The 57,671-nt window shown below is 38.7% G+C and carries 38 protein-coding genes, 4 pseudogenes and 3 CRISPR repeat arrays (1 of these 45 running past the window's edge); of the genes and pseudogenes, 22 read left to right on the top strand and 20 right to left on the bottom strand.

What is annotated here, in order from left to right:
- A protein-coding gene (locus tag V7K98_RS23040) for a DEAD/DEAH box helicase (protein ID WP_335026031.1) crosses the window boundary here: on the top strand, positions 1-3,752 show its 3' portion. The gene continues 469 nt to the left of window position 1, outside the view; only the last 3,752 of its 4,221 coding nucleotides appear in the window; its start codon lies beyond the left edge, outside the window; the stop codon is at positions 3,750-3,752.
- Between the two features lie 209 nt (positions 3,753-3,961).
- On the opposite strand, the gene V7K98_RS23035 is transcribed toward V7K98_RS23040, so the two are convergent.
- On the bottom strand, positions 3,962-7,702 hold the full coding sequence (locus V7K98_RS23035) for a CHAT domain-containing tetratricopeptide repeat protein (protein WP_335026029.1): 3,741 nt from the start codon (positions 7,700-7,702) through the stop codon (positions 3,962-3,964).
- Positions 7,703-7,776: 74 nt separating this feature from the next.
- Positions 7,777-9,326: a CRISPR direct-repeat array (repeat unit 35 nt; unit sequence GTTTCCATCCCCGTGAGGGGTCAAGGAATTAAAAC).
- Positions 9,327-9,770: 444 nt separating this feature from the next.
- Positions 9,771-10,517: a DUF4384 domain-containing protein gene (locus V7K98_RS23030; RefSeq protein WP_335026027.1), complete on the bottom strand. Its 747-nt coding sequence runs from the start codon at positions 10,515-10,517 to the stop codon at positions 9,771-9,773.
- Between the two features lie 307 nt (positions 10,518-10,824).
- Between V7K98_RS23030 and cas1 (V7K98_RS23025) the strand changes: the two genes are divergently transcribed.
- Together cas1 (V7K98_RS23025) and cas1 (V7K98_RS23020) are read left to right on the top strand one after the other, a co-directional pair.
- Positions 10,825-12,846: a CRISPR-associated endonuclease Cas1 gene (gene cas1, locus V7K98_RS23025; protein ID WP_335026025.1), complete on the top strand. Its 2,022-nt coding sequence runs from the start codon at positions 10,825-10,827 to the stop codon at positions 12,844-12,846.
- Positions 12,847-13,194: 348 nt separating this feature from the next.
- A CRISPR array of direct repeats spans positions 13,195-13,592; the repeat unit is 35 nt; unit sequence GTTTTAATTCCTTTACCCCTCACGGGGATGGAAAC.
- A gap of 383 nt (positions 13,593-13,975) precedes the next feature.
- On the top strand, positions 13,976-15,091 hold the full coding sequence (gene cas1 / locus V7K98_RS23020; protein ID WP_335026023.1) for a CRISPR-associated endonuclease Cas1: 1,116 nt from the start codon (positions 13,976-13,978) through the stop codon (positions 15,089-15,091).
- Here the strand turns inward: cas1 (V7K98_RS23020) and V7K98_RS23015 are convergent.
- The gene (locus V7K98_RS23015) at positions 15,029-15,376 is read right to left on the bottom strand and encodes a four helix bundle protein (protein ID WP_335026021.1); all 348 of its coding nucleotides are present in this window, start codon (positions 15,374-15,376) and stop codon (positions 15,029-15,031) included. The genes cas1 (V7K98_RS23020) and V7K98_RS23015 overlap by 63 nt on opposite strands.
- A gap of 151 nt (positions 15,377-15,527) precedes the next feature.
- Between V7K98_RS23015 and cas2 the strand changes: the two genes are divergently transcribed.
- The 6 genes from cas2 (at position 15,528) to V7K98_RS22985 (ending at position 20,372) form a co-directional block, all read left to right on the top strand.
- On the top strand, positions 15,528-15,806 hold the full coding sequence (gene cas2 / locus V7K98_RS23010; RefSeq protein WP_042342121.1) for a CRISPR-associated endonuclease Cas2: 279 nt from the start codon (positions 15,528-15,530) through the stop codon (positions 15,804-15,806).
- Between the two features lie 131 nt (positions 15,807-15,937).
- On the top strand, positions 15,938-16,207 hold the full coding sequence (locus V7K98_RS23005; protein WP_335026019.1) for a hypothetical protein: 270 nt from the start codon (positions 15,938-15,940) through the stop codon (positions 16,205-16,207).
- A gap of 244 nt (positions 16,208-16,451) precedes the next feature.
- Entirely contained in the window at positions 16,452-16,754 is a 303-nt protein-coding gene (locus V7K98_RS23000; protein ID WP_335026017.1) for a hypothetical protein, read from the top strand.
- 220 nt (positions 16,755-16,974) lie between these two features.
- On the top strand, positions 16,975-17,220 hold the full coding sequence (locus V7K98_RS22995) for a hypothetical protein (RefSeq protein WP_335026015.1): 246 nt from the start codon (positions 16,975-16,977) through the stop codon (positions 17,218-17,220).
- 283 nt (positions 17,221-17,503) lie between these two features.
- Complete coding sequence (cas6, locus tag V7K98_RS22990; RefSeq protein WP_335026013.1) at positions 17,504-18,619, top strand: CRISPR-associated endoribonuclease Cas6; 1,116 nt, start codon at positions 17,504-17,506, stop codon at positions 18,617-18,619.
- Between the two features lie 296 nt (positions 18,620-18,915).
- Positions 18,916-19,454: direct repeats of the CRISPR family, unit length 35 nt; unit sequence GTTTTCAAATCATTACCCCTCACGGGGATGGAAAC.
- Positions 19,455-19,547: 93 nt separating this feature from the next.
- A complete protein-coding gene (locus V7K98_RS22985) occupies positions 19,548-20,372 on the top strand; it encodes a hypothetical protein (RefSeq protein WP_335026011.1) in 825 nt (274 codons plus the stop codon).
- Positions 20,373-20,387: 15 nt separating this feature from the next.
- On the opposite strand, the gene V7K98_RS22980 is transcribed toward V7K98_RS22985, so the two are convergent.
- From V7K98_RS22980 to cas10, 9 genes are all read right to left on the bottom strand, one after another.
- Positions 20,388-21,032, bottom strand: coding sequence for a hypothetical protein (locus tag V7K98_RS22980; RefSeq protein ID WP_335026009.1), 645 nt, complete (start codon positions 21,030-21,032; stop codon positions 20,388-20,390).
- Positions 21,033-21,099: 67 nt separating this feature from the next.
- Positions 21,100-22,176, bottom strand: a complete 1,077-nt coding sequence (locus V7K98_RS22975; protein ID WP_335026008.1) for an RAMP superfamily CRISPR-associated protein — start codon at positions 22,174-22,176, stop codon at positions 21,100-21,102.
- 22 nt (positions 22,177-22,198) lie between these two features.
- Positions 22,199-22,636, bottom strand: coding sequence for a hypothetical protein (locus tag V7K98_RS22970; RefSeq protein ID WP_335026007.1), 438 nt, complete (start codon positions 22,634-22,636; stop codon positions 22,199-22,201).
- A complete protein-coding gene (locus tag V7K98_RS22965) occupies positions 22,633-23,610 on the bottom strand; it encodes an RAMP superfamily CRISPR-associated protein (protein ID WP_335026005.1) in 978 nt (325 codons plus the stop codon). The genes V7K98_RS22970 and V7K98_RS22965 overlap by 4 nt, the downstream gene beginning before the upstream one ends.
- Positions 23,611-23,618: 8 nt before the next feature.
- A complete protein-coding gene (csx7, locus tag V7K98_RS22960) occupies positions 23,619-24,479 on the bottom strand; it encodes a type III CRISPR-associated RAMP protein Csx7 (RefSeq protein WP_335026003.1) in 861 nt (286 codons plus the stop codon).
- A gap of 5 nt (positions 24,480-24,484) precedes the next feature.
- The gene (locus V7K98_RS22955) at positions 24,485-24,994 is read right to left on the bottom strand and encodes a hypothetical protein (protein WP_335026001.1); all 510 of its coding nucleotides are present in this window, start codon (positions 24,992-24,994) and stop codon (positions 24,485-24,487) included.
- A complete protein-coding gene (gene csx10 / locus V7K98_RS22950; protein WP_335025999.1) occupies positions 24,991-26,274 on the bottom strand; it encodes a type III-D CRISPR-associated RAMP protein Csx10 in 1,284 nt (427 codons plus the stop codon). Before csx10 ends, V7K98_RS22955 begins: the two co-directional genes overlap by 4 nt.
- Positions 26,271-26,984, bottom strand: a complete 714-nt coding sequence (locus V7K98_RS22945) for an RAMP superfamily CRISPR-associated protein (protein WP_335025997.1) — start codon at positions 26,982-26,984, stop codon at positions 26,271-26,273. Before V7K98_RS22945 ends, csx10 begins: the two co-directional genes overlap by 4 nt.
- Positions 26,984-29,284: a type III-B CRISPR-associated protein Cas10/Cmr2 gene (gene cas10, locus V7K98_RS22940; protein ID WP_335025995.1), complete on the bottom strand. Its 2,301-nt coding sequence runs from the start codon at positions 29,282-29,284 to the stop codon at positions 26,984-26,986. The genes V7K98_RS22945 and cas10 overlap by 1 nt, the downstream gene beginning before the upstream one ends.
- A gap of 374 nt (positions 29,285-29,658) precedes the next feature.
- On the opposite strand from cas10, the gene V7K98_RS22935 reads away from it, so the two are divergent.
- Positions 29,659-30,192, top strand: a complete 534-nt coding sequence (locus tag V7K98_RS22935; RefSeq protein WP_335025992.1) for a hypothetical protein — start codon at positions 29,659-29,661, stop codon at positions 30,190-30,192.
- A gap of 525 nt (positions 30,193-30,717) precedes the next feature.
- Here the strand turns inward: V7K98_RS22935 and V7K98_RS22930 are convergent.
- Positions 30,718-31,347 carry a Uma2 family endonuclease gene (locus tag V7K98_RS22930; protein WP_335025990.1) on the bottom strand — a complete coding sequence of 210 codons (630 nt, stop codon included), beginning with the start codon at positions 31,345-31,347 and terminating at the stop codon, positions 30,718-30,720.
- Positions 31,348-31,584: 237 nt separating this feature from the next.
- On the opposite strand from V7K98_RS22930, the pseudogene V7K98_RS22925 reads away from it, so the two are divergent.
- Positions 31,585-31,674, top strand: a pseudogene (locus tag V7K98_RS22925) (EF-hand domain-containing protein); the annotation flags it as partial.
- Between the two features lie 55 nt (positions 31,675-31,729).
- Here the strand turns inward: V7K98_RS22925 and V7K98_RS28965 are convergent.
- The 4 genes and pseudogenes from V7K98_RS28965 to V7K98_RS22910 form a co-directional block, all read right to left on the bottom strand.
- A pseudogene (locus V7K98_RS28965) lies at positions 31,730-31,829 on the bottom strand (DUF4351 domain-containing protein); the annotation flags it as partial.
- 682 nt (positions 31,830-32,511) lie between these two features.
- Positions 32,512-32,679, bottom strand: a pseudogene (locus tag V7K98_RS22920) (transposase); the annotation flags it as partial.
- A gap of 278 nt (positions 32,680-32,957) precedes the next feature.
- Positions 32,958-34,802 carry a lipoxygenase family protein gene (locus V7K98_RS22915; RefSeq protein WP_335025988.1) on the bottom strand — a complete coding sequence of 615 codons (1,845 nt, stop codon included), beginning with the start codon at positions 34,800-34,802 and terminating at the stop codon, positions 32,958-32,960.
- A 249-nt stretch (positions 34,803-35,051) separates the two neighbouring features.
- On the bottom strand, positions 35,052-35,441 hold the full coding sequence (locus tag V7K98_RS22910; RefSeq protein ID WP_335025986.1) for a hypothetical protein: 390 nt from the start codon (positions 35,439-35,441) through the stop codon (positions 35,052-35,054).
- A 10-nt stretch (positions 35,442-35,451) separates the two neighbouring features.
- On the opposite strand from V7K98_RS22910, the gene V7K98_RS22905 reads away from it, so the two are divergent.
- The 8 genes and pseudogenes from V7K98_RS22905 to V7K98_RS22870 all read left to right on the top strand — a co-directional run bounded on the left by V7K98_RS22905 (position 35,452) and on the right by V7K98_RS22870 (position 47,954).
- Positions 35,452-35,601, top strand: a complete 150-nt coding sequence (locus tag V7K98_RS22905; protein WP_335025984.1) for a hypothetical protein — start codon at positions 35,452-35,454, stop codon at positions 35,599-35,601.
- Positions 35,602-37,663: 2,062 nt separating this feature from the next.
- Positions 37,664-38,314 carry a PAP/fibrillin family protein gene (locus tag V7K98_RS22900; protein ID WP_335026077.1) on the top strand — a complete coding sequence of 217 codons (651 nt, stop codon included), beginning with the start codon at positions 37,664-37,666 and terminating at the stop codon, positions 38,312-38,314.
- A gap of 205 nt (positions 38,315-38,519) precedes the next feature.
- Entirely contained in the window at positions 38,520-39,950 is a 1,431-nt protein-coding gene (locus V7K98_RS22895) for a serine/threonine protein kinase (RefSeq protein WP_335025982.1), read from the top strand.
- A 136-nt stretch (positions 39,951-40,086) separates the two neighbouring features.
- Positions 40,087-40,728: an SMI1/KNR4 family protein gene (locus V7K98_RS22890; RefSeq protein WP_335025980.1), complete on the top strand. Its 642-nt coding sequence runs from the start codon at positions 40,087-40,089 to the stop codon at positions 40,726-40,728.
- Between the two features lie 115 nt (positions 40,729-40,843).
- Positions 40,844-42,151: an FAD-dependent oxidoreductase gene (locus tag V7K98_RS22885; protein ID WP_335025978.1), complete on the top strand. Its 1,308-nt coding sequence runs from the start codon at positions 40,844-40,846 to the stop codon at positions 42,149-42,151.
- Positions 42,152-42,922: 771 nt separating this feature from the next.
- A complete protein-coding gene (gene pdxR / locus V7K98_RS22880) occupies positions 42,923-44,572 on the top strand; it encodes a MocR-like pyridoxine biosynthesis transcription factor PdxR (protein ID WP_335025976.1) in 1,650 nt (549 codons plus the stop codon).
- A 95-nt stretch (positions 44,573-44,667) separates the two neighbouring features.
- A pseudogene (locus tag V7K98_RS22875) lies at positions 44,668-44,862 on the top strand (response regulator); the annotation flags it as partial.
- A 152-nt stretch (positions 44,863-45,014) separates the two neighbouring features.
- Positions 45,015-47,954: a two-partner secretion domain-containing protein gene (locus tag V7K98_RS22870; RefSeq protein ID WP_335025974.1), complete on the top strand. Its 2,940-nt coding sequence runs from the start codon at positions 45,015-45,017 to the stop codon at positions 47,952-47,954.
- 341 nt (positions 47,955-48,295) lie between these two features.
- Here V7K98_RS22870 and V7K98_RS22865 read toward each other — a convergent pair whose 3' ends face one another.
- The 3 genes from V7K98_RS22865 to V7K98_RS22855 are packed head-to-tail and all read right to left on the bottom strand — an operon-like array spanning position 48,296 to position 51,755.
- Positions 48,296-49,174 carry an alpha/beta hydrolase gene (locus V7K98_RS22865; RefSeq protein ID WP_335025972.1) on the bottom strand — a complete coding sequence of 293 codons (879 nt, stop codon included), beginning with the start codon at positions 49,172-49,174 and terminating at the stop codon, positions 48,296-48,298.
- Positions 49,175-49,201: 27 nt separating this feature from the next.
- Positions 49,202-50,275 carry a DUF459 domain-containing protein gene (locus tag V7K98_RS22860; protein ID WP_335025970.1) on the bottom strand — a complete coding sequence of 358 codons (1,074 nt, stop codon included), beginning with the start codon at positions 50,273-50,275 and terminating at the stop codon, positions 49,202-49,204.
- A gap of 7 nt (positions 50,276-50,282) precedes the next feature.
- Positions 50,283-51,755: an MBOAT family O-acyltransferase gene (locus V7K98_RS22855; protein ID WP_335025968.1), complete on the bottom strand. Its 1,473-nt coding sequence runs from the start codon at positions 51,753-51,755 to the stop codon at positions 50,283-50,285.
- Positions 51,756-52,283: 528 nt separating this feature from the next.
- On the opposite strand from V7K98_RS22855, the gene V7K98_RS22850 reads away from it, so the two are divergent.
- The 3 genes from V7K98_RS22850 to V7K98_RS22840 all read left to right on the top strand — a co-directional run bounded on the left by V7K98_RS22850 (position 52,284) and on the right by V7K98_RS22840 (position 57,398).
- Positions 52,284-54,998, top strand: coding sequence for a CHAT domain-containing protein (locus tag V7K98_RS22850; RefSeq protein ID WP_335025966.1), 2,715 nt, complete (start codon positions 52,284-52,286; stop codon positions 54,996-54,998).
- 663 nt (positions 54,999-55,661) lie between these two features.
- On the top strand, positions 55,662-56,333 hold the full coding sequence (locus tag V7K98_RS22845) for a CHAP domain-containing protein (RefSeq protein WP_335025964.1): 672 nt from the start codon (positions 55,662-55,664) through the stop codon (positions 56,331-56,333).
- Positions 56,334-56,807: 474 nt separating this feature from the next.
- Positions 56,808-57,398: a hypothetical protein gene (locus tag V7K98_RS22840; RefSeq protein WP_335025962.1), complete on the top strand. Its 591-nt coding sequence runs from the start codon at positions 56,808-56,810 to the stop codon at positions 57,396-57,398.
- Positions 57,399-57,671 lie beyond the last annotated feature (273 nt).

Raw genomic sequence — 57,671 nt, 5'->3', positions numbered from 1 at the left:
ATAAGCAAATTGAAGATTACGAGAAGTATGGTGATAGCGAAGAAAAAATAGTAATACAAAATATCTTTGAGCAGATATGCAATAACCCATTTGATGCCGATTGGTTGAGTACCTTACCACAAGGATTATATGAAAGTAGCATATCTAGCATCCTCCTAAATTCAACATTAAAATTGTCTGCGTCTCAAGATGCCTTTACACTGTTAGAAGAAGAATGTTCTTCAACTGGAAGACATTGCTCAGATTATCTGCACCTGATTTTGACAGAACAAATGTTGCTTCGAAGTTGTACCGAAGAAGCACAAGAAAGTCTGGAGCGGATATCGCTTGAATATCAAGATAACGCTGCCGTCTTTTGGGGCTGGTTAAGTTTTCTACGGGGGGAGAATGAGCAAGCAATTAACTATTATACAGATGCTCTGAAAAAGCTGAAAAAAGCGACAGGCAAACGCCAAATATATTTCAATACAATGGGGGGTTTATTTTTTATCCTCGCACTGTTAAAAGATGGTTCAGCACAACGCCTCAAAGAAGCAGAAGAGTACACCAGTTTGATGTCTCGTCAATCAGATCATTGGCTTAGGTTTATTTATGGCAGACTGAAAATGGTACTGCAAGTACACCAGGGTGATATTACCCAAAAACAATTTGTACTTAGCGGTCATATTTCCTCAGTAGAAGAAGAAAATAGCTTACAAACATTGTTTTGTTCACTATGCCTTTACTGGATGGATGCTGAGGGTGCGAAAAAACGCTTACCTAATTTATTAGAGCCATTATATCGGCGATCGCTTGCCTCCGGTTATCACTGGTTAGCAATGGAAAGTGCAGAACTCCTATCCAGGCTCAAACCTAGTAGTAACTACAAAAAAGAAGCAGAGGCACTGCGAGAAGATAGCGATATTCATTCCATCGTAGACTTAATTCAACCCCAAGAAGCTTGGGAAATGTGCCTTAATGCCCTGGCAAATCTCCAAAAAGAACCACAAACACCAGGAAAACCCGAATCCGAACTGCGTTTAGCATGGTTCATTACCTTCTATCCCAGCAAATGTGTCTTACAACCAAAGGAACAGAAAGTTAATGCTAAAGGGGAGTGGAGTAAAGGTCGCCCCATCGCCCTCAAGCGTCTCAACAGTGCATTATCTGAGTTTGATTACATCACATCTCAAGATATGCGGGTATGTAGTTGTATTGAGGTATATCAAGATGGCTCTTATTACGGCAAAGTTGATTATACATTCGGTGAAAAAGCCATCTCTGCTTTAATTGGACACCCGTTGGTTTTTTGGGAAGATACACCTAATATTCGTGTAGAAATCGTCAAGGGAGAACCAGAATTACTGGTTAAAAAAGAGAAACTTGGTCGTCTCACCTTAGAATTTTCTCCCAAATTACCAGAATCACAGAATATTCTGCATATCAAAGAAACCCCAACCCGCATCAAAGTCATTGAGATTACAACAGAACACAGACGCATCGCAGAGATTATAGGTAAGGATAATAAATTAAACGTGCCTGCGATCGCCGAAAAGCAAGTTTTGGCAGCCATAAATGCCGTCTCTGGCATTGTCACCGTACATTCTGACATTGGTGGCGGCTCAGAAGGTGCAGAAGAAGTACCCGCCCAGACTCTGCCCCATATTCACCTTTTACCTGCCAATGCCGGCTTGAAAATCACCCTGTTGTCGCGCCCCTTTGCCCAAGGTGGCCCTTACTTTCGTCCTGGTACAGGTGGTGAAACTGTCATTGCCGAGATTGAGGGTAAACGTCTCCAAACCAGACGAAATCTTTCTCTTGAGAAGCAACTTGCCACCGACGCTGTAGCCGCCTGTCCCAGCTTGACTCAAAGTGAAGAACAAGATGGTGAATGGGTAATAGTTGAACCAGAGGAATGTTTAGAACTGCTGCTAGAACTGCAAGCACTAGGAAATAAAATAGTCATGGCATGGCCAGAAGGAGAAAAGCTACGTGTTAGCCACAATGCCGACCTGAAAGACTTTAATTTATCAATTCAGCGTCAGCAAGACTGGTTTGCAGCCACTGGGGAGTTGAAATTGAATAACGATCTAGTGCTAGATATGCAGCAACTATTAGAACTATTAGAGAAAACCCCTAGCCGTTTTATCCCCCTTGGCGATGGTCAATTCTTGGCTTTAACTCAAGCTTTTCGGAAACGCCTCGACGAATTGCGGATGTTTTCGGAAAAACATAGTAAAGGTATTCGTTTTCACCCATTGGCAACATTAGGGTTAGAGGATTTTGTCGATGAAGTAGGTAAGGTAAAAGCAGATAAACACTGGAAAACACATATCCAGCGTCTCCATGAGGTAAAAAACCTTCAGCCAGAACTGCCATCTACGCTTCAAGCAGAACTACGTGACTACCAGATGGAGGGTTTTTGTTGGCTGGCGCGGCTAGCACATTGGGGTGTGGGTGCTTGTTTGGCAGACCAAATGGGACTCGGTAAGACCGTGCAAGCATTGGCTGTCATCCTCAGAAATGCCCATGAAGGGGCAACCCTAATTATTGCGCCCACTTCTGTGTGCATGAATTGGGTGAGTGAAGCGCAGAAGTTTGCCCCAACCCTAAATATTATTCAATTTTCTGGTGCTAACCGCCAAAAATTATTGGATGGGTTACAACCGTTGGATATGTTGGTATGCAGCTATGGTTTATTACAGCAGGAAGAAGTAGCTCAAATGCTCTCTCTTGTACAGTGGCAAACTATTGTCCTGGATGAAGCCCAGGCGATTAAAAATATGACCACTAAACGTTCTCAGGCAGCCATGAACCTAAAATCTAATTTTAAGTTACTGACTACTGGGACTCCCATTGAGAATCACCTGGGTGAGTTGTGGAATTTGTTCCGCTTTATCAATCCTGGATTATTGGGTTCTTTTGAAAGCTTCAATCAACGCTTTGCCATCCCCATTGAAAAATATCAGGATAAACTTGCACGTAACAAACTCAAAAAACTGATTCAACCATTTCTGTTGCGGCGGACAAAAAATCAGGTATTAGAAGAGTTGCCGTCTCGTACCGAAATTCTTCTTCATGTAGAGTTAAGTCGAGAGGAAAAGGCATTCTATGAAGCGTTGCGCCGTCAGGCAATATCTAAACTTACCGAAAGTGATGCAGATGCTGGAAAGAAACATTTGCAAGTTTTGGCTGAGATTATGAAATTACGTCGCGCTTGCTGTAATCCTAGCTTGGTTATGCCTGACACAGAATTACCCAGTTCCAAGTTGCAACTTTTTGGTGAGGTGCTGGGTGAACTGCTCGAAAATCGTCATAAAGCATTAGTGTTTAGTCAGTTTGTTGACCATTTGCACATTATCCGCAATTATCTGGAACAGCAAGGTATTAATTATCAATATCTAGATGGCAGTACTTCAGTAGCAGAGCGCAAAAAACGGGTAGATGCCTTCCAAGCTGGTTCAGGGGATGTTTTTCTCATTAGTCTCAAAGCCGGGGGAACAGGACTTAATCTGACTGCGGCTGATTATGTCATCCATACAGACCCTTGGTGGAACCCTGCTGTGGAAGACCAAGCTTCAGACCGCGCCCATCGGATTGGACAACAACGTCCGGTGACAATTTATCGTCTAGTTGCAAAGGATACTATTGAAGAAAAGATTGTGCAATTGCATCACCATAAGCGAGATTTAGCAGATAGTCTCTTGGAAGGTACTGAGATGAGTGGCAAAATATCAACGGAAGCCTTGTTACAGTTAATTAGTGAAGGATAAGCTGTTCCGCTTAGGTGACAACTTAGCCACCTTGACCCCCAATACGGTTCGGTTAAGGTTTTTTGATGTAAATTCTAGAGCGTAAAGATGCGAGGAATCATCACAAAGACGCGATAAATCGCCGTCTCTACGAAAAAATGATTATTGTAGAGACGGCGATTCATCGCGTCTCTTGCCTTAACCGAACAGTATTGCCTTGACCCCTACCCCTAGTTAACCAACGGATCTATATTTCCCTGACAAATCCAAGCTCCCCAGTAAAAGGGATGTTCTAACGGTGTGTCTTGTTCTTGACAATTAATTTTACTATTTACTGATAACTCTTTAACCGCCAAAAGTTCTTTTAGCACTTCTAAACCCAAAGCTGATTCGCGCAATTGTTTAACTGTAATTTTACGGATATAATTCTGAGCAGAATGTAACGCCTCAGCCCGACTCATCCCAGACTGCAAATTATCAAAGAAACGCTCCATCAGTAAAGCAGTCACCTTATCGGGAACTGCCCACAGACTCATCACCAGAGTTTTTGTACCCGCGACGGCAAAAGCGCGACGTAATCCAAACACACCTTCGCCAATTTTAATATCTCCCCTGGCAGTATCACAGGCAGAAAGAACCGTCAATTCATTACTCGACAAATCTAAACTGGCAATATCTTGGGCAAAAACAAAGCCTTTACCTGCCGCTTGAGGAAGTGTCCCACCAGCCAGCCAAGTATTAGCACCCGCTAAAGCCAGTCCAGAACGCAACATCGGATTTTCTACCTTAGTTGTTCGCAGACGTTCCATGCTTAATAGATTACGTCTTTTAGTGACTGATACAGAATCGCTTTGGAATAAGCCATGAGTCGCAATTAGCATGATACTGGGACACTCACTACTTGTCAGGCGGGTTTCTACTGCCTCTGCACCTAAGTATAATTTGGCATCAGGTAGTTTTTTTGCCACACTTTCGCCTAAAAACCTTGTCCCAGGAGCGCGGAATAAGCCTTTTGTAGTGAGAGTAGTAAGTAATTCTGGTATTTTTGGTGCTGGTGCGTTGCCACTTTCTCGATCTCTGGCTGTATCTGCTGTTAAATCAAAATCAGGATCGGCGATAATTAATGGTGCAGAGATAGAACCTGTCGGTATCTGAACTTTGCTGCGGAGAATTTCTCGCCCGACACTGAGATAACTGATGGTATACTCATCCATTAATAGACTTGAGCCGATGACATCAATTGGTAATATCTGAAATGGCACTAAATTTAAGTTACCATCGGGTGCAATAATCAAATGTCTACAATTTTTCACCAAGTCACGGATAGGGTGAAAAATTGCTTGACTCAGTTGTATCGCATCTGTGGGATTATATGATTTAATTTGCAGCTTTGGTGCGTGACTACTTTTACCCCAGGCTAATGTGGGGTGGGTGTAGTCAGATGCTTGTAAGCGAAATACTTGAATTAGTCTGTCAACTGTTTCGGCTGCTCCTAAATCTACCATCTGCACGGCATCAGGTTTTCCGGCTGTAAAAATAAATGCTAAATACCGCGCTGGATGCCATTGTGTTACTCCCTGCGCCTGGATTGCCTGAAAATCGAATACATCGAAGCGAACAAACTCAACTAAAATGGAGTTAGGCGGTAAAGCTAGTCCTACGGACTGACGATCAAAAATTTGCTCAGATAACTGAATTTCTGGAACTTGTGCAGCTAATTGTTTTTGTAAGTTGTTATGTCTGCTTTCCAGTTGTCTCAAGTTTGATTGATATCTAGTCAAATCATCTGTTTCGGGAACTGCAAAAGTGAGATGGATAATTTGATTACTCAAATCGCGCAGTTGGCGAAATTTTTCTGTGAGTTGTGGGTAACGTCCGTTATAAAATGCCTCGTTTTGAGCCGCTAGAGCCGATGCAGTCAAGGCTTTGCGTTTGAGGACAAAATCGAATGCTGCAAGTTTAGCGTTGTCTGAGTCAGCAAGATGATTGCAGACTAGGGAAAGAAATAAGTCAAAATTATTTCTGATTTTTTGGAGAAAGGCTAGGCGATCGCTCTCAGAACTAAACGCAAATATATTCCGAATAATCTTGTCATTAATGTTACTTGCTTGCACACGACATAACAAAGATTCCTCTGGACGATTAGTAGCAGCGAGTAGAGTCGCCAAATTATTTAAGCTAAACGCCACATCGGGATGTGACTTTCCTAGTAAGCGTTTTCGCATCGCCAAGGTTTCTAAATACTTCTGTTCGGCTTCTTCGTAGCGTCCCAAAGAAAAATACAACTCTCCTAAATTATTCAAACTATTAGCAATTAGTATGTGTTCTTCACCTAATAATAATTTTCTTAAACTTAATGTTTCCAAGTGTAGCTTTTCTGCTTCTGGATAACGCCCTTGAAAATCATAAATAACAGCCAAGTTATTCATACTACTAGATACGTGTGGGTGTTCATTCCCAAACACAGTTTTAACAATTTCCAATGCTGATAAAAGTAATGACTCTGAGCGATCGTATTGAGTTAGGTCGTCATATAATACAGCTAAATTGTTGAGACTAACTGCAACGAATGGGTGACTCTCTCCTAATAAGCGTTTTCTCATCGCCAAACTTTCTAAATGCACTTCTTCTGATTCCGAATATCGTCCTTGGATGCGGTAAAGTGCTGCTATCTGGTTTAAAGTGTCAGCAATAACGGGATGCTCATTACCTAGTATATTTTTTTGAATTTCTAAAGCTTTGAGATATTTTTGTTCAGCTTGAGAATAATTCCCTTGTGCTTCATCAAGTCCTGCCATATTATTAAAAATATGGCCAATTGACCGATGTTGTTTCCCCAGTAATCTCTCCAGCATTGGTAATGCTTGTAAATACTGTTGTTCTGCCTCTATGTAGCGTCCTTGATATGTATAAACTACTGCCAAATTACTTAAACTCTCGGCAATATCAGGGTGTTCTCCAGTAAACAAGCGCCTTCTCAGAAAATAAGCTTCAAGATACTTCTGTTCAGATGCTAAATAGTTACCTTGAATTAGATAAACCTCTCCTAAATGATCCAAACTATTAGCAATATCAGGATGCTCATCACCCAGCAAGCGTTTTCTCATTGATAAGACTTCTAAAAACCTTTGCTCTGCTGCTATATAATTTCCCAGATCCTGATAAATACCAGCAATATTGCTCAAAATAGATGCTATATATGGATGTTCATCACCTAATATGTTTTGACAGATTTCTAATGATTTTAAAAACTTGATTTCAGCTTCTGAGTAGCGCCCTTGGGCATCATACAATTTTCCCAAATTATTCAGGCTGCTAGCAATATCAGGATGTTCATCACCAAACAATTGTGTTTTCATTGCTAATGCTTCTAAGTGCATTTTTTCAGCATCAGCATAGCGTCCTAATGATGTATAAAGAGCAGCTAAATTAGTTAAAGATTGAGCAATATCAGGATGTTGCTCATCAAATAAGCATCTTCGCATTGCTAAAGCTTCTAAATGCACTTGTTCAGCTTTGAGATATTGTCCTTGTTCTCGATAAATTTCTCCTAGATTGTTTAAAGTAGTAGCAATTTCAAAATCTTCTTCCCCATAACATACTTTCCATAATTCTAAAGCTGATAAAAATAGTTCTTCTGCTGCTGGATAGTTACCTTGAGCATGATAGAGTGCTGCCAGATTATTTAAAGATTGAGCTACATCGGGATGCTCTGAACCAAACAGTTTTTTTCTAATCTTTAAAGTTTGTAAATATAAAGGCTCGGCTTCTGAGTAACGTCCTTGTATGCGATGTAATTCTGCTAGGTTATTCAAGCTATCACAATATACTGAATGCTCAGTTAGCTGCTGGTTTTCACCTAAGTTGACAGCTTGTTGGGCAACAATTATTGCTTGTTGTAAGTTTCCCTGTCCGGCGAGTTCTACAACCTGTGAATTAAGTTGATTCAATTCTTGTATGAGTTTTTCCATCTGCTAGTTCCAGATGCTTATATATTTTTTACTTTTCAATCAATTACTTATTTTATCTAAAATCGTTCACATAAGTTTCCATCCCCGTAAGGGGTCAAGGAATTAAAACACCTAGCTTTAGTCGTGATACCAACAGGACTTAAGTTTATGGTTTCCATCCCCGTGAGGGGTCAAGGAATTAAAACCCAAATTCTCTAAAGCAGCATCAGGAGGTTGATATCAATGGTTTCCATCCCCGTGAGGGGTCAAGGAATTAAAACACACAAAAAGCACAAGTAGAAACTGAAGCAAGCAAAAAGTTTCCATCCCCGTGAGGGGTCAAGGAATTAAAACTCTTTTGAAAAGGTACATGCTGAAGATCAGCATTGCTATGTTTCCATCCCCGTGAGGGGTCAAGGAATTAAAACTACTGTATTCAATTGCGTAACAACACGGCTAAAACCGGTTTCCATCCCCGTGAGGGGTCAAGGAATTAAAACTGGAATAAGTTCCAGAGGGGTGCCTCGTTAATCACGTTTCCATCCCCGTGAGGGGTCAAGGTGCGATGATGATGACAGTTTCCATCCCCGTGAGGGGTCAAGGAATTAAAACCAGTGATGGAAAAGTAAAGCTCATCAAACCATCAAATGTTTCCATCCCCGTGAGGGGTCAAGGAATTAAAACTAGTAACGCCTCAAACGCAAAATTTGAAGCAGAAGTGTTTCCATCCCCGTGAGGGGTCAAGGAATTAAAACCCAAGGAAAATTACTCAAAAGCCTTTTTGAGTGCAGCCAGGTTTCCATCCCCGTGAGGGGTCAAGGAATTAAAACAACTTTAGTTAGTTTGTTGGAAGCAAAAAACTTTCAAGTTTCCATCCCCGTGAGGGGTCAAGGAATTAAAACACGTTGAGGGAAGTGGAAACAGCGCAAACACTAACAAAAGTTTTCATCCCCGTGAGGGGTCAAGGAATTAAAACGTGAAAAAACTTTCCAAGCGAATTGCAACGGAACGGTTTTTTGTTTCCATCCCCGTGAGGGGTCAAGGAATTAAAACGCTTTGGCAAAATGGCAGTTAAAAAATTAGTTGAATGTTTCCATCCCCGTGAGGGGTCAAGGAATTAAAACTTTCTGGAACTGCTTTAGCTGGAATGAGAGATCAAGAAGTTAAAGTTTCCATCCCCGTGAGGGGTCAAGGAATTAAAACTGCATTGCCTACAAAATTACCAAAGGCAATGAAACTCTATGTTTCCATCCCCGTGAGGGGTCAAGGAATTAAAACCGGTTTTGACTTCATAAAATTGTCACAAGACAAACTTCCAGTTTCCATCCCCGTGAGGGGTCAAGGAATTAAAACTAACAATGCAGCATCCATCAAATTAGAAGGAAAGGTTTCCATCCCCGTGAGGGGTCAAGGAATTAAAACCACTTGCTACTGGACAGGAATTATACATTCCTTCATACCTGTTTCCATCCCCGTGAGGGGTCAAGGAATTAAAACAGTATCAACTACAATAGCAACAGTAATCAAATTGGAAGTTTCCATCCCCGTGAGGGGTCAAGGAATTAAAACAACGCAGACCAAGGAGCGAACGTTGTCCAGTCTAACCAGAGGTTTCCATCCCCGTGAGGGGTCAAGGAATTAAAACCCTACTCTTTTAGAAGCCTTATCAAGACTGAGTTTGAGATAGGTCAATCTGAGGGGGTTGTTTTTCAAGGTAAATAATTGAGAAATGATATCAACAGTATCAACCTGAAGAGACTTGAAACGCTTACTCAGTAAGCTATCTGAGGGGGTCAACGAAAGAATCAGGGTTTCAGACATTGCCTTACCCCCTCAGATGCTTATCATTCAGCAATAAACTATAAGTTTACTAAATGATTCCGAGTAAATGGAAATACTTTATTTAGATATTATTGATTTTTCATGGTTCAGTAATGCTTAAGAATAAATAGTATGAAAACAAACTATAAAAGTCAATCTACTTCATAATTGTTAACCATGCTAAATTCAGGATTTTAAACCTATGTAGGTGTTTTTGTTTGTGTAGCTGTGACTTCAATCTGCATAAGGTAGTAACAAATTACACTTTTTACTGAGCAGTAACCATATAATCTGTATACCAAAGTTGATATTCTCCGCTTTCAGTCACGTATTCTAGTAATGCCACAAGATGACTTGCTTCTAATTCCAAAGGCTCATTATCTCCTGGCGGTAGCCAGTCTAATGCAGGTACTTCCTTGGTAAAAACTGCGATAATTTCCTCCTTACCTGGTTCGCCTTCTATGGGGAAAGAGGTTATTGGCGAACCCTCTTGCGGCAAAGTTGTTTTACCCGTGTTCAATTGCGCCTGGGGAGCAAAACACGAGGGACAAAAACACCATAACTGTCCAGATGTATCTTTTTGCAACAGTATTAAATATCCAGGCGTTTCTAAGTTGACTTCAAAACGAATATAACTGCCTACCCGCACTGATTTTTCATAACGACTCGGTATTTTATGTCCCCAACGTAGTGTTTCTTCTTTTACTAAGACTACCCCCATTTGTTCAGTAGCAGAGCTTAATAATTGCAGTTGTTGCCAAAGGTTATCGAGGGGTGTGAGTTCTTGGGGTTCTGCTTCACCAAATACAGCGATATCTTGCCAGTCTAAGCCCAAGAAAACGCACATCTCTTGAAAATTTGTGCGATATATCGGTTTGGCGTTGAGGAAATTATTAACAGTTGTGTAACCTAATCCTACCTCTATAGCAAAATCTGTTTGAGTTAAATTTCTGGCTTTTAAGGCTTTTCTTGCCAGCTGAACGCCTTCAGGTGATGCAACCAGAGTCCGGCTCATAATAAGTAAAAAGGTAAAAGAAGAATAGCAAGAATTCTATCTAAGTCATATACGAAGTCATATACAAGAGTCAATAACCCATACACGAACTCATATATGGCACTGCAACAATTAAATTAAAGGTACTGCAAGGAGTAAATCTTAATTGTAGGGTGCGTTAAAGCAACGCGTAACGCACCACAATCATACGGTGCGTTACGGCTAATTGATCCTCTCTGTAACCATCAAATCCTAACATAGCCGTAACACACCCTACTTAATATTTTCTTTCTTTTACCTTTTACCTTTTTACTTTTTACTTATCACCATGTTCACCAAAGAACATCTTAATTTCGCATGGTTACAAGTTCGTGCGGGAAGTAAGAGCGCAGGTGTTGATGGTATTTCTGTTGATTTATTCGAGTCAATGGCTGCGGAACAATTACAGAATATCACATATCAACTCAACCACGAAACTTACACTGCAAGCCCAGCTAAAGGGTTTTATATACCTAAAAAAAATGGCAGTAAGCGGTTAATTGGTATCCCGATTGTGCGAGATAGAATTATCCAGCGCTTGCTACTTGATGAATTGTATTTTCCCTTAGAAGATACTTTTCTTGATTGTAGCTACGCCTATCGTCCTGGACACAGTATTCACCAAGCAGTACAACATTTGTATGGGTACTACAAATGTCAACCCAAATGGATTATCAAAGCCGATATCGCCGATTTTTTTGATAATCTCTCTTGGGCATTGTTGTTAACTGCATTGGATGAATTATCACTTGAACCAATTGTATTACAGTTGCTAGAACAACAGTTAAAGTCAGGAATCATCGTTGCTGGACAATATCGCAACTTTGGCAAGGGAGTATTACAAGGTGGGATACTTTCTGGTGCTTTAGCAAATTTATATCTCACTACTTTTGATCGAAAATGTCTCAGTCAAGGTATTAACTTGGTGCGATACGGAGATGATTTTGTTATCGCCTGTAATAGTTGGCATGAAGCAAACCGTATCCTTGACAAAATTACCGCTTGGTTGGGGGAAGTTTATTTAATTCTACAACCAGAGAAGACACAGATTTTTACTCCCAATGATGAGTTTACCTTTTTGGGTTATCGCTTTGCTGGCGGTGAAGTATATACACCACCACCACCCAAACCTGTACTTGCAGGGGAATGGGTAATTAATGATTCGGGTACACCTTATTTTCGTAGTAAACCAAGACCTAGAAAACCAGTTTCTCGTCCTCCCAAAGGTTGCAGTATCGACAAACCGATCAATTTTCCCAAAGCATCTTTATCACATTATTGGCAGGAAACCATGACTACTTTATATGTAACCGACCAAGGTGCTTATTTAAGTGTAAAAAATCAGCAATTTCAAGTTTATTATCAAGGTGAATTGCGGATTAAGGTTCCAGTAAGTCGAGTGAGTAATGTTGTGCTGTTTGGTTGTTGTAATGTATCACATGGCGCAGTGAGTATGGCATTGCGGCGGCGGATTCCGATTATGTATTTGTCACAGAAGGGCAGGTATTTTGGTCGGTTGCAAGTAGAAGGTGATGCCAAGGTTGAATATTTGATGTTACAGGTTGAGCATTGTAAAAATCCTGAGTTTATCAAAAAACAAGCAGAAGCAATAGTTCGGGCAAAATTGCATAATTCACGCATATTATTGATGAGGCTAAACCGTCGTCAAAAATCTAAAAATGTAGATGAGAAAATCATTAAAGCTGCATCTAATGATTTGGAAATTTTGATGAGTAAACTACCTTTTGCAGATAATATGGATATGCTGCGGGGGTATGAAGGAAAAGCAGCGGCAATTTATTTTCAAACACTGGGAAGTTTGTTTTCTGGTTCGTTTACATTTGAAAAGCGCACCAAGCGTCCACCAACTGATCCAATTAATAGTATGCTCAGTTTGGGCTATACGTTGTTAAGCCAAAATGTTTATTCGTTCATCCAATCTGTAGGCTTGCACACTCATTTTGGAAATTTACACGTTCCCCGCGATAATCATCCAGCGCTAGTTTCTGATTTGATGGAAGAATGGAGGGCTGGCTTGGTCGATTCTTTGACTATTTATTTAGTCAATTCTGAAGTTTTTACGATTGATGATTTTACATTACCTGATGAACGACAAGGGGTGTATTTTCAGCCTCACGCACTCAAGAAGTTTCTTAAACATTGGGAAGAGAAATTGCAATCAGAAGTGACACATCCTCATACTGGACAAAAAGTAGTATACCGTCGCGCTCTTGAGTTGCAGGTACGAGAGTATATTTCTTGTTTGAAGGGTGAAGTCCAAGTGTATCGACCAATGATTTGGGAGAGATAGCCAATAAAACTTATGTTAAGTTTGCGGTTGACGCTGTGAAAATTCCAAAGTACTTTGTTATACTATTCCACAAAAGAACAGAACCTTGAAAACTTAATCTGACGTTTCCAAGTGAAAGCAAAAGTATTTGTTTTAACTTTGCACACGTAAGTTTTTAGCAGGGGTAGACCAATCGCTGAAACCCTTATGATTCCGTTGACCCCCGCTAATCGCTTACTGTACAAGGGTTTAAATAGGGTGTATGAGTCCTCCATTGTCAATAATTTGTACTTATTGACAGGCAATTCCGACCCCCCGCTAAAATGACCCCTTCAAACCCTCTCGTAGCAATGGTTCTACAAGGGTAGGGTTTTAATTCCTTTACCCCTCACGGGGATGGAAACGATTGCTCTAGATCACCAACTTTTGGGTTGGTTTCTACTGGGTTTTAATTCCTTTACCCCTCACGGGGATGGAAACTGTTGCTCGTTTTGGTTGTGGAACCAAGCAAGACTAGTTTTAATTCCTTTACCCCTCACGGGGATGGAAACCTAATTTCAATAAACTTGCACTTATTGTGACTAGCCGTTTTAATTCCTTTACCCCTCACGGGGATGGAAACTTTGAGGCAAATCTTCCTTACTCATACCAAAATTTATTGGTTTTAATTCCTTTACCCCTCACGGGGATGGAAACTTTAAAATTGCGGAGCTAGCATTATTATTGACGGCGGTTTTAATTCCTTTACCCCTCACGGGGATGGAAACCTCTTACTAAGTAAACTATGGCTAAGAGGATGTTTTAAAAGTCATGATTGATGTATCAAATATTTCTTTACCCCACCCTAACCCTCCCCTTATAAAGGGGAGGGAAGCGGATTTTCTTATTTCCCACCTTTATAAGGGGGGATTAAGGGGGGTAATAATTCGATTAAAGTCACAGCCAACTACTTTTCAAATAAGCTCTAAGTCGGGGATAATATCTCCGGCTTTTTTTATGCCTTTTTAGCAACTCATATAACCCATATACGAAGTCATATAAAAATAGCATTTACGCAAAGACGAACTCATATATCAACCTGAGAAAATTGAAATATAGGTAAAGAAAGAAAATTTTCTGACCTACAACTAAACCTAGTTGGTTTCAATTTATGTCTACGATTTACATCACCGAGCAGGACGTATCATTCCAAATTCAACACCATTATTTAAAGGTGTTTCATCAACAAAATCAACGTATCTGTATTCCCATTCGTAATCTCAGTCAGTTCATCATCTTTGGTAATATCAGTTTACCAAAAGAAGTCATTCAAATTGTTCATTCACATCAGATTCCCGTCTTATATCTAACCCAAACTGGTGAATATTTAGGACGGGTAGAAAACCCATCCAAACTACAAGCAAAATATCTCACCTACCAACGTAGACGCGCACGGGATACCGAATTTAATCGCACTACAGCAGAAAGTATTATCTGGGCAAAATTGCACAACCAACATACTTTTCTGCAAAGTTGGACTCGCTACCACGCTAATCATACAATCCAACGCGCATTAAATTACCTGACGCTGTTGATGGACAACTTACCGCTAGCACCAGGAATTGATGAATTGGACGAATACAGCAAGGAAGCTGATAACATCTACTACTGTGCCGTTGGTTCCCTACTCAGCTTTTACAATGGTTCCAGTTATACAATAGCAAAGCGCATTAGCGGACTCCTAAACCTGGGAAATCAACTACTGCATCAATATATTTACACACTTCTGAACACCGCAGGACTTGATCCTAATTACCCAATTTTACACCGCGATGGTCATCACGAACTGCCCTTAGCATGGGACTTTACCGCCGAATTTCGCGCACCTATTGTCGATGACTTGGTGTTAAATTTTGCTCGCAATCTGGCTAATAGTAATGGCAATGGTAATGGCAATGGTAACGGTAATGGTAATGGTAAAAGCCACTCACACAATCTTCTACAAAAGTTTCTGCAACATTGGGAAGCGAAACTGCGAACTTTTGTACTGCATCCTTACGCCGGAGAAGTAAGTTATCGTCAATGTCTCGACTTACAGGTACGAGAATATCGCGCATCTTTAATGGGGGATGTAGAATTTTACCGCCCTCTAGCGTTAAAGTTTCGCCCTGCAAGTGAAGTAAAAAGTAAAAAGTTAAAAGGCAAAAGAGAAGAAGTACAAGACTTACTTTTTACTGCTGACAATGATAGCTCCCAAAATTCTCTTCAACTCCTCAGACTCTTGTAATAATTTATTGAGGTCATGTTGTGAGACAATTTCTGTCGCAACAAGTAGGCGTAACCAATATTGAGTTTCACGAGCTTCTTTGAGAGCAATAGCATTTTTATTAATAAAATCCGCTTTGCTTTGTCCTGCTCTTGCTTCTTCGACATTAGCCCCAATTGAGGTTCCTGAGCGTAGTAACTGTTTAGCTAATGTGCGTGGAACTCCAGGTTTTTCTTCTAAAGACTGACATAACCTAACTATCCTAACCGCAAAGTCAAATGTTCTCTCAGTTATATCTTGATTCATCAACCCTAAAGGTAAAAAGTAAAAAGTTAAAGGTAAAAAGAAAAAAATGCTTAAACCCCAGGCTTTTAAGTTTGAATTAAATCCAAGTTAACACAACTCTCTATTTTCTTGTTTCTTTTGCCTTTTTACTTTTTACTTTTTACTTACTCTGATGTTTTATTTGGTTTGCTATGACATTGTTAGCGATACCCGTCGCAATAAAGTGGCGAAACTTCTAGAAGCTTACGGGTTGCGGGTGCAAAAATCGGTTTTCGAGTGCGTGTTGGATGAAAAGCAATACGAAATCCTATCCAAATACCTCTTCCGACTCGTTAACAAACGCGAAGACCAAGTTAGATTCTACCCCATGTCTGCACACAATCGTTGTAAGGTCGCAGTTTTAGGAACGCAACCTGAGTTTGTAGTAGACGACGCGGCGTTTATCGTTTAGCTACACGCAATTTTGACAAAGTATTGACCACATAAATCATAGCAAAATGAACGCTTGGAAAAAAGCACGCGCTCCACCTGTGTGAATGTCTCTGCGCTTTCGGTCAAGTTTGGACATTCGGAAACTTTTGAATGCACATTCAATCTATCAAGTTTCGTTTAATTTTTGCTGCAAAAGCCCAAAAACAACTTGATTCATTATCCCCAAAAGACCGCAAGCAATACGATAAAGCTTTTGAATGTTTCGCTAATCATGGTTCTACATATCCCAGCTTAAGAACCCATCGATATCGTTGCAAAGATGGCGAACTCTGGAGTTCTTCTGCATCAATGGCGAAACGGTTTTACTGGCGTTATATGGAGGATATGAGCATCATCATCACACATTTAGATTCGCACTAATCAAGGTCAGAATTCAGGAGTCAGCAGAACATTTGATGAATGAATATATAGCATTTTCCAGTTGAGTGAGGTACAAGAACCCCACCCCCAACCCCCTCCCCGCAAGCAATGAGGGGGCTATGATGTAACTCATGTGGTTGAGAAACGCTATACCAATGATACTAAACTCCTGATAAATTCTGACTTTTTATAATTCCTTGAAATTGCTCTTTCTGAATGCCTTTGAACTTTTAACTTGTTTATCATGTCTAATATTCGTCGAATCACCACACGCGAACGACATCTGATTTTACTCTATAGTAATTGGGACTTTAGCATGACACCAACACAATTTTATGCGAAATGGGCTGTAAGTTATGAACTAATTGCCTTGATATGCTCTCGTTCTGATTCAACAGTTCGAGGCTGGTTTAGAAATGGTTCTAATCGACGCTATCCCACACATAATGATTTACTTCATCTGGCTTTGATGGATCTTTTTCTCGAACATTTCGAGGAGATTCCCGAACAGGTTTTGCACTGGTTGCACCTTAATCATCTTGAGTGATATAGCAGTCTTAAATCATTTGTGAACAACAAGATCCCCGACTTCTTTGAGAAGTCGGGGATCTGAAACCCATTGATCTTCACAGATTAAAGTTTCACAACTTAAGTAATTTGTCAATAGCATCTTGCTCTGTCTTAGCAAATACTCATAGCCTACGGTAATGATAGTCATTTCAAAGCCGATTTTTTGGGTATTTTACAGCATTTGTAAGGTGGTTATCATGACCTATTTTCAGCAGTTGCATCCGTGGTGCATTATTCGCGTTTTATCTAACGAACAACTGTTGGATAATGCTGGCGTAACTTCTGGTGTTCAACAGTCTAATATTGTTGCACGGTTTCGCCGTCGTGATGATGCAGTTGCTTACTTACAAGTGTTGCGACATTCAATCAAAAATATCAAATTCTTGATTATTTTTGATGTGCAAGGAGTGCGAAATTTACCCGATAATGAGGCTTTGAGTTGATTGACTTTATCTAAACACCTGCGTCTTTGTTAATATCAGTTATCCTGATTATTGCTAAAAATTATATTCTCCAAAGTCCTTTGATCGGGACAGTCGAGGGTAATTGTGATGAAGCAAGACGGGGGAGAGCTGGTATGACAATAACATTAATCATCCCCAGCGATCGCTCAAACTGCTGGGGATTTTTATTTTACACCTATAACAGTAGCAATCACTCACATCTTAATCCCCATCAGGGGATGAAAAAAAGATAAAATACAGAAACTGTGGCTCAAATGATACTATGCCTCGACAATCTCAAAAAACGCCAAATATCGCTCCATATAAGCTTACATGGTTGCCGGACACAGAGTTAATCGGCTTAGAATTTGAGTTAGTCCCTGCAAAAGATTGTTACCTCTTCCCTCAGTACACTATTGGACTACACGCCTGGTTTCTCCAACAAGTGGGTTCCACAGACTCAGAACTTTCTGCTTACCTCCATGATGGAGAGTCAGAAAAACCTTTTACTATCTCAGCTTTAAATGGAGAGATTATCAGTAGCGGTAGACAAATACAACTATCTGCAAACACCTCCTATCGTTGGTATGTCACAGCTTTATCTCATCGAGTGCAACAGTGGATGGCGCAATGGGTAGAAAATTTACCAGAGGTGCTTGATTTAAAAAATGCGCCTTTGCAGATTCGTTCTGTCAATATTGCCCATCCTCCCACGACTTATAAGCAACTGCTAGAATCTGAGTTTAATGAGACTTTCGCCCTAAAATTTCTCAGTCCTACAAGTTTTCGCCGCAAAGGTCATCACTTTCCCTTACCAGTACCAGTGAATGTATTTCATAGCTACCTACGGCGCTGGAATGACTTTTCGGGGATGTCTGTTGACCAGGATGCTTTTTTGGCTTGGGTAGATGATTATATATTGATTACTCGTTGCCAACTAACAACCGCGAAGGTTTTGGCGGGGAAGAAAGGCGCAGTCACAGGATTCACTGGGGCGATTGAGTTGAGTTTAGCTAAAGATGCAGCAAAGCAGCCAGAATTTGGGCAGTTATTTTCTGCTTTAGGAAAACTTGCACCTTACTGCGGTACTGGTCACAAAACTACTTTTGGCTTGGGACAAACACGTTTGGGTTGGTCATCTCAAGTTGTCGAAAATATACCTGATGTGCAAATTGTCTTGGCGAAACGCATTGAAGATTTAACACAGATTTTTAAAGCACGACGCAAGCGGACGGGTGGCGATCGCGCGGATGAAATAGCCTCAAAATGGGCGACAATATTAGCACGGCGGGAAATGGGCGAGTCGTTGCAGGTGGTGGCAGAAGATTTAGAGATGCCTTATGAAACGGTGAAGACTTATGTCAAGTTGGCACGACGCGCCTTGAAGACTGAGGAGTAGTTTGGTATACTCTTGTTTAAGATAATCGGAACCTTGAAAATTTAATATTGCGTTTCCTAGTGAAAGTTAAAGTGTTAGTTTTTACCCTACACACGCAAATTTTTAGCGGGGGTATGCCAATGCTTGAAACCCTTGTAATTTCGTTGACCCCCGCGAATCGCTTACTGCGTATGGCTTTAAGATGTCTATAGTGCTGGGCTAGTGTCAGTAAAGTATGCTTGTTGACAGTAAAATCAGACCCCCCGCGAAAATGGCACTTTCAAACCCAGTTGTAGCAAGTGTTCTAGAAGGGTAGGGTTTTCAAATCATTACCCCTCACGGGGATGGAAACTTTTGTACGGTGATTTTTCCAGAACATCAACTTTGAGTTTTCAAATCATTACCCCTCACGGGGATGGAAACTTTTACTTTTTGTGCTTGTGCTGCACTTAAAGGAAGGGCGTTTTCAAATCATTACCCCTCACGGGGATGGAAACCAATATTGATGGTTCATTAGATATACAACCACAGTCGTTTTCAAATCATTACCCCTCACGGGGATGGAAACCTTAGAGTGCCACACAATACCATACCCGAGCATAAAAGTTTTCAAATCATTACCCCTCACGGGGATGGAAACTTTAAATGCATTTGACCAATCACCAAGATACATTTGAGTTTTCAAATCATTACCCCTCACGGGGATGGAAACGTTATGTTATGCACTTATGAGGTGCAGTGGTTCATCTGGTTTTCAAATCATTACCCCTCACGGGGATGGAAACTACAAAAATAACGTACCATTCCCACATTGAAGGCAAGTTTTCAAATCATTACCCCTCACGGGGATGGAAATAGATTCGGGCTTGATTGGATTAAAGTTGGAATTGTAGAGTGATGCGATCGCACATGATTAAATAAAGAAATAATCGCCATAAACAAAATATCTATGGATTGGCTACCCTCAATTGATTTATCTCACCTGTGGAATTTGGTTATTGCCCAAACTCCAACTCCTACACCCACACCTTCACCAGTATTAACCCCTGCGAAAAACCTCAATGATATTGAACTATTAAAAAGCCAGTTAGAATTTCTCAAAGCGACAAACGGTCAACTAGGTGAAAGCTTTAACAGATTTGTTGCAGCGATGCAATTTACCTTAGTAGTATTTGCCTTTTTAGGTGGATTTTTAGCTTTTGCTGTTGGTAAAAATTTAGATGATGCTAAGAAAGTCGCTAGTCAATTAATTAACCGAGAAGTAGAGAACAAAATTGCAGATTTAGTTCAGTCAGAAGTTGAGAGTGTCAAGCGTTCTTTGCAGCGCGAAAGGGTAATTGGTTCAACAGTTGTGGATTATTACTTACCTAGTGATGATACAACAGAACCAGATGATTGTAAGCTATTGCGAACTAGAGGTTTTGCCAAAGTTAGATTTTGGCATCAAAAGAGAAAACCCAAGAAGCCAGTTGGAGATATTTTTGTCTTAGATTTGATTAATTCTAAGCTACTTGAAGGACAAGATTTTGCTGGATTATCAAAAGATGATGCTAGAAACAAACGAGAAGAGAAAGTAAAAAATCAGATTGATTTAGCACTAAACTGGTTAGATAAAGCAACTGTTTTAGTTATCTATATCGATGGATTTTCTGAAGAAGTGAAGAATTTAGCAACGCGAGTTGATTACTATTATGTTGCTGCAAATACTTCCGTAACTTTGATAGGGATTGTTGCAGATTCAGCTTATGTAGCAGAGGGTCAACATAATTTGTAGTTTTTATTTCGTTATTTATTTAGGTCTAATATATTTAATTTTCTTTGGAACTCCGTTTTCTATTTCAGTAATTTCAACTATGACTGTCTGCCCGATTTGTAATGATGTATAATGTTTTGGCTCTTTTACTGTTTTCGAGAAAATATTTAATAACTGATAGGTAACTTTATTGCCACTAATTTTTGTTATGTTGGCTTCTATCTCATCACCTTCTTGCAAGTTTTGAGATTTAGCAGCCGTTTGGATTTCCATTTGTCGATTTGTTTGGGCAGATTCGCCAAAATTTTCTAACGTAGCTGCTATGAATAGACGAGATGACCATCCCAAGACTTCTAGCATGGCTTCAGGATTTGACTGTATGGCTGTTAGATGTTGAGTGCAAATTTTCTGAATGCTACGATAATAATCTGGAGTTTTATCGCTACGTTTTAGGCTTTTACTATTATCAACAAGTGCTTTTAAATATTTGAAAAAATTCTCACCTATATTATTTTGATTTTGACTAATCGTAGTACGAAGATAGGCAATAATTTTATTTAACTCAGAGCGAATACCATCTTTAGTGGGTTCAATTTGCTGTTGTTCTTGAACAAGCTTATTTGCGATATCATGAGCAGTATTCCACATCTGGTCTTCTGGCAAAGATTCTTTAATTTGCACTGGTTATTATCCTCAAGCTATTTACGCGAGTCTCAGTTCCCCGACTTATTTAAGAAATTGGGGATATTTATATATTTAATATTTCTTTTAATTCTTGTAATTGTTTTAGCTGTACTAATGCTTGATTAGCAGACTTCTTTATTGGTTTCTTAGGTTGATTTGTCGATTGCTTAGGTTCAGGTTGAGGTTTGGCAGATTGAATAGCATCTAAAATGAATGTTTGTAGTTGATTGCCTTCTAAAGCTGAGGAGTTTGAATTATAAGATAAGTAGCGATTAATGTTTAATTGCTCGATTTTAACTACATCTATCTTTATGGTTCCCATTCCCACAGCTTTACCGCTACCTATTTTTAATCCTAGTCGGTTTTCTGGGTCTTGACCTAAAGCAATTAATAATGTTCCTAATTGCGCTTTTGTTAAGTTCGCATAAGTCACATAAGTTGTAAACTTTTTACCTAATTCTGCCTGTTGGATACGAATGGTTGGTTTGACTTCTTCCTCATAAGAATGAGGATAAAATTTACGACCGCGAATGTTATTGTTTTTATCATAATAAACCTTTTCACCAGTTTCTAAATCAACAGCTTCAGGTTTAGGAGAAAACAAAGGAGTAATCAGTCCTGTTTGGAACCCTGGCTTATCGTTATCAGGGTCATATTTGGCATCATGAAAATGTACCAGTCCCAGCCAACTCATTGCACCAAATGTTACGCAAGCTGGACAAAGTTGTGATGTATCTTTGCATTCACTGTAGCCATCGGGAACTGTCGCATTAGTTTTACACAAGCAGCTTCTTGTTATGGCTTCATATATTGAGCGTACAACCCCTTTGAGAGAACTGCCAGGAATGATAAGTCGCTGGTTTTGTTGTACAGAAGATTGAATCAGACTAATTGTTGCAACATATTTGGCTGAGGTAGCATCTAAAGTTTGTTGTGCTAAATCGCTACCCATAACAGTGATACCTGAATTTACAGACACAGGTGAAACAACTATTAAACTTAAAAATAATTTACCGCTAAAACGTTGATTATTGAGTTGATATTTATCATGTCCAAATTTATCCTTTCCTTCATTTCCTAGAATGTTTAATCTGTCAGGTTTCTGTTGTGGTAGAGAGATAAAGTTATAATTTCTAGGCATATATATCTGAAATATTAGAGTTCTATATTTTTATAGTTAAAGCAACAAAATGTATAGTCGATGTTTCAGTATCTTGAAAATAGCGTTGACCTAAAGAAAGTTTTTCAGGGTAGACGAATCCTTTAGGAAATTTAGTCTCATCTATATTATACAAATAAGCATTGCGATCGCAGATTGTCCAATCTTTACCAATAGGAGTAAATTTTGATTCTCCTTTTGGCTGAGTTTGACTGAGTAATAACACTTGATAACCATCATTATTCTGCTTCCAGCGTAGCTCTAATTCTGTGTTAAACATTTGTCCTTCAGGGCTAGGAAAGTCTGGTGGCAAATCAGCTACAATGCCACTAACTTGATACATCCAACGCAAAAAATAATAACTAGGTTGCTGATAATAATTTTGGATTAGGTTTCGTAATTGTTCTGAAGATAAGACTTGCTTGTATCCCACAAAACTCATGCACCAACTCCTTTTGGTAATAACTCACGCCATTGACGAACAGCACGAGTAAATAAATCTGGAATGCCCCTTTCATCTTCTCCTTTCCAAGTTAACTGCACCCCAAAACCATAAGACATTTTTTCGGCAGTGATTATGGTATCTTGTTTATCATCAATAGGAAATTTATAAGGGTTTGCTTCTTTCCCTTGCAAAAATACTCCTGCGCCTAGCAAATAAGTATTTGGCCAATTTAACTCTTTACCAATAGCGTAGATTTTATCACCTCGTAATTCACAGCCAGGATATTGCACTACAGCCGAGTGGTATTGTAATTTGACTGTACCCATACCGCGAGATTTGGCAAAACCAAGACCAAACCAACCGTCATTTAAATCGCGTAATACTAAACCGATTAACCCCAACTGTGCCAGAGAGAAATTCTTCAGGTGGATTTTTGTGCGAAAATCTCCGAATGTACAAACTTCGTAGTTAAATAATGCACCTCGCACAGCAGAACCAAAAACGCGGTCAATTGCGACTCCATTACGTTCTTCAATTCTCAGAGGTTTAGTTGCATCAGGATAAGCATCTTGAATGCGGAGACGACTAGCAATATTAGTATTACCAAATATTTGGTCAGTAAAAGAAGATTGTTTGTAAATTTCAGCAGGTGCTAATTTCTTTAAATATTCGTAACTTTCATTTTTTAAAGGGTCATCAGCCCAAAGTTCAAATTTATCTGATTTGGGGTCTGAGGTGGGACGTTTATCGCTTCCTACTGTGCGTACAATACGTTCAGCATGAGCGCGAATTGCACCTTTGAGGGAACTTCCAGGAAGGTAAACCGAACGTCCACCTGCGTGGTAAGTTTCCACAAATTCCATGTTGGGTTTAGTTGGGTTTGCACCTTCTTTTCCCGATTTAATGAGAATTGGCCCAACAGGAATGATACTCAAATCAATCGTACAGTGGTTAACTAATCGCTTGTGCATGGCTAAATTTACTCAGTCTTAGCTGAGATTGTAGAATTACTCGATATGAAGTTTCTCAAGTGAAGAATTAAAGCTTCCGTCCAGTCTTGCTTGAGTATTTCCATTTCTTCTTCATAATATTGATAGTTATTCATGTTCTTCATGACTTGATTTTGCAGATAATTCAAAAGCTTTCTGGAATCGCCTTCAGTCTCAAACCACTGCATTTGATCGATTGTTAAACTAACTACCCCTAAACCACGAGAACGTCCTCCTCCTAATGGTATTTGTTCGCTTTCAAATTGATGTAATCCAATCATCAGTAAACCTAGTTCCCAGTTTTCTGCATTCTCGACGACTATTTTTAAATGAAAACTTGTACCAGATGGAACAACTTGAAAATTATAAAGTTTTCCTTCTGCTGCTGTTTCTGTATCGCGGTCAATTGCAACACCATCACGTTCTTGATATTGTCCAAACCATGTATCAACATCTACTGTTAAATCTCGAACTTGAAATTTACTAGCAATCCAAGGTGAACCAAAAAGACGCGAAATCAAATCTGTTTGATTGAGTAATTTATCAGTTAAAATAGCATCATCTTGATAATCTTCTTTGAGTTTTTTGATAATTTGATTTCGAGTTGGACTCGTAAAAGTAGCAGGATCTTCAGCAAGACTGATATCAATTCCTCGCAAGAAACTTTCGAGACGCGATCGCAATGCGCCTTTGAAGCTAGAACCAGGAATCAATGGTTGTTCTAATGCGTCTTTAATTACAGGTAAATCAGCCCCAATTGGCTCAGTAGAACGACCAGAACTAATACGCAATGCTGTGACTGTAGAGAGTTTTCCTGTAATTTCTAAACGATTTTTAAAAATATCAAACATAATTTCTATTTGCCATCTTTACTATTTGTTTCTACTTGTTCTCTACTTCCTTCTGCATTTCGAGGGTCAACAACGGATGAATTTGCCTTCCCTTTTACTTCATTAAGATATTTTAAATAACGTGAGCCGTAACCAATATAGCGACGAATAAGTTGTATCCAGATATATTTAAAATCTGAACTTGGATTATCTGCCACAATTTGATTAGCTCTTATTTTTAAAGAGATATCTATATCTTGAATGATTTTAGCCGCAAGAGATTTTTTACCTCTTCCCCATTTTTCATCCCTACCAACTTGATAACAAATAAAATTTTTAATTACTTCTGGACTATCAGTTGTGTCAGCAACTCTCAGCAAATTATTAAACTGTGATTCCTCTAGTTTTTTATCACCAGATTTACTATATTCACAATTATCTAAAGCGGTTTCAATCGCAATTACTAAATAATCTTCGGCTTGGCGAATTGCTTTTTGTACTTTTAGCGCTACCTTGGGGTCTAATATCTGAGTCATTTTGCATCCTCTCGAAAAATTTTGTGAAATTCATTGCAAACCTCCACCTGTCCAAAACCTTCGCAGGTGCGATCGCCTATTCCTTGTTCCTCTATAATTTCTAATGCTGCATACCATTTCTCTGGTTCGCTTGTACTGAACAAGTATACAGAACCTTTATTAGTCACAAGTTCTACATCTTTCATTAATCCCCAAGCAGAATTCCAGCCAGAACGATATTCATAACTGCTGTAAGCAATGTGTATTTCCAGCGATGAATCATCTTTAACATTGGCAAAATCCTTCAACATATCGGCTGAAACTACCGTTGTGCGTTGCCAATTTTCGCTAAGAATAGCATCAGATTGCAAATCAAGAGTGAAATAAATTCTATTTGCTAACAAGTCATATTTATATTTACAGAAAACCGCCCAAAGTTCCCACCTTTTTTGCAAAGCTTTGTTAAACTCTTCAATTCGATATTCAACGCTTTTTGCTGGTGCTTGTCCTTTGCTGACTGCAATTTTGACCTTACCTAAACCTCTGGAAGCCGAACCACCAATTCGGAAGTTGTAGGAATTTCTCTCGATGAATCTTTGCAACGCTTCAGCCAAAGTTTCATCAGGAACTACAACAAAACCCCGAAATACGACCTTATCCCATTCATCAGTCTTAGTATTTTTCAAAAAAGACTCATTCAAAACTTGCACACTGTAAAGGATTTCTTCTTCTGCGGTAGCGCGACGACGATTAATTCCCACTCGTGTCAAAAAGCGGCTAGTTGCATCGTGGCTGTAATATTTATCTTTTACTTTGCTGTAAAAACTATTGTAAGTTTCGACCTGGGGGTTTGTTCCTTGTGCGATCGCTTTGGGGTCGCTGGGATCGTAAGGTTGATTATAGGCTGCTGCACAAAAGGCATCGATGAGAGTATCAAAAACTCCATGTCCGCCACCACTGGAAGTAAAGCCTGGATTGGTTTTGGAACTAACAGCCGTCGCAGGTAAAACCTTGATTTGCTGACTTACATCTGTCGATTCATTGTCTATTTTCGTAACTGCGGGGTAAGCATTCCCAAAAATTGCCGGATTTCCCCCTAAAAATAGAGTTTGAAAATTACCACCATCCTCTGCTAAATTTGCTGACTGCTGACCAGACAGTTGTAAAATTTGGGAAGCGATCGCACCCCGTAACACCGAACCAGAAATATAGTTTTCCACCTCACTAACCGAACCACCGGGTTTTTGTCGTCCTGGCGCAAGTGGAGATAAAGCTGTAATAGTTAATTCCAGTCGTGTCATGATTCCGCCTCTGGTAATAAACTTGACCAAACTACATCATCACTAGAAATTTGCGGTAGTCCCTCCCAATGCAACCATCCTAACCCCGCAGATTTGCTACCACCCAAGGCGTGAATATGATGTAAAGCTGCAATTATCAAAGGTTTGGCATAATTGGGACAATTTGGTAACAGATGAATATCTCCCTTAAAACTTAGTTGAGTATTGACTGGAGAAGTTTCTAATAAATACAATTTCTTCTCTTCTGCGGTACGTCTTTTGCGGTTAATTGTCACACCAGGACGCAAAACTTCTTCTAAATCTTCTGCTGCAAAAGAGCAAATCAAGTCATCAATAATAACCCGTGAAGGTAAAATTGGATCGCCGAATATTTTAGAAACAAAACAGTGATATCCTTTATAACCGGGAATTTGATAATCGTTTCTAAACTGACTCGATACTTGTTCTTCAGTCGGACAAAGTAACTGCGCTGAAGGTGCAGAAAATATTTCCCATCCTAAACTACGTGCAAGCTTTTCGCATTCATGACGCAATCTTCCTTTGAGTTGCGAAGCGGGTATTAGCAGTTGTCTTTGTGCATTGCGGACAATGGGTTTATCTGCTAATGAACCAGAGGAACCACCCGCACCTACACACAACGCAGTGTCAATTACAGCTTTAAGTCGGATAGTATCAGTTTCAACAGAAGAAAGACAATCTAAATAAATCATTATCTTACCTCTGGTGTAGTTGATTGTTCTGGAATAGTTTCTACTTCTTCAGTAATAAACGGATACAAATCAACTAATTCTCGCCAAATAGTTTCATAAGTCATTCTCGATTTTTCTGCATCTTGTGAATCGCTTTCTTGTAAAGACATCCAAGGTGCTAAATTACCGTTATTAGATGAATCTTTAGGTTGACACCAAGCTAATTCAAATTTATCTTTTAATTCTTGTTTAGCCTTGTCATTCGTTAGGCGAATCTTAAAATAGCGATAGTTAAGAATAGCTGTACGCTTACCTCGTTCTAGTAAACTGCGAATTTGGTAAAGTTGCGATCGCGGAAATTCGGCTTTTTTAAATGCCTTAGCAGTTTCTAACAGTCCACCTAATTCATATAATGTATAAGGAGAAGCATAAAGCTTTAACTTGGATTCTCCATCTTTATTTTTGATTAATCCCTGTTCTCGAAACTCCTTAATATTTGAGGAAATCATCGTTACAGCTTTCATAACTAGAAAATCTACTGTTCCACCATAATATTTGTGGTCTTTCTTTAATTCCTTCGCATATTTTTTAGCCGATTTGAGTAGTTGACTTACCAGCTTGTCTGCATAATAAATTGGCGTATCCTGTGCTGTAATCAATACCCCAGTTGACATACTCAACAGACATTTAGAAACTGGCGGTACATTATCTGTGGTGTAGCGATGAGCTAATAAATTAGGTGTTGTTGGCTCTAATGAATAACGGCCAGTTCTCCACAAATGTTCTTCAAACTCATCACCAATAGCTTGAGAAATTTCTAAAGCCTTATTTGCCGGAACAACTAGTAATACATCATCACCACCAATCGTGATAATTTCAAAAGGATGAATCCAAACAGTTTCTTTGTTAGTTCTGCTAGATTTAGCATCAGGTGTATATTGATAAGGATGCAAATAATTAGCTAAAGCTTTGTAAACAGATTTCTCTGTTGCATCAAAAATATCTTTACTAAAAAGTCGATAATCTTGTGGTGTCTTAATTTTCTGACGAATATAGCCACCCATATTGTTACCATCAGCATAAATATAAGCCACAAATCCTGATGGATGACTGGCTGATGCAATTTCTCTCAGAGAACGTGCTTCTTTTACATCCTCTTGATTGACAGCACCATAATATCGATTAGCTAATTCTTGATTATCTTCTTCATTGAGAAATTCCTTAAACTTATTTACCCAGCTAGGAATCCAAATATCAAGGGGGTTCCATTCCAAATTGGCATTTTCATACCAGGCGTGAGAACTTTCCCGTTTAGCAATCTCTCCTACCAAGCGTTTTCGTGCTAAAGGTTCTGACAAAAAACTGCTATTTGGTAACTCTACTCTCATAATTGCAGAACGGCGATCGCTTTCATCTCGTTGCAGATATGGATGAGTTTCAAATATCGGCGGATAGCAGCGACTTGGACGTTTTTTTCTAGGTAAATCATTACCATTTCGTCTTTGTGTGAACTGGTTGGCTAATTTACCCACCAGTTCATTGAAATTCTTGCGGTTTTGGAATCTTTCAAAAGGATCGCTAACTTCCGATTGGTCAAAATAAGCTTTGATTATGGGATTTGCTTGATTAATCTCATATTTATCAAACCAGAAAGTATCTTCTATTTTGTCTTGCAACAAACCAAATCGAAATTCTAATAACTTAAAAGTATCGCCAACCGCACAGGAATTAGCTGTTAAAGTTTCATGAGTATAGCGTTTTTCAATAGCATTTGCTAAATCATCAATAAATGCTGCCGGACAAAATGCAAGAATGCTACCACCTGTAGAATAAATAATTAGTTCAGGAATTAGAGCTTGTCTTAAATCTGGAAAATTACGATCTAGCCACTGCTCAATTGATAACGATCGTCTCCCGTCACCAAAAAACGTAGGTAAATCAACTAAATTTATCCGGTCAAGGAGTGCTGAAGCACCACGAATATCCGGTAATTTTGATGCTTCAAAAACGTATTGTTTAATCTTTGTCGCACCACCATAAACTAACCCAATACGTGTTTCTTGTTGCCAGAGGTCACGATAATCGTTGTGTAACTCTTTAATGGTTTTGGGGAAGTACTCCTTTGGATTTGGAATATCGTAGAGATACTGTGCCTGTTGAACAACAGATATCGTACTTTCTGGCACATCCTGCCCTTTTTGCAATGCTTGTCGCATTTGATGCAACGTACTGAGTTCATCCTGATTGAGATTGTGCTTTTCGCCCCAAGCAAGACACCAGGCTAATGCAGTAATTGTGCGTATGCGAGAATCGTTTGTCATCGGCTTAAATCAAAGCAATGAGTGATTAGTCTCAACCTACCAGTAGTCTTATTTTCTACTGAGATACTTTGGTAGGAAGTAACTTTTTTATCTGTTAACAAATTACACTACTGTATACTGGGTGTCCAGTAAAAATAAAAAAATTTCGTATTTCTCCCTGGTTGGTAATGAATATTTATCTTCGGGAAGGAATTGGCTCAAAGTATGGACTCGAAAGTTAATTTATCTATTCTGTCAATGATCTATATCACTACACATAGCCAGCAGTATTTGATACATTTGTCCCCTGGTAGTGAAGCTTTTATGCTTTAATCTACTGAGTATCTTGATCACAGTTAGGCGACGAAAACACCTTTCAGTGGAGTAAATGAAGCATGAACGGTCAAACTATTTATCAACATCTAAGTAATCTTGACTTGTTAGTTGGTACTTTAACAATCATTTTTTCGATAGCTACTGGTTCGCTTCTCACTTACAAAGTTATGAATACTATCTTGAAACGAGAAAAAATTTTCTTTCATAACTTACAAAGAAAAATTAAAGTATTTTATCCACCTTATGAGAACAATAAAGAGATGGAGGTCGAATTTGAAGAAATTAAAAACAATCGTTTATTTAATGCAGATTTTAGGACTTGCGATATTCGTAAAATTAATAATATAGATACCAAAAGCCTTGTTATTATCGGTTGTGGCTCTGATTTTAGTTACTTTGAATCCGTATATATTAAAGCAACACAATACAAAATACCTGTCATTATTTATACTTATGGTGATAGTCGAGCATTGGAAAGTAAACATTGGGATTTATTAAATAGATACCAGTGGTACTCTGTCTGTAACACTCCTATTCGCCTAATTTCTGACGTTTTCACTATTCTCTCTACTTTTACCTATGAAGATAAATAAGAGGTTATTGATAAAGTAAAAATAAAACTATTTTAGTGACTGACTTTTAAAAGTTAAGGGATTATCAACAAAAAACAAGGCTGGGAGAATTGAGGCAACTGGGGAAACCTGCGCTAGATTTAGCGGTGCGTTGGGTTAAAGCGGTAATACACTCACTCTACTTAAGATTTACGGTGTTGCATAGATGCGGGATGAATTGGCGGGTTAAACCATTGATAATTCGTTTCAAAGTGGGAGAAATCATCCCATGATTCAGCAAAGCTAGATTTACTACTGTAACTCGGCAAAAGGTTTTTATTGAGGGAATAGCGATCGCTCTCTTAGCACTGGTGGTTCTGGGTTAGGGCAAGCGATGTCTGCGACAAGACGAAGCGTCTACGCACTGATAAAATTGCTTCCACCTGGGCGACTATCTTGGCCCGTCGGGAAATGGGCGAATCACTGGGGGCGATCGCTGATGATTTAAAGATGCTGCCGTTGACTGTTAAAAATCTGGCATTGACAATTTTTTGGAGTTCAAAAAGTTCACATCACTGAGTCAAAAATTTGTTGCGCGGTTAGATTGAACTGACAAAAAGTAGGAGACACTATAAGGTTTGTTCCTCTAAAGGGTGTCATTTGATATTCACCATCAATAAGTTCACAGACAAAAATAGTCGGAACTTTGGGACTACCAATAAATACACGTCCACCCAACGCTGCATAATCCACAATCCAATATTCAGGTATACCCATAGCTTCATAGTCACGAAGCTTATCGTAATAATCATCCTGCCAGTTGGTTGACACTACTTCAACTATTAGTTTGACCGAACTAGCATTATGGATAACTGATTCCTTCTTCCAGCGTGTTTCGGTATCAATAGTTTCTTGATTTAAAACAATAATATCCGGTTCGTACCCTGATTTTTCTCGGTATGGTTTAATAATGGATTCTTTCGGTATAGTCCAGATACCGCGCTTACCCATCTCTCTAATTGTGATCAGTAATTCTTCAATCAAAAAACCAGCTAAATCAGAATGCTCCCCTTTAGGCTTTGGCATCTCCACAATCACCCCATCATGTAATTCATAACGTACTTCTGAGTTTTCTGGATACCATTCGATAAATTCATCGAAGGTCAGTAGCTTTAGTTCCCATTGTGTTTGACTCATAAAAGTTACTGGATTTATTTGTACTGTTCATTTATCCTTTTTATTATGCTAACGAAGTGATGATGCTCCCTTTGAAGGCTGAGTCCTCGTGTAAACCCTGTAACCCACAGCTTACAACCGATATCAGCCCCAGCGATCGCCGTTTCTACGTCAATTGAAACAAGTTTATTTAATTTTGAGAGATTAATCAAAGATTCATGAGATATTAAGTTGAAAAACTACTTCAGATAAAAACTTATGACAACCGAGCAAGAGCTTCAATCTCTTTTTAACACCTTAGATACCGATCAAGACGGCAAAATCTCCATTAATGATCTTTTTTTAACCAAACTTCTAAATTAGAGTTTTGCTGTGCTAAAGGAGTAAATAGCACATCAATTTATTTAATCTCTCCTGATATTTTTGATGATGATTTTACTTCCCCATAAGGTTTTAACAGTTCTTCCAGATAATATACGAGCAAATTCGTCATATGCAAATCGAAATTATTTAATTTGGTTTATTTACAATTGATTTTAAGTGATTAATAATAATATTTTATCTGTTTTTACAACATAATAACCTCAGCATTCCCCTCGATGAATCCTCAATCTGGATTTTGCATAACTCGGACTGTCTACATCTTCGCGGCGACCCTTGGAGGATGGGAAATGGATTCGGTATTATCGACTCAATACTGAGGATGTTGTGTTTGCTCAAGAGGTGTTGCAGTATCGGCAACTGCAACGATAAGAGAGGGAACAAAAGCGTCAGGAGGAACAGCAGATAAATGCCACTTATGCGGCTAGGATGCAGGTTCAGTATGGGATTAACACTCTGTCCACACCCCCCCTTAATGAAGATGGGAGTAATAATCGAGGGGTATGGACACAGATGAAGAAGTCAGTGATTCGTGGTGGGAGGGGGTAAAATATTACGCTCAGTTGGCGATTTGGAATCTGTGAAAAGTTTTACTCAGTACCCTAACCATTGATGAGCGATGGGGCGTGATGCTGAAATTTGAGGATTTTGAACAGGACTTGTTTGCTCAACTGGTGACAGATGCCCCACAGTGGACTGAATGGATGGTTTGAACGTATCGCGGCAGTACCCGTGACTCAATGTACTCATAGGGTAGGGGTTGGAGCGGGTTATTGAAACGAAGTGGAAATAACCAATCTATATTTATTCAGTTTGGGCATCTTGTTCTTTGATATATTTTTTTAGTTTGTCAATAGGTGCGCCACCACTTGATGCTACATAGTACGAACTAGACCAAAACAAAGGTTTCCAGTAAAACTTGTCAATATGCTCTTTAAACTCTTTACGGACAACTCTGCTGCTTGCAGATTTTCCAGTCTCGTAGGCGCAGAGTCGCCTAGCTCTACTCCACGCACTCGCAAAACTGCGGAAAATGCGGTCTTGGGGTCTCCCCAAGAGGAGCAATTTTCCAAGAGAGCGGGAAGCATGAAGCAACTAGGGGCGAAGAAGCGTCAAAAATCTACAGAAAATTTTGCTAAAAACGAACTGAGGGATGTAGAAACCCACAGTTCAGGCGAAGCCAACTGTGGGTAGTTCATGTTAATACTCAACCAATAACAATTGGTTATTTTGATCCCCCCAGAAGAAGCTTATCCACTTGTACTGTTAGCCATACGAGAGGGTAAAAAGCCAGGATAACATTCCTTTCGGTGTTGATTGCGTTGTTCGATAAGTTTTTCTAAACCTTTGAGACGGTCTTGCAAGCGTCTTAGAACACCAATAGCTCGAAAGTCTTGAAAACTATTCACGCCGAAATCTGTAAATGCCTTGGGATCTTGCTTGGTGCCAATCACTGCCATGACGTTAACCTGGGCGAATGTTGCCTCAACGCCAGGTAGGAAATTAGTAAGGCTATTCTCGTCCCGGATGATTCCTTTGATAGTTGGAATAGGCTGGTAGATAGCTCCTGGCATATTCGGAATAAAAGCCATATATTGGTATTGAATCCAGGCAATAGCTGAGTGTTGTGGGCCAGCAGTAAAAATGATTTGTGTCAGTAAATCAATCAACTGATCGCGGTTAGTCAGACGGGGTGGTAGAGAAGCTACACCAAAACCTTTCTCACTAATGGGTCTTTGTAAAGCTTGTATCCAATTTTGGAGTTCAAAATCCTCACGAATATCTCGGTTGGATTTGTAGTAAATTCCCACATATTGACTAACATATTCTTCTAAGGCTTTCCAGACTAGCAACCCGTCATCACGATAGGGAAAATCTACGAGTACAGAACGGTCATCGACACCGCGCTGGCGTAAATTAGTCGGAAGAGCAAAGTTACTGAAGTTGTTAAAAACTTCGCTAACACCTTGATTTGCAAGGTTGCGTGAGCTTTCAAGAGTGCCTCCTAAAATGATATCTACCAATCCTCCAGGATTAATCAGTACCTGATCCGCAACGGCATTGATTGCCATTGTGAACTCAAAATGGGGTTTTAGTAGCACATTCACGGGATGCCGAACTGCTAGTTCACGAACAGTAGCTAGTGCAATTGGTTCTAAAGCCAGATGAGTCTGCCCCAAGTGACGTACTAACTCATGGACATAAAAATCAGCCATCTGAGCGATCAGTTTCGCCAAAGTCCAGTCTACTCCATCCATCGGTGTGCAAAGCAGACTTATTCCGGGAATTTGTCCTAGTTGAATGGCAATAGGGATTAAGCACGAATCCCTGCGATTGCGATCGGCATAATAGAGGGCGATTGGGGCGGTGAGAAATTTATTCGGTTGCGGAATAACAGTATCACTATCAAGTAATGCATAATCGGTGACAAACAGATTGCCATTTTGAATGGCACTTTTGACAGTTTCCCTAACGTACCCTTTTCTATATACTCTTCTGAGCACAGTTTGAAAAATCTCATCCGTTATTCTAAGTTTTTGAGTCAGGCTATAATTCAGTGCCAAGACATTGGTTAATTCCATTGGGTTGGGGCCAGATTGCCTCTGTTGCGTGAATTTGACATCGCTTCGGAAGGTCTTGGCAACATCTGGTAAAGGTAAAACCGGAAAAACCGCTGCGTAGTCTTCCAGACTGAGAAATGACTGTGGATTCTGCAAAAATGCTTGTTGATTTGCTGCTATTTTCTCTGACAAAGTTGCACGATTATTGGTATACCCTTGGGAAAAAACCTCTTGAACTGGTAAAGTTGCCACACGAACAGCAGTCGGTAGCCGCAATGCGACCTGGTATTGTTGACGTGTTTGTTCTAGCTGCTGTTGACGCTCTTGCTGAGTCGTCAGTTGATCGTACTGCGGTAAAGTCGGGATCTGTCCATTATCAGGAGAGCTTGGCTTTGAAGGTTGAGTATCACTTCGGATTAAGTTTTCCAAACCAGGGGTACAGGCAAAACCCAACACCGCAAGCATAGTACGGCGCGATATGACGTATTGCTCTATTAATTGTTGGTGTCTTTGCTGTCGAGTCGGTAAGCGCATTACATTATCCTCCTCAAAAACCCTACTTTTCACCAACAAAAATCATACAATGTCCATTCGTTTTTGTGTAAAATACGATACTTATCTTTAAATTATTACAAATGGGGTGTTAATCTGTGGTGTCCAGTTAGCTAGTCTTGGCGTAGGTCACTGAATGCTACATAGTTTGAAGCGATGTGAGAGCTAATTCATCAGCGTAGGCGTAGCCCGCCGCAGGCATCGCTAATTTGGCTTCATGTCAGCACAAAGTTATTCATCCTCCTCGTCATAATCATAATCGTCGCTAAAATCTTTACCATGTTGTTCGTACCACAAACGTTCTTCTTCAAGGGCAACTTCTGTCTCTATTCTTTTTCTCTCTATGATTTCTGCTTCTAAGATTTCTTGCTGCTTTTTTTCTTTTTCAAATCTTTCTCCTTGTAGGGTTTCTTTCTCGACCCTCTCCCTCTCAATTAAGATTAATTGCTGCTCAATTCGCCAACAGTAGAAATCCAAAGCTTTACCTGTGGCTGCACCTGTTACCGCACCACCGACTACAAAGATGAGTCCAGTTTTCCAGCCTTCAATGGGATTACCGCTCCATACAAGGCTTTTTTGGTTGAACCACACCAGCAGGGAGTAGACAATAATTCCAACCACTGTATTGATTATGGCGAAAATTCTAGGTGTCATCTCAGTCTGGCGGAGTATCAGCCATTGCCCCAGACAGAGTATTGCACCAAAAATGACAGCAGCGATGGCCCATGAAAGTGGTCAAGCTGCGGGTCTATATCGACCAGCAGAACACGACATGCTGTGAAACAAGGTGTCCTTTTTAAATCCCCTAGATTTATTTATGGGGATTATCTTTTTACTTTTTACTTTTTAAAAGGGTCTGCGTGCTATGCACCTTATCCAGTCTGCTTTATAGCTTTTTTCTCACCCCATCAGGTGTAAAAGTTTGATCTAATTCATGGCTTAATTCATTGGTAACATTTGATAAGGATAATTCTATTGCGTTTAAAATTCTATCCAGCCGATCAGAATCAAAATTTATACAGAGAACTTTTATTACCTCGTCAGGATGTCTGATAGAAATAGAAAGCAAATTTTAAAATTCATAATTTTGCCATAAAACTGATTTTTGCAAAAGGTCTATTCTTTTGTTATGACTTACGATTCAATGTGGAACTCCCAGAGATGCTAAATTTAGATTTTAGTAAAACCAAAAATAATATAGACAATGCTCGATATGTAATTTTTCATCAATGCGATCGCCGATAAAATTGTAGGTAAGAAAAAGGTTATAAAACGTAAAAAACAAGATAATTGCTCAAAATACAACCAAATAACGCATTTTATGGTGAATAATAACCATAAGTAAGTCAGCTTGCCTTGCACATACTACTAATTTAAGCACAATTATATAAGATTGGTGAATTAAAAGCACTTTAATCTGGTACTGGGTTTTTTCCAAAATTTACACTTGCATCAAACCAGATAATGCGCTAATGTGTTGTCAGATGCTAAACAAGTAGCAATGCGATCGCTTTCTTTGCACTTTTTTGCAAAAATATCAGCACAAGACAGCTTTCACTCCTCTATTTATTAGAGGTTAGATCAAATTGTCTATGCTCTCCTGTAACTAAATAAAGATGTATTCAAGCTATGAAATTCATCTTTAGAAAGGATTTTATGGTTTCAGATTTCCTCATGTAAGTTTCCATTAATAGCGGAGAAAAATCATGCAGAGAACTTTATCAGCAATTTTGGTTGCATCTTTTCCGATTGCCTTTATTCCCTTTATTCATTCCACTAAAGTAAATGAGGCTAACAATGAATTTGAAAAAACTCTAATTTCCCCTACTCCTGCTAGTACTCTTTCTAGTGATACTTGTAAATCTAAATTGGAGGATTACCCTTAGATGCATTCAGAGTTATCCTCGTGTTCTGTCGCTATTTAGGAGAAATTTTTCTCCTAAATACGGCTTACTTAGTAGGCTAACTGATAATTAAAAAACAGATAAGCCTCGTGTGAAAACATCAGTAAAATTGCCGGCATCTAGTATGTCTGTGATAAAAAACAGGTTAACGATTAGATATTTGGGTGTGGACTGAAGTTGCACAGTCGCTACAACTATCAAATGTCATTGAAACCATACTGATGAAAGATACCCATTGGATTAATCTGGATTTATCTTTTTGATCGTCAAACAATTGATTTTTGAGCAATATAGCCATACTAACTTGTTTGAGCCAGATACTTAGAAGTCTTCTAGATACTTAGAAGTTTTCTAAGTCCAGTTAAAAGGAGGGAAGGAGAAAGCAATGCTTCCTTCCTATCTGACCAAAATGTACATAACCCTACCCCCAATAAGATAGCCCTGACGAGGTTTCATCTTTTCTTAGTGCCATTCGGCTATGATGCAATAAGTTAAGCTCAATAGAAATACTTAGCATCTGCTAATCTGACTCATTGTCTCAGATTTCTGATTATGTTGCGAAAAGTTTCTATCTTTCAGCAGCTTTTATAACAATAAATAGTCGATAGTATGGGTTAATATAATCGCTGGAAAACATACAGACTATTTGTTAGTTAATCGAGATTGATAAAAATATTTTTACAACATAATCTTCTGGTTGCTGGAGACAATGAATTATTGATTATAGCTCCAGTCATTAGATAATAAGTCGAATCAATAAACAAGCAAAACAATGTTTTTCTAGAAGTAAAATTGGTAATTATTTCAGATTTTTTGGAACCTATTTGTTTTATCGATGATGAATAATGCAATTTTAAATGAGTATAAATAAGGATGGAACAGCAAATTAAAGAAGCTATAGGTTTAGGGAGTCCTCAACTACAACTAGAGCCAGAAGCAATGTTAAATGTAAAGGAAAAACTACAAGCGCTACTTTATGAAATTCGACCTCATCGTGATGGCTCTCCTATTACCAATTTGAAGTTAGACAAAATTACTGCGGCAGAGATTGAACAATTAACAATGGAATTAGAGCGCATCAATCCTAATCCTAATTTTCTCCTTGACGCTATTGATTTGCTAGAGGGAGCTTGGCAACTACAATACTCCACTGCTAGAGAAATCTGTTCTTTAGACTCCCTTCCATTAGGATTCAAACTGGGTAAAGTCTATCAACTGATTGATGTTAGCAATAAATCGTTTTTGAATTTAGCTTATGTGAAACATAATCTTGGCATCCTATCTGGATATGTCAAGGTGACAGCTACTTTTGAGCCTGCCATCGCAGATTTATGGCCTTTAGCAAACAAACGCATTAACATCTATTTTGACAAACACTACCGAGCGATTGAGAAAATTATTGGTATTGAGACTCCCCAACTAAATCCATTTAAGGTTGTTTCAGTTAATAATTCTCTTGGCAGAGTTGACACCCTTGATATTACTTATTTAGACGAAAAGTTAAGAATTGGGCGTGCTGGAAATGGCAGTTTATTTATTCTTAGGAAAGTTAATGATTTTACCGATCAGCAATATAATTTGCATCGTTAAACACGATGAAATAAATCTTGAAGTGATACGAAATAATGAAAATAATTTGTACAGCTTTCATCTCATTCGAGGCTAATATTTTTTGATTTTACTAAGTTAGGTTTGAATATTTGACTTTTGCCACTCTTCAGATGTACGGAGCTTGTTCAAAACTCAAATAGGACTTCTATAGATAGTTATTGTTTAAACAAGTAGCTCTAAGTAAATGGTCAGTCAACAATCAGAAGAATTTGATAAAGAGATGTTATTAGAAGGTTACAAACTACTGCAATATCTATCTAAAAAAGTAGGACGGATGACGCTGCTAGCCCGTAGCTTACAAACTCAAGAGCTAGTAACGATCAAAATACTTCTTTTTGACAAGGGAATTGAATGGAGTGACTTCAAACTGTTTGAACGAGAAGCGGAAACTCTCAAAGTACTCTCCCATCCTGCTATTCCTCGTTATCTTGACTACTTTGAGCTAGATAAACCTAACTATAAAGGATTTGCACTCGTACAAAGTTATATCTCGGCCCGATCTCTGCAAGCAGAAATTGAAGCAGGGCGTACTTTCAGTGAAGAAGAAGTCAAGCAAATAGCAAAAGATGTGCTAGAAATTCTCCAATATTTGCATGGGCGACAGCCATGTATAATTCATCGTGATATTAAGACTAGTAATATTCTTTTGACAGATCGCTCTGGAAATAGTGTTGGTTATGTGTCTTTAGTTGATTTTGGTTCGATACAAACTGGTCTTAGAAAAAATAGTAGTATGACGGTTGTTGGAAGCTATGGATATATGCCACCAGAACAATTTAATGGTAGGGCTACTTCCGCTTCTGACTTTTACAGTTTGGGAGCAACCTTAATTTATTTAATAACAGGTCATCATCCAGCAGATTTACCAGATATAGACCTGCGAATTCAATTTGAGCAAGTTGCTAATATTAGTTTTGGCTTTAGTAATTGGTTGAAGAAAATGACAGAACCTATTGCCAGCCAACGCTTCGCTAATGCTGAAGAAGCTATGCGCTCCTTAGAAGAAAGCGGACATACAACTCAAGCTCAGAGAAAGACGACTAATTCAACAGTTTTCCCTCTTGCTGATAGTAAAGTAGTTTTGAATAAAAATGAGAATTTCATAGAAATTATTATTCCATCAAAAGGTTTAAGTATAAATATAATTGAAGTGTGTTTATGGATTTCAATTGTTACCATAGCTATACTATTTTTCGCAGTTTTTATAATAGCAATTCAGCAAATTACACTCCTTGCATTCAAAGTTGGCTTCTGCTTTTTCTTCGCCACATTTTTCATAAATTTAGTTGTTCTTTTAATTAAAAATATTTTGTATGTTTTGCTGCATTTATTTGGAAATATGCGATTATGTATTACTCAAAAAGATATTTTACAGACATTTAATGTTTTTGGAATTGAGTTTCATCGTATTTCGGCTAGCCCCAGGCAAAGTATTATCCAACTAGAATACACAAAAGATATCGAAAATAGACCTTACATAACACTCTGGACAGTCGATAGAAAGTATGAAATTTTTACCAACGACATTGAACCTTTTCCTGTTACTCCTTTAGAACTTAATTGGCTAGCTGGTGAATTAAGTGAGTGGTTGAAATTACCAATTTCTAGAGAGTAAATTTTCAGTGATGTATTTAGACGAATAGTTCGAGATGTTCCATGACGAGAGCCAATCGTCTACAAAACTGAAGTCAAACGATTTTCTCTTTTCCAAAAGTGTTCAAGTTACCCTACAATTCAAAAATGCAGATGTTATGAACGAGATATTGAATAGAATCGAAATATACTTCCAAAAGTATTTACCAGAAATGCTAGATACTTTAAATCCTAGAGCAACCGCCAGTGAAATTGAAGCAGTAGAAAATCAACTGGGAATCGAATTTCCCTTATCATTTAAAGAATTATACAAGTGGCATAATGGGCAGATAAAGGGATCTTACCTTAGACTTTTTGATGAGCTGGAATTTTTGTCTCTAAACGAAATTTTGATAAATTGGCGACTATGGGCAGAACTTGTTGATAATGGCATAAATGATGACCTTTCTGGTGAGTCTTACATCCCTGGAAAAGTCAAAAAAATGTATGCTAATAAAAAATGGATTCCTTTTGCTTTCGATGGATTTGCTAACTATGTAGGTATCGATTTAGATCCAGGGGAGCAAGGTAAGGTAGAGCAAGTGATAAGTTTTGGTATAGATGAATACTTCAAGTTTGTTTTTGCAGATGATTTTGAAACTTTTCTAGGTTGGTTTGTTACTCAAATAGAACTAGGCAACCATAAGATTTTTTGCAGAACCAGAATCAATACAAATAGCTCTGATGGGATCAGGAATTTTCTTTCTTATTGGAAAGCTCTTTTTCCACAAAAATTTCGATCGGAATTTAACGAATTCTAAAGTCTTAAATTACAACTTGCATATACGCAAATAGGTCTTAAGTCTTCATCTCGCAAGTTTTCATCGCATCAGAAGCAGACATTTTCTTGATTTTACTAAGATTAGGTTTTAACAAATGCTCAAGCGAGTTGTGATTATAGGTGCAGGGCCTTCTGGAGTTCTTCTTGCTCATTACCTGCTACGTCGTGATGCTGACTATTACGTTGAAGTTTATGAACGCCGCAGTGACCCACGAACACTTCCATTTTCTCAATCTAGAACGTTTCCAATTGCCCTCAATGAACGGGGAATCAAAGCCCTAAGTAAACTTGATGGAATGCTCGCAGATGTCAAAGCGGTGAGCTTGGAAGGTATTGGCTCACTCATTCATCTAGAGAATGGTAAAACGCTACTTTTTCCAAGGCGAAAACCCTTGTTGTTTCTTAATCGCACACAATTGGTCATCACGCTGTTAAAAACTTTGACTGCTCAATATAGTAGCGATCGCCTCAATATTCACTTTGACCATCAATGCAAGGGAGTTGATTTTGAGACAAAAACAGTCAGCCTTGAAAAAACAGCAGGCAATTGTACAGTAGAAGTTAATGTTGATTACGACTTATTGATTGGTGCAGATGGAGCGCGATCGCGAGTTAGAGAGCAGTTTCTCTCGACAAACGATTTTGAGTTAGAACAAAGATACACTCCCTCTGCTTACAAATCCATCTTTTTACCTAGTGAAAGTGGAACTTCCCTCAAATCAGGCTATATCCATAATTGGAGAGCAAGCAACGGAATGTTAGCAGTACTGGTGCATGACATAAATGGCTTGCTTGTTGGAGTTGTTAACTTTCCTCGTAAGGACAACACCATTGCTAACCTCTCTACAAAAGAGGAAGTATTACAATTCTTTTGCTATTACTTTCCAGAAATTGCTCAACTTTTACCAGAATCAGAAGCTGAAGCATTTCTAAATCGTCCCATATCAAACGTTTTGAGGATTCGCTGTAATCCCTATCATCATGGGGAGAGCGTTTTGCTGATTGGCGATGCGGCTCATGCCACTTCTCATTCATTAGGTCAGGGTTGCAATGCTTCTTTTGAAGATGTAGCTTTTTTTGATGAGTTACTAGATGAGTATTCTGATAACATCGCGGAGGCGATCGCACAATTTACTCTACGTAGAAAGCCAGATGCTCACGCCTTAGTTGAGCTAAGTGATTATACCTTTCCTTTGTCTAATAAACTACTGTTTTTTGAGTCATTTATTAGAAAAAGAACTGCTGAGTTTTTGCATCAACGATTTCCCAAATACTTCTCACCTTCGTTGCTTCAACTTCTTGTAGAAACCACCATACCATACTCTAAAATTTTGAATTCTCATAAGGGTTGGATTTCCAAGGTAAAACAGGCAAACGAGAAGTTTTTACAAACACAAAAATAAAAGTAAAAACAGAGATTAACTTGAAAATCAATGAGTTTTTACTGAAATCAAGAGACTAATAGAGTAAATTTTGTAGATTTCCTTAAGAGCTTGTTTGAAAAGGGTTAACTTGAGCCTCAAGTGCGACTCAGTGGCGCGATCTCAAATCCCAAAACTCTGATTCTCTCGTAGCAGTTTCTCGGTAGGCAGGGTAGTGAAACACACGCTTGAGGACTTTTCAAACATCCTCTTAGCTCTCAGAATGGAGAGTTATCTATAATATACTGAATTTTATTCAAAAGCCTTTCTCAACAAGCTTTTTGAGACATAATGGAAAAAGTCAGGACTGGCTTTGCTCATAATTATAATGTTCATAAATTCTCAATGGCTATTATCTGGTTTAGATAAATTTTCATAAAAATAATTTTCATAAAACCATTTCTCAGTGTAGAATATACTTTTAGTTACTAAGATTGTAATTTTGCTAGGTAATAGCAAGTCTAAATAATTTAATTACATTGAAGAAAAAGTCAGGAGTCAAAGTCAAGATTTCTAATGACTCACTCTAAACGTTCGCAGAGCGTCCCGTTGACGCAGCCTCTTGTAGAGAAGTCTTTATGCTGGGCAATCAGTGGAGGAGTCAGACCCTCGACTGATTGACCTCGACCAAATTTAAATTTGGTGCAAATATTAAACTCTCACGAGCAATTTTATCGTAAGGGCTGAGGCGGACATGATATGACAAATAATTGGCGAAATTTAGTCTCTTTATAAGTAGTAATTTAGGACAATATGATTCGGAAAGGTAAAATTAAAAGACTTGAGAAAACAGATATCAAAGATGTTGACAGTTCAAAAAGCTCACAAATAAATTTCATATTGGGATTGGGCTTTAAATTCGACCGTGATAATAAGAAATCGATTTCTGCACAGCTTTACGAGCAAATTCGTGATACAATTCTAGCAGGAAAAAAAGGGTTTCTCCCTGGTTCGGAGTTTCCTACAACACGAGACCTTGCAATCGGCCTAAAAATTGGGCGGAACAGTGTGTCTGCTGCTATAAAACAACTTGTACGAGAAGACTATATTGAAGTAAAAGATCGATCTGGTATTTTTGTAAAAGCAGGTAAATTGCTAATACAAGCAAGTCAGGAAGACTTAGACAAATTGAAAGAAGGGGAAGAGAAGTTAAAGCCCCTTAAAGCATCTAGAAGGAGTCAAGATATTAAACGCTGCAAAGATGAAATGGTGTTAAATACCGAAATGGAGCAAAATCCCCATAAAAGCGTCATAAGTGCGTTACATCCATGCAAACCCGATCCATCTCTCTTTCCCTCGAAAATTTTCTGGAAGCCGTTGAAAACATACTTGGAGAATCGTGATCATTGGGTAGAATGCAATCCACAAGGGAATTTACGCTTGAGAGTTGCTATTAGAGATTATTTAAAAGCGAATCGAGCTATCAAAGACATAAACGAGGATCAGGTGATTATTGTCTCTGGTGTACAACAAGCTGTAAATCTTGCAGCATACGTACTTATCGATGTACATGATTCAGTATGGATCGAAAATCCTGTCTACCTGGGCATTAAACATGCGTTACTAAAGGCAGGTGCTGATTTGATTCCTGTTCCTGTAGATGAGCAAGGGCTTAATGTTAAAGAAGGTAGAAACCTAAAATTAACAGCACGAATGGCTTGTGTTGCACCTTGCCATCAATTCCCAATGGGAGTAGCAATGGGCCTAAAACGACGATTTGAATTGCTCGAGTGGGCAAAAGAGTGTGAGGCATGTATCCTAGAAGATGGTTTCTCTGAAGAATGTGTTGCTCAACCGATTCAAGCCCTTAAAGGAATAGATCCTTACGATCGAGTCATTTACATAGGTACCTTTAATAAGATTCTATATGGTTCTTTACGATTGGGGTATATGGTTGTGCCAAAGCATTTAGTTGATCAATTTATGGATGCGCTTAAGGCATCTGAACGAAGTTTACCTGGAGAAACTCAGGCACTTGTGGCTGACTTTATGGAACAAGGACACTTTATGCGCCACATAAACCAAATAAAAAAGACTTATGAAGCGCGACGGCAACTATTTTTAAAAGCAATGAAAGAATTGACTTCACTAGAACTAATTAATATAGAAAATATAGACAAGATAGACGAAAATCAGGGGCTGCAAATAGTCGGCTATCTGGAAGAAGGATTTAACGACATAGACATTGCAGATCGACTTGAAAAAAAAGAAGGAATTATAGTAAGACCTCTATCAAAGCATTTTTATGAAAAACCTGAGAAAGAAGACAGTCAGGATAAGAATACAAACCCACCAATACGAAAAAACGGGTTAATTATGGGTTATACAGCACGTAATGAGGACAAGATTCAAGAAGAGGTGGGTATTTTAAAGCGTGTCTTACAGGATGGAAAAACAAAATAGACTTATATGCAAAACGTAAATGCTTACTGTGAATTGGTTTGGCCGATTCCGAATAAAGGGTTAAAAGTTCTGGCCCTTGGGGAGGATTGAGAAACTTGCCAGTCCATAAAGGAAAAATCCTGGTAGTAGATGACGAAGCCAGTATCCGCCGAGTTTTGCAGACACGTCTAGAAATGATTGGCTACTTAGTAGTCCAAGCTAGTGATGGCGAATCAGCCTTGTTAGCAAATCATCGAGAAGCCCCAGACCTCATAGTTCTGGATGTGATGATGCCAAAATTGGATGGTTATGCCTACGGCGGGCTACGCCTACGCACTTCTTGATTTTGGCTAGTAGCTTTAAATTATGAAAATGCAAAAATCCTGATTTTTGGGGTTCATTTGGGTGATAGTTGTGTATTGCTGATTGTGGATACTACAAATTGAGAGTACTAAGTTTTTTCATGTTGATTACTGGGTTCGGCGCGACCCTGTCACAGATATTCGCTGGTGCCCAGAACAAGGCAATAGCTGAAATTATCTCCAAAATCACCCCAGATAATACCCTTGGGAGTGAACGTTCTACAGTCACACCGCAAAATCAGCTAGTTGACAGAATTGATGGCGGAGCAATTCGCGGTACCAATCTCTTCCACAGCTTTCAGGAATTCAATATTGGGGAAGGAAGAAGTGCATATTTCGCCAATCCAACAGGAATTGAGAACATTGTTAGCCGAGTTACAGGCCGAAATCTTTCACAGATTTTCGGAACTTTGGGTGTATTAGGAAAAGCTAACCTATTTTTAATCAACCCCAACGGCATTATTTTTGGGGCAAATGCCAAACTGGATATCAGTGGCTCATTTGTAGCTAGTACCGCTAGTAGTGTGGTTTTTGCTGATGGGATAAAATTTAGTGCAACTAATCCGCAAGCACCACCACTATTGACGATTAAAGTTCCCATTGGCTTGGAATTCGAGAATATACCAGGGGCTATTAGTTTACAGTCAGCGCGTCTAGTTATGCAGCCAGATAAAACCCTGGCGCTAGTGGGTGGTAGCGTCAGTTTAGACAATGGCACGATCATAGCTCCAGGAGGTCGAATCGAGTTAGGGGGATTGGCGCAAAAAGGCACGGTAACACTAAATCAGAATGGTAGCTTGAGTTTTCCTACTGATTTAGTTCGCGGCGATGTTTCCCTAACTCAGGGTTCACAAGTTAATGTCCGGGCTGGCGATCGCGGTAGTATTGCGATCGCGGCTCATAATTTAAATATTGCTCAAGGAAGTATCTTACGGGCAGGTATTGCTTCTTCCCAGGGTACTGTTGATAGCAAAGCGGGAGATATTGATATTAGTGCTACAGAGGCAGTTACTCTTTCTGGTACTGGTTTTATTTCTAATGCAGTGCTTGCTAACGCCAAAGGTAAAGGCGGTAATATTAATTTAACAGCGCGATCGCTCGCCGTAACTGGAGGTTTTCAAATCTTTGCTGGCACTTATGGGCAAGGAGATGTCGGCAATGTGAATATCAATGTCGCGGATACGGTACTCTTTGATGGTGTCGGGACAAATGGGATTAATACTGGTGGCTATAGTTCCATCGCCGATGGTGGTACAGGTAAAGGCGGTAATCTCAACATCATCGCAAAGTCCCTCGCTGTTACTAACGGGGCTATTCTGGAAGCTAGTACTGTTGGACGGGGTGATGCTGGTAGCGTGAATATTTTCGTCCGTGATACAGCTTTATTTGACGGCGAGGCTGCTGATTTTAATCAGGTATCGACTTCTACATTTAGTAGTGGTGCTTACAGTCGTGTTGACTCTCAGGGAGTGGGAAATGCTGGTAGTGTTAATGTCTCAGCCGGAACAGTGAAAGTAAGCAACGGTGCGGTTCTCACCAGCAGTACTGCTGGTAAGGGAAATGCAGGCAATGTAATTATTAATGCTCATAATATTCTCTTCGACGGTGATGGTCGTTTTAACGATCTTCCTGGATTTGGATTTTTTCAATCCAGTGGTGCGTTCACCAGTGTAAAAAATAGAGGTCAGGGAATTGGCGGTAATGTGATAGTTAATACCGATTCTTTATCTTTGACCAATGGTGCTGTCATCGTTACCGGCACTCGTGGACGCGGAGATGCAGGAGATATTTTGATTAATCTGGCTAATACTGTAACTATTGCTGGCAATGCTTACGATGGATATTCCAGTGGACTTTACAGCAATACCGAACCCAGTGGAATTGGTCGGGGAGGAGAAATTACAGTCAATGCAGCCACTTTACGGGTGCTGGATGGAGGTGTAATCAATGCCTTAACTGCAAATGCCCAGAGGGGAGGTAGTATTGTAATTAACGCTCATACCTTAGAAGCCACTAATGGCGGACAAATTGTTACCTCTACTCGTAGTAGTGGCAATGCAGGTAATATCACACTTAATGTCTTAGATAGTATAAACCTGGCTGGTAGTGATTTGAGTTATGGCGATCGCGCTTTGAAAAATATTCAAATTGGTGTGGATACATTTACCAATCAAGGTGCTGCTAGTGGAGTCCTAGCTAGTACCGATGTGAATGCAACAGGCAATGGTGGTAATGTATTCATTTTATCCAACCAATTAAATCTCAAAAATCAGGCTGTAATTACCGTTAGTAGTCAAGGATCAGGAGTTGCCGGAAATATCGAAATATCCGCTAAAACTATCGACTTGCAAAATCAAGGTGCAATTACAGCAGAAACAAAATCAGCTAACGGTGGGAATATTCTCCTAAAAGTAAAGGATTTACTGTTAATGCGTCAAAACAGCTTGATATCTACCACGGCTGGGACTGGACAGGCTCCTGGCAATGGTGGGAATATCAGAATTAATGCCAGAAATGGTTTTGTTGTTGCTGTTCCCCAGGAAAACAGCGACGTGATTGCAAATGCTTTTGAAGGACAGGGTGGGGTTGTTGAAATTAATGCCCAGCAAGTTTTTGGATTAGAATCCCGCCAACAGCTAACTCGACAGAGTGATATTACAGCCTTTTCACAAACCAATCCCCAACTTAACGGTGTGATTGAAATCAACACACTCGGTATCGATCCGACTCAAGGATTAGTAAATCTACCAAGTGAACCGCGTAGCGTTGAAATTAGTGAAGGTTGCGATGTAAGCCCAAGTAAATCAAAACGGGTACGATTTGTCAATCGCGGACATGGAGGAATACCATCGCGCCCCGAAGAACCGCAGAATGTAGAAATGTTTGTGGCAAGATGGATTGATTTGGATAGTGATATTGAAAATGAGTTAAACAGACCAATCAGTGAGAATTCTCCACGCAGTTATGCTATTACCAATCCTTCAAATAGCGCGACAGGTTCAACAACAACTTCTACAAATTCTCTTTGCGTAGAAAAGTAATAAGCTGAAAATATTTTAATTTGCATCTGTCCATTAAAGAATTATCGCTTACCGCGAAAATCAAAGTTGAAGAGGAGCGTACACGCTCGTTACCAGCGTGCCGAGAAAATGAACTATTTTAGTGATATTTCAGTGCTTAAATATTCATCTCATCGTCACCCTTACTTACAATTTTCTCGCTAACCATCTTGACAAATCCTGTTTGAAATGGAATGAAACAGCCCTGCTTAGAAATGGGGGAAATAGGAAATCCGGTTCCCTCCTCAATACATACGGGGAGGGTTATGGTGCGCTAAAAGGTATGTGGCATAAGCATTTGAGCTTAAGTTGATACCAATGAGCTATATTATGCCCTGCTTAGTCAAAAACATCTTAATAACTGTATATATCTCTTTTTTCTGCGCTTTACTATAACCACCATGCTCTGCACCACGAACAGTATATAACTGATTTGTAACCCCGATATTACGCAATGCTTGATGGAGTCGAGTTGCATGACTGTAAGGTACAAACGTATCCTTTTCACCATGTATTGTTAGGATAGAAGGTAATCCCCGACGAACAAAGTTAATTGGGGAAATACTTTTAGCAAGTTCTAATTTTCGTGATGTGATTTTATTACCAAACCACTGTAAAGCGAAGTATTTTTGATTATGGCCAATGAGTAAATCATTAACATCAGTAATACCTGACCAGTTAATAATACTTGCAACTTTGAGCGGTTCATTCCCAGGACAAAGCTGGTCAAATTTAGTCACATTGGGTATAGTTCCTGCTGTGAGTGCGAGATGTCCACCTGCGGAAAACCCTGTTAATACAATCTTTTTGGTATCAAAATTGTACTTTGCAGCGTTGCGAATAACCCAGCGTAAAGCACATATTGAATCTTCAACAGCTGCGGGTGCTAGTGCAGTACTTGCCAATCTATAATCAATATTAACGACTGAGAATCCCCAATTGAAATAAGGTGCAAAAAACGGCTCATCTCCGTCATCTTTACTTCCTTTTATCCAGCCTCCGCCATGAATAACTATTAATATAGGACGCAAACCTGTTTTTTTGTTCCGATAAAGGTTTAGTTTTAGCGGATGATTATTAACTGTTTGGTAAGTAATATTATATTGAACGACATAATCTATTGATTTATTAATTCCTATAGCAGTATTCGTAAATATTTGAATACATAAAAATGTAATAACCAATAAGTTTGCTTTTCTCATATTTTACAACACCAAAGTTATGCTAATTTAAACTTCTCTTTTTGCAACAGACTTAATTTTTGGTTTTAAAACCCCATCTGCTATCATCTTCTGCTTGAGAATATCAATCAGAATCTTTGCGCCATGTTCCGTTGGATGAACACCATCACTGGTGCGAACTTGTCCGCGTTTACCAGTATTATCTGCACCAACTGGAGAAAATTTTCCATTGACAGCAAATGCTTCCCAAGTATCAATAAATTCAATTTTAGGGTGTGTTTCGGCAACTTTTTTGTAAATGCGGTTGAAAATAGGGAAGAATTTGTTATATCTAGCTACATTAGAGATTGGGTGTCCCATCCAGTAGACTTTCCGCACAGAATAGCCATCAAGTAATTTAGCATAACGTTCTACACGTTCTTCGTAGGCTTTTTCCCAGTCTGGTGTTAACTCATTCCGAAACTTTTTATTAATATCTAAAATACTTTGGTCATCATTTCCACCAAAAACAACTACCATTACATCTGGATGATGTTGTTGAATAAGTTCGCGTGTATGGAAATACCAGTTATAGAAATCAATCCGGTTTAGTCCAGTTGAAATTTTGAATGCAACTGTGATTTTATCAAAATCATAATCTGTTTTTTTAACAGCATTCTCAAATGCTACGCTGAGGTAATACATAATAGAATCTCCAGTGAGTAAAAAACGCTTGTAAGGTAATTGGTTCGTTAACTCTGGAGGATTTTTGATTGCTTGTAAATCAGCTATTTTTGTTAAAAATAACGATTTTATACCATTTGAATTAGACTGTTTTCGAGTTTTTAACTTTGCAGCTAAAAAAGGAGTTGCAAAGATTTTAGGAGATACATCTACTGGTTTTATTTCTAGTTTGGGTGATTCTGCAATTGCCTCTGGTTCCTTTTCAGCTAACTTAATGCTGTTCCAAAATTCTTGTTCAGCTTTACTAAACCCTTCCAGTTTAACTTGTTGTGCAACTTCTTTGATTTGAGCATTTGCAAGGTGACTCGAACTCAGACTTTTTAAGAAGACTGGAAAGTTGAAAGAAATTAAACTTCCTCCTACTAATCCGAAAAGCATTAAAAACTTAAAGTCTTGCATGGGATTTCTAGAAATTAAAGTAAATAAAAGGTGGAACGGTATTTGGCCCTAATCTAAATACAACATATAGTGTGGTTGAAGCAAATATAGTTTGGATGATAAGATTTTTATTTGCTAAAGCTTTTTTACAAAGATTGCTAATTTTATCCCCCCAAAAATTCATAGTAAAAACTATAGCAATAACTGTATATAACTGCCAACAGTTAAATTGTGATGATTGAATATTTGAGCTTAAATCAAATATTCTAAGCAAAAATTTTATTGCTATTTCTAGGCTAGAAGTATTGAAGAATATCCAGCATATATTTACAAAAGTAAAGGTACACAGCCAGTTAAATATATTCATGTAAAATGCAGAATGCTCATGGTGTGATTTTGGTACAGCTTTTAATTTTTTACTGTCTTGTGTTTTTAAGTTTTTTGAAGACTGATAATTATTGATAATATCACTCCAAATATGTTTAACTATTAAACCAATCCCATGTAAACCACCCCAAATTACAAAATTAAAGCCTGCACCATGCCAAAAACCTGCAATTATCATAGTTAATAGCAAATTCAAGTTTTTTTGTAAGTTACCTTTACGGCTTCCACCCAATGGAATATACAAATAATCTCGCAACCATTCTGATAAACTAATATGCCATCGTCGCCAAAACTCTTGCAAGCTTTGGGCGCGATATGGCATATCGAAGTTTTGTATTGGTTCAAATCCAAGCAATATAGAAATTGCATTAGCTAAATCTGAATAGCCACTAAAATCAACGTAGATTAGGCATGAGTAGGCAAGGGTAGCAAGAATCAAGTCAAAGCTAGAATATTGTTCTGGTAAACGAAAAGGAAGTTGGGTAAAGTTAAATAGAAAACTGGATAAAGTATATTTTTTAAATAAGCCGGAGACGATCAAAATCACTACAGCTTCTATTTGATAATGATATTTATCACGGCTATTTAGTTGCATATAAAATTTGCTAGCCCGTGAGATTGGCCCTGAGATAACTTGCGGAAAATAAGTAATATATACGGCATAATCAAGTAAAGATGGGCATTTTAATTGGTTTTTATAACAGTCAGCTAGATGAGAGATGATTCTGAAAGTGTAGAAAGAGATGCCGATTGGTGTGATAATTTGTAGTGCTTGGAAGCTAGGTTCAATATGAAAGTTATTTAAAGTTGCATATAGAGAATCAGTGAAAAAATTATAATATTTGAAAAAGCATAAATAGAGAATATTAAAGGCAATACCAATAAATAAAAATTGTTTTCTGTGTGGTGTGCGTTCTATTGATTCGATAATCAGATAGTTAATCACTATATCTATAAATAGTAATTCTAGAAATTGTAAGCTCCAGAATGAATAAAAAACAAAGCTGACGCATATTAAATAATATTTATAAGCTGTAACTTGTTTTTTTATAAAGCTGCCGACAGTAAAAATAATGAGGAAAAACAGCAAGAAATCGTAAGTTGGGAATAACATGACATTTTCTACTAGACAATTATTGTAATTAGAGAGAAACTTGAGTTTTGGATGGTGTAGGCTTAATTTACATTGCTAAGAATTCAATGCAGATATGTTGTTGAGTACTGGGACTTGCGCGATCGCACTCATGAAGTATGAGAAAATGCGATCGCTTCTGAACTCGATATGCTCTTTTCTACTACGTCTTGAGCAAATTTGGGACTCGCAGATCCAGCAAATGCTGATTTACTCAAGGTCGCTGAGATAAGCAGACAAAGAATTAGGTATAATTTTGACGGCATCCTCTTGGCAGGTTAAGTGATTCTATTTATCTAATTGGGAATCAATCTAACTAAATATGAGGATGGTATGAACTTTTGGCGAAATTTTTGTAAATTTGCTCTGCGGTAGCGTCATATATAGCTTTCAAGACTAGGTTTTGGAAATTCATCCTTCAGAGTACAGCGATCGCCCATGACAAGAAAACATACTAAACTGCTTCGTAGGATGGGATTTAAGTTTAAGTTAATTTTGAGTTTGATACTGATGTTGTTTGGGTTGCGAATTCCCTACGTATTAGCCCAAGTACCAACTACTACTGAAGTTCAACAGTTGGTACGCCAGGGGCGCGATGCATATAATTTAGGACGCTATTCTGAGGCTATCAAGTTATTACAACTCGCCACAACTCACAATAGCGATGCTCCAAAGGAGCCGCTACGCGATCGCACTCAAGCACTAATCCACAGCAACTTATCCCTAGCATATCAGCAACTAGGCGATTGGGATGCAGCCCAACAGCAGATATCAGCCAGTTTGCAAATTTTACATCCTTCCCAATCAAGCCAGGATTCTCCAACCCTGCTGAAAATCTACGCGCAATCCTTGGATATCCAAAGTCGCCTTTGGTATGTGCGTGGGAAGCCAGAAGCCGCATTAAATAGTTTGCGACAATCAGCAAAAATTTATACACATCTGGGAGATGAAGCTCTAAGTATTGGTAATACTATCAACCAAGCGCAAGCCTTACAAGCATTAGGGTTGTATCAACGAGCATACAATAACCTCGAACAGATTCAGCAAAGGTTGAGTGCAATACCCGACTCTGCGATTAAAGCTGAAGGATACTTAAGTTTGGGTAATGTCCTGCTGGCGATTGGTGAGTTAAAGCGATCGCAAATAGCGTTGCAGAATAGTTTAGCACTGGCAGAAAACTTGCCTGCGTCGTCAGCTAAAACTGAAGTAAAAAGTGCTGCTTTGGTCAGTTTAGCAAATATGTTTTGGGCAAAAGGAAACTTAGAGCGCGATCGCTACACGACTCGCAACTATAATAATATCCCTTGGCAGTGCGAGGAGCGTTCACGAAGTGATTCAGTAGGAGTATCGCTTCCCAATACTGCAATGCAATCATATCAAAATGCAGCTTTGCAATACAAACAAGTACTGGCTGTACCATCATCTCCATCAATACACGTTCAAGCACAGATTAATTACTTAAGCTTGTTGGTGGAAACTGAGCAATTTTCCGCAGCGCAAGCATTATGGCACGAAATTAAACTTTCTGACTTACCAAATGGTCGTCAGGCGGTGTATACAAAGATTAACGCTGCCCAAAATCTGGCTTGCATCTCTCAAAAAAGTGCTGCGGATAGTTCTATGTCTCACGAAATTGATAATTTATTAGAGACAGCGATTCAAGATGCAACACAACTCCAAGACTCCCGCGCTTTATCTTACGCTCTTGGTAATCGTGGTGGATTCTATGAATATCTTGCTAGAGAAGAATCACATAAATCATCGCAGAAGTCAATATTGAAAGTAGATAAAGATTACCTATTCGAGAGTCAAAAGCTGACACAACAAGCATTACTCCTCACTCAACCCATCGCTGCACCAGACATTGCTTATCAGTGGGAATGGCAGATGGGAAGAATTTTAGCAGCGCAGACAAAAGACGATCAAGCGATCGCATTTTACAAAATGGCTGTAGAAAGTCTCAAATCTGTTCGTAGTGATTTGCTTACCATCAATTCCGATGTGCAATTTTCCTATCGAGATCGTGTAGAACCTGTCTATCGCGGATTAGTCGATTTACTATTAAAAAATAATATTAACTCAGAAGCATCTCAAGAATATCTCCAGCAAGCGATTGTAAATATCGATACACTACAACTTGCAGAACTCCAGAATTTTTTACGCTGTAATCTAGCACAGATATTACCCATAAATCGGGAAATTAATCCTGTCGATCCTAACGCCGTTTTTATCTATCCCATCATTCTAGAAAACCGACTAGAAGTTATCTTTAAGTTACCAGGAGAACACTTAGAACACTATGTACATCCCATCTCACGGACTGAACTTCAAGATACTGTCATGCAACTCCGCAGTGCCATATACACCCGCAACCCTAGTAAAATCCAAGCTAAATCACAAATTATTTATCGCTGGCTCATCAAACCCATTGAAACTTATTTAAATGCACATAGCAACACAAAAACCTTAGTTTTTGTCCTCGATGGTGAACTTCGTAACATTCCAATGGGAGTATTGTATGACGAAGAAAAAGAACAATATCTCATCCAAAAAGATTATGCGATCGCCCTGCTACCAAATTCACAATTATTTGATTTAAGTAACTCACAAATTGAAAATCCAAAGATATTAGCAGGTGGCGTAGGAGAACAGCAAAACAATGTCGAAAATCATAATTTCTCATCTCTCAATATTGATGAATTGCAGCAAATAGCTAAAATACTACCAAGCAAACTGTTAATTAATTCCCAATTTACCCCAGAAAACATCCACAAACAGTTAGAATCAAAAGCATTTTCCATTGTTCATTTTGTTACACATGGTAACTTTAGTTCTAATCCTGAAGATACGTATTTACTTGCCTACCAACAACTGATCAAAGCTAGGGAGTTAAATAACTTATTGCGGGATGACACAGTTAATTCCAGAGCTATTAAATTGTTGGTACTGAGTGCTTGCAAAACTGCTGAAGGCGACAATCGGGCAATCTTAGGGCTAGCTGGACTTGCTGTGCGGGCGGGGGCAAATAGCACTCTCTCAACGTTATGGCAAATTAATGATACTTCCACATCTCAATTGATGGTGGAGTTTTATACTGAGCTGAAAAAAGGCGGGGTTACGAAAGCCGAAGCACTGCATCGAGCGCAGAAAGCACTTTTAGCACAGCCTGAATATCAAAATCCTTATTACTGGGCACCATATATATTAGTTGGGAATTGGTGGTGATGGAATACGGTTCAACCAATAATCGTTACTAAGAATTTCAAGGTTGAGCAATTGAAGACGTTTTGGAACAGAATTTAGTTCCTTATGAGTTGATTCACGGGCAGTTTTTTATTGGCTCGATTTATTTCAGAAACAATATTCTCCATCAAATTAAGATTCAATTTGGACAAAATGTTTAGCATTATGTTCAAAAGTAGATTTATCTTAAATTGCAGAAAAGATATAAGTTACGTGAACTTACTTAAGCGATTTAAAGTAATTATATTTTTCAATAGCATAATTTTATATCTAATGTATTTTCTTGATTATTTCATTGGTAAATCGTCTTTCCAAAATTTACATTTGCTACCTGTCTAATAAAATCAGTGGCTAATTTAATGTCTATTCAGTTATTTAATCAATAGTGACAAATGAGTTTTTATCAAATCAAATAGTAAACAAGGAAAGAAAAAAAACAACTCTAACCCCAAACAGACAGGATAAGCCTGAGATAAAAGGTACAGAATTACCAATGATTCACCTAAATCAAATATGTTGTTTATCCTGTATCTACTTCAACCATTTTTACTTTCCATACTTGTTATGGAAGTAGTTATTAACATTTAATTGTGGTTAAATATGAAGAAATTTGTTCAGTCTAGTCTTCTAGCTGCTTCGATCGTTTTGCCCGCGATCTCTAGCATTTCTCTCATTATCAATCCAGCCCGTGCCGAAGTGTACTGTCAATGTACAACCTATGTTGCCAATAAATTTGGGTTGCCTGGAAACTATCCCAATGCAGCCGACTGGAATGATGGCTATCTTCAGCGCAATGGCTTTATTCAAGTCAGTCCTCAAGCAGGTGCAGTCGCCGTTATGGAGCGATCTTTCCCTGGTGCTGACTCCACTTATGGTCATGTTGGCATTCTCGAGAGTATTTCCAGCAGTGGACAGATCACTCTGCGAGGGGCTAATCAATCCGTAGGTAGTTCTTATTTCAACGAGTCCGGATGTAATGACGTTCGCCTCACAGGATTCGCACGCTCTATCAACGGTCGGAACGACATCTCCTTCTGGAAAAAAGGCACAATTACTACCGAATTTCACTCTGTCAATTTCACCGCGAAAGCTGCCAATACAGGTGTTAACATTCGCTCTGCTGCTTCTGTAAATGCGTCCGTCGTAGGTCGATTTACACCTAATCAGCAAATCTCTTTTGATGGTTGGAAGTATGGGGATTCAGTACCAGATTTGTGGACCAATCAACCTGATCGCCGTTGGTATCGTGTTGCTGGGACACAAAATTGGGTTGCAAGTGCTGTGGTTAATGGGAACGCGCCTGGTTCTACGCCCTAATGCGTGTTTTAGAGATATCTTTCCTAGTTTCTGTTTTGCCCTCAAAGTAATTTCGAGCTAGCTAAAGAAAGTTATTTTCAGATATTTGACCAAGGCTTTCAAGCTATTTCGACATATATCTTGCATTACGCTATAAACCGGGTTTTTGGCAAACGAATAAGCATGAAATGCAAAATCTTTTGTTCAAAAACCCGGCTTATTCATTATTTTTGTGAAAAATCGTAATTTTCAACAATGTTTATTTATTAGACTAAAGCTTTAATCAAATAATAAATAGTATTAAAACAAGCATCAAGCATATATAAAGACAACTTATCAAACTTTAAGCAAGAAAGCTAGAGATTGAATAATTTATTTTACTCACTGTCTTTAATAGCTTATAATGTACATAACAGTAATATAATCAAGTATCAATACTATCATAAAATCCAATTAATTAGACAGCTAGTTAATTCAGTTATTTGGAGTTTTAGTATGCGTATTTTTTCAATTAATCTCACTTTAATCTCTGTTCTATTACTTATTTTATGTATCAGTAGGGTTGCCGTAGCTGGGAGTGTAGTAGGTGAAACAACACCTACTCCTGAAACATCTGGAACTTTACCATTAACATCCAATAGCGAAACAACAGTTGTTACACCTTCATCAATTAGTCAGCAGCAGACAGTTGGTACATCTTCATCAGTGAGTCAGCAAACTGGCGTAATTCAATTCACTAATTCTGGACTAAGCGCATTAACTTATCCCAATTGTGGTGGAGCTTGTGTTTTTGCGATCGGTCGAGCAGTTCCGTTGAGTAACGGCATAACAAGTTGGGAAACTGTAGCAGGTGTCGTATGGCAGTTCAGTTCTCCTGATAAAACCCAAGCTGAAGCCAACAAAATGATTGCTGAAACTCAGAGTGAGAATCTTGCCCAAGAAAGCAACCTTATATTGGCAGAGAAGCTGGCGGATGCAATCGAGTCTGGAAAGCAAGAACGGGCGAATATACTCGCTATCCTACTCTCCAAAAGGCTAGGATATTCGGATTATTTACGTCTCCTACGAGAGATGAAAGCAAAATAAAATTTACTTTGCCCAGGTTTATTTAGTGATTCTGAGTTTCTTAATTAATCGGATATCATTTATTGTTGTAGTTATTCTTGTGTGACTGTGATACTCGCTTCAGCAGCCGCAGAAATCATAATTTTTTAGTTGACAATTTGTTCAATGATAGAAGTAATTTTACTGGATAGTTTGACTTGCAGAAAAATAGCTCTAGTAGAGATAATGATAGGTTGTGAAACAAGATAATTACTTGTAAAAAAATAAGAATGAGTGATTAAGGTTAAATAAACT

The organism is Nostoc sp., assembly GCF_036917435.1.
GTDB lineage: Bacteria > Cyanobacteriota > Cyanobacteriia > Cyanobacteriales > Nostocaceae > Nostoc.
Note: the sequence above shows the minus strand (reverse complement) of the source record. Positions and strands in the feature narration are given on the sequence as shown.

Coding starts and splice junctions, on each gene's coding strand:
- V7K98_RS22945 (WP_335025997.1), bottom strand. CDS start 26,984: ATGATTTATTTAGATTGTCTTTCTTCTGTTGAAACTGATACTATCCGA.
- csx10 (WP_335025999.1), bottom strand. CDS start 26,274: ATGACACGACTGGAATTAACTATTACAGCTTTATCTCCACTTGCGCCA.
- V7K98_RS22860 (WP_335025970.1), bottom strand. CDS start 50,275: ATGCAAGACTTTAAGTTTTTAATGCTTTTCGGATTAGTAGGAGGAAGT.
- csx7 (WP_335026003.1), bottom strand. CDS start 24,479: ATGTTTGATATTTTTAAAAATCGTTTAGAAATTACAGGAAAACTCTCT.
- V7K98_RS22895 (WP_335025982.1), top strand. CDS start 38,520: ATGGTCAGTCAACAATCAGAAGAATTTGATAAAGAGATGTTATTAGAA.
- V7K98_RS22930 (WP_335025990.1), bottom strand. CDS start 31,347: ATGAGTCAAACACAATGGGAACTAAAGCTACTGACCTTCGATGAATTT.
- cas6 (WP_335026013.1), top strand. CDS start 17,504: ATGCCTCGACAATCTCAAAAAACGCCAAATATCGCTCCATATAAGCTT.
- V7K98_RS23000 (WP_335026017.1), top strand. CDS start 16,452: ATGTCTAATATTCGTCGAATCACCACACGCGAACGACATCTGATTTTA.
- V7K98_RS22995 (WP_335026015.1), top strand. CDS start 16,975: ATGACCTATTTTCAGCAGTTGCATCCGTGGTGCATTATTCGCGTTTTA.
- V7K98_RS23035 (WP_335026029.1), bottom strand. CDS start 7,702: ATGGAAAAACTCATACAAGAATTGAATCAACTTAATTCACAGGTTGTA.
- cas2 (WP_042342121.1), top strand. CDS start 15,528: ATGTTTTATTTGGTTTGCTATGACATTGTTAGCGATACCCGTCGCAAT.
- pdxR (WP_335025976.1), top strand. CDS start 42,923: ATGATTCGGAAAGGTAAAATTAAAAGACTTGAGAAAACAGATATCAAA.
- V7K98_RS22885 (WP_335025978.1), top strand. CDS start 40,844: ATGCTCAAGCGAGTTGTGATTATAGGTGCAGGGCCTTCTGGAGTTCTT.
- V7K98_RS22975 (WP_335026008.1), bottom strand. CDS start 22,176: ATGCCTAGAAATTATAACTTTATCTCTCTACCACAACAGAAACCTGAC.
- V7K98_RS22890 (WP_335025980.1), top strand. CDS start 40,087: ATGAACGAGATATTGAATAGAATCGAAATATACTTCCAAAAGTATTTA.
- V7K98_RS22985 (WP_335026011.1), top strand. CDS start 19,548: ATGGATTGGCTACCCTCAATTGATTTATCTCACCTGTGGAATTTGGTT.
- V7K98_RS22905 (WP_335025984.1), top strand. CDS start 35,452: ATGGCGAAAATTCTAGGTGTCATCTCAGTCTGGCGGAGTATCAGCCAT.
- V7K98_RS22850 (WP_335025966.1), top strand. CDS start 52,284: ATGTTGTTTGGGTTGCGAATTCCCTACGTATTAGCCCAAGTACCAACT.
- cas1 (WP_335026023.1), top strand. CDS start 13,976: ATGTCTACGATTTACATCACCGAGCAGGACGTATCATTCCAAATTCAA.
- V7K98_RS22915 (WP_335025988.1), bottom strand. CDS start 34,802: ATGCGCTTACCGACTCGACAGCAAAGACACCAACAATTAATAGAGCAA.
- V7K98_RS23030 (WP_335026027.1), bottom strand. CDS start 10,517: ATGAGCCGGACTCTGGTTGCATCACCTGAAGGCGTTCAGCTGGCAAGA.
- V7K98_RS22865 (WP_335025972.1), bottom strand. CDS start 49,174: ATGAGAAAAGCAAACTTATTGGTTATTACATTTTTATGTATTCAAATA.
- V7K98_RS22955 (WP_335026001.1), bottom strand. CDS start 24,994: ATGACTCAGATATTAGACCCCAAGGTAGCGCTAAAAGTACAAAAAGCA.
- V7K98_RS22935 (WP_335025992.1), top strand. CDS start 29,659: ATGAACGGTCAAACTATTTATCAACATCTAAGTAATCTTGACTTGTTA.
- V7K98_RS22840 (WP_335025962.1), top strand. CDS start 56,808: ATGCGTATTTTTTCAATTAATCTCACTTTAATCTCTGTTCTATTACTT.
- V7K98_RS22970 (WP_335026007.1), bottom strand. CDS start 22,636: ATGAGTTTTGTGGGATACAAGCAAGTCTTATCTTCAGAACAATTACGA.
- V7K98_RS22965 (WP_335026005.1), bottom strand. CDS start 23,610: ATGCACAAGCGATTAGTTAACCACTGTACGATTGATTTGAGTATCATT.
- V7K98_RS22900 (WP_335026077.1), top strand. CDS start 37,664: ATGTTAAATGTAAAGGAAAAACTACAAGCGCTACTTTATGAAATTCGA.
- cas1 (WP_335026025.1), top strand. CDS start 10,825: ATGTTCACCAAAGAACATCTTAATTTCGCATGGTTACAAGTTCGTGCG.
- V7K98_RS23015 (WP_335026021.1), bottom strand. CDS start 15,376: ATGAATCAAGATATAACTGAGAGAACATTTGACTTTGCGGTTAGGATA.
- V7K98_RS22870 (WP_335025974.1), top strand. CDS start 45,015: ATGTTGATTACTGGGTTCGGCGCGACCCTGTCACAGATATTCGCTGGT.
- cas10 (WP_335025995.1), bottom strand. CDS start 29,284: ATGACAAACGATTCTCGCATACGCACAATTACTGCATTAGCCTGGTGT.
- V7K98_RS22855 (WP_335025968.1), bottom strand. CDS start 51,755: ATGTTATTCCCAACTTACGATTTCTTGCTGTTTTTCCTCATTATTTTT.
- V7K98_RS23005 (WP_335026019.1), top strand. CDS start 15,938: ATGCACATTCAATCTATCAAGTTTCGTTTAATTTTTGCTGCAAAAGCC.